Source organism: Streptomyces sp. NBC_00038, from assembly GCF_026343635.1.
Lineage (GTDB): Bacteria > Actinomycetota > Actinomycetes > Streptomycetales > Streptomycetaceae > Streptomyces.
In genome coordinates this window covers 7,490,675-7,547,860 of the sequence record NZ_JAPELQ010000001.1, presented here as the reverse complement: position 1 = coordinate 7,547,860, position 57,186 = coordinate 7,490,675, and the positions used below count along the sequence as shown (strand labels likewise).

General features: G+C 69.8%; 48 protein-coding genes, 5 tRNA genes and 1 pseudogene (2 of these 54 only partly in view). 23 read left to right on the top strand and 31 right to left on the bottom strand.

Translation table 11 applies throughout. The features are described 5' to 3' along the window. Together OG219_RS34225 and OG219_RS34220 are read left to right on the top strand one after the other, a co-directional pair. Positions 1–501, top strand: the final stretch of a protein-coding gene (locus OG219_RS34225; RefSeq protein WP_266833098.1) for an HSP90 family protein. 1,338 nt of this gene lie to the left of the window's left edge; the window shows 501 of its 1,839 coding nt (coding positions 1,339–1,839); its start codon lies off the left edge, out of view; its stop codon occupies positions 499–501. Beyond that, positions 498–3,824 (top strand): tetratricopeptide repeat protein, encoded by a 3,327-nt coding sequence (locus tag OG219_RS34220; RefSeq protein ID WP_266833096.1) that lies wholly within the window; start codon positions 498–500, stop codon positions 3,822–3,824. The genes OG219_RS34225 and OG219_RS34220 overlap by 4 nt, the downstream gene beginning before the upstream one ends. 227 nt (positions 3,825–4,051) lie before the next feature. Here the strand turns inward: OG219_RS34220 and OG219_RS34215 are convergent, their stop codons facing one another. After that, on the bottom strand, positions 4,052–5,812 hold the full coding sequence (locus OG219_RS34215; RefSeq protein ID WP_266833094.1) for a DAK2 domain-containing protein: 1,761 nt from the start codon (positions 5,810–5,812) through the stop codon (positions 4,052–4,054). A 257-nt stretch (positions 5,813–6,069) separates the two neighbouring features. Between OG219_RS34215 and rpmB the strand changes: the two genes are divergently transcribed. Beyond that, the gene (rpmB, locus tag OG219_RS34210) at positions 6,070–6,255 is read left to right on the top strand and encodes a 50S ribosomal protein L28 (protein WP_037625034.1); all 186 of its coding nucleotides are present in this window, start codon (positions 6,070–6,072) and stop codon (positions 6,253–6,255) included. Between the two features lie 89 nt (positions 6,256–6,344). On the opposite strand, the gene thiD is transcribed toward rpmB, so the two are convergent. Both thiD and OG219_RS34200 read right to left on the bottom strand, forming a co-directional pair. Further along, positions 6,345–7,142: a bifunctional hydroxymethylpyrimidine kinase/phosphomethylpyrimidine kinase gene (gene thiD / locus OG219_RS34205; RefSeq protein ID WP_266833092.1), complete on the bottom strand. Its 798-nt coding sequence runs from the start codon at positions 7,140–7,142 to the stop codon at positions 6,345–6,347. Further along, positions 7,139–8,104, bottom strand: coding sequence for a thiamine-phosphate kinase (locus OG219_RS34200; RefSeq protein ID WP_266474654.1), 966 nt, complete (start codon positions 8,102–8,104; stop codon positions 7,139–7,141). The genes thiD and OG219_RS34200 overlap by 4 nt, the downstream gene beginning before the upstream one ends. Before the next feature lie 272 nt (positions 8,105–8,376). Between OG219_RS34200 and OG219_RS34195 the strand changes: the two genes are divergently transcribed. Both OG219_RS34195 and OG219_RS34190 read left to right on the top strand, forming a co-directional pair. Then, on the top strand, positions 8,377–8,610 hold the full coding sequence (locus OG219_RS34195; protein WP_016432437.1) for an Lrp/AsnC family transcriptional regulator: 234 nt from the start codon (positions 8,377–8,379) through the stop codon (positions 8,608–8,610). Positions 8,611–8,630: 20 nt separating this feature from the next. Beyond that, positions 8,631–9,122, top strand: a complete 492-nt coding sequence (locus tag OG219_RS34190) for a DUF3515 domain-containing protein (RefSeq protein WP_266833088.1) — start codon at positions 8,631–8,633, stop codon at positions 9,120–9,122. Positions 9,123–9,170: 48 nt separating this feature from the next. Here OG219_RS34190 and OG219_RS34185 read toward each other — a convergent pair whose 3' ends face one another. Genes OG219_RS34185 through OG219_RS34175 form a run of 3 tightly spaced genes read right to left on the bottom strand, consistent with a single transcriptional unit; the run spans position 9,171 to position 12,246 of the window. After that, positions 9,171–10,328, bottom strand: a complete 1,158-nt coding sequence (locus OG219_RS34185) for a D-alanine--D-alanine ligase family protein (RefSeq protein WP_266833086.1) — start codon at positions 10,326–10,328, stop codon at positions 9,171–9,173. Between the two features lie 59 nt (positions 10,329–10,387). Next, positions 10,388–11,398, bottom strand: a complete 1,011-nt coding sequence (locus OG219_RS34180) for an NAD(P)H-dependent glycerol-3-phosphate dehydrogenase (protein ID WP_266833084.1) — start codon at positions 11,396–11,398, stop codon at positions 10,388–10,390. Continuing rightward, positions 11,395–12,246 (bottom strand): 1-acyl-sn-glycerol-3-phosphate acyltransferase, encoded by an 852-nt coding sequence (locus OG219_RS34175; RefSeq protein WP_266833082.1) that lies wholly within the window; start codon positions 12,244–12,246, stop codon positions 11,395–11,397. Before OG219_RS34175 ends, OG219_RS34180 begins: the two co-directional genes overlap by 4 nt. Positions 12,247–12,390: 144 nt before the next feature. Here OG219_RS34175 and cofC point away from each other — a divergent pair, with 144 nt between their 5' ends. Further along, positions 12,391–13,038, top strand: a complete 648-nt coding sequence (gene cofC, locus OG219_RS34170; RefSeq protein ID WP_266833080.1) for a 2-phospho-L-lactate guanylyltransferase — start codon at positions 12,391–12,393, stop codon at positions 13,036–13,038. Between the two features lie 265 nt (positions 13,039–13,303). Further along, positions 13,304–13,507 carry a hypothetical protein gene (locus tag OG219_RS34165; protein ID WP_266474661.1) on the top strand — a complete coding sequence of 68 codons (204 nt, stop codon included), beginning with the start codon at positions 13,304–13,306 and terminating at the stop codon, positions 13,505–13,507. A gap of 97 nt (positions 13,508–13,604) precedes the next feature. Here OG219_RS34165 and OG219_RS34160 read toward each other — a convergent pair whose 3' ends face one another. The 4 genes from OG219_RS34160 to leuC form a co-directional block, all read right to left on the bottom strand. Further along, on the bottom strand, positions 13,605–14,252 hold the full coding sequence (locus OG219_RS34160; protein ID WP_266474662.1) for an HU family DNA-binding protein: 648 nt from the start codon (positions 14,250–14,252) through the stop codon (positions 13,605–13,607). 138 nt (positions 14,253–14,390) lie between these two features. Further along, positions 14,391–14,621, bottom strand: coding sequence for a hypothetical protein (locus OG219_RS34155; protein ID WP_266474663.1), 231 nt, complete (start codon positions 14,619–14,621; stop codon positions 14,391–14,393). A 243-nt stretch (positions 14,622–14,864) separates the two neighbouring features. Then, entirely contained in the window at positions 14,865–15,458 is a 594-nt protein-coding gene (gene leuD, locus OG219_RS34150; protein ID WP_266833077.1) for a 3-isopropylmalate dehydratase small subunit, read from the bottom strand. Between the two features lie 6 nt (positions 15,459–15,464). Next, on the bottom strand, positions 15,465–16,889 hold the full coding sequence (gene leuC / locus OG219_RS34145) for a 3-isopropylmalate dehydratase large subunit (RefSeq protein ID WP_266833075.1): 1,425 nt from the start codon (positions 16,887–16,889) through the stop codon (positions 15,465–15,467). A gap of 190 nt (positions 16,890–17,079) precedes the next feature. Here leuC and ndgR point away from each other — a divergent pair, with 190 nt between their 5' ends. Beyond that, positions 17,080–17,796, top strand: a complete 717-nt coding sequence (gene ndgR, locus OG219_RS34140) for an IclR family transcriptional regulator NdgR (RefSeq protein ID WP_123997509.1) — start codon at positions 17,080–17,082, stop codon at positions 17,794–17,796. Positions 17,797–17,945: 149 nt separating this feature from the next. Here the strand turns inward: ndgR and OG219_RS34135 are convergent. From OG219_RS34135 to OG219_RS34095, 9 genes and pseudogenes are all read right to left on the bottom strand, one after another. Then, positions 17,946–18,018: transfer RNA gene (locus tag OG219_RS34135), tRNA-Glu, on the bottom strand. Between the two features lie 20 nt (positions 18,019–18,038). Next, positions 18,039–18,110: transfer RNA gene (locus OG219_RS34130), tRNA-Gln, on the bottom strand. A gap of 27 nt (positions 18,111–18,137) precedes the next feature. Continuing rightward, positions 18,138–18,210, bottom strand: a tRNA-Glu gene (locus OG219_RS34125). Positions 18,211–18,272: 62 nt separating this feature from the next. Continuing rightward, positions 18,273–18,345, bottom strand: a tRNA-Glu gene (locus tag OG219_RS34120). 42 nt (positions 18,346–18,387) lie between these two features. Further along, a tRNA-Gln gene (locus tag OG219_RS34115) sits at positions 18,388–18,459 on the bottom strand. A gap of 92 nt (positions 18,460–18,551) precedes the next feature. Beyond that, positions 18,552–18,632, bottom strand: a pseudogene (locus OG219_RS34110) (HAD family hydrolase); the annotation flags it as partial. A 123-nt stretch (positions 18,633–18,755) separates the two neighbouring features. Next, positions 18,756–20,225 carry a glutamate--tRNA ligase gene (gltX, locus tag OG219_RS34105; protein WP_266833072.1) on the bottom strand — a complete coding sequence of 490 codons (1,470 nt, stop codon included), beginning with the start codon at positions 20,223–20,225 and terminating at the stop codon, positions 18,756–18,758. Then, positions 20,218–20,994, bottom strand: coding sequence for a fumarylacetoacetate hydrolase family protein (locus tag OG219_RS34100; protein WP_266833070.1), 777 nt, complete (start codon positions 20,992–20,994; stop codon positions 20,218–20,220). Before OG219_RS34100 ends, gltX begins: the two co-directional genes overlap by 8 nt. Positions 20,995–21,136: 142 nt before the next feature. Beyond that, on the bottom strand, positions 21,137–21,325 hold the full coding sequence (locus tag OG219_RS34095; protein ID WP_266833068.1) for a hypothetical protein: 189 nt from the start codon (positions 21,323–21,325) through the stop codon (positions 21,137–21,139). Positions 21,326–21,922: 597 nt separating this feature from the next. Here OG219_RS34095 and OG219_RS34090 point away from each other — a divergent pair. From OG219_RS34090 to OG219_RS34055, 8 genes are all read left to right on the top strand, one after another. Beyond that, the gene (locus tag OG219_RS34090) at positions 21,923–25,684 is read left to right on the top strand and encodes a nitrate- and nitrite sensing domain-containing protein (protein ID WP_266833066.1); all 3,762 of its coding nucleotides are present in this window, start codon (positions 21,923–21,925) and stop codon (positions 25,682–25,684) included. Between the two features lie 9 nt (positions 25,685–25,693). Then, the gene (locus tag OG219_RS34085; RefSeq protein ID WP_266836331.1) at positions 25,694–26,107 is read left to right on the top strand and encodes a roadblock/LC7 domain-containing protein; all 414 of its coding nucleotides are present in this window, start codon (positions 25,694–25,696) and stop codon (positions 26,105–26,107) included. Positions 26,108–26,220: 113 nt separating this feature from the next. Then, the gene (locus OG219_RS34080) at positions 26,221–26,619 is read left to right on the top strand and encodes a DUF742 domain-containing protein (RefSeq protein WP_266833064.1); all 399 of its coding nucleotides are present in this window, start codon (positions 26,221–26,223) and stop codon (positions 26,617–26,619) included. Further along, a complete protein-coding gene (locus OG219_RS34075; RefSeq protein WP_028802395.1) occupies positions 26,600–27,175 on the top strand; it encodes an ATP/GTP-binding protein in 576 nt (191 codons plus the stop codon). The genes OG219_RS34080 and OG219_RS34075 overlap by 20 nt, the downstream gene beginning before the upstream one ends. 394 nt (positions 27,176–27,569) lie before the next feature. After that, the gene (locus OG219_RS34070) at positions 27,570–30,824 is read left to right on the top strand and encodes a nitrate- and nitrite sensing domain-containing protein (RefSeq protein ID WP_266833062.1); all 3,255 of its coding nucleotides are present in this window, start codon (positions 27,570–27,572) and stop codon (positions 30,822–30,824) included. Positions 30,825–30,834: 10 nt separating this feature from the next. After that, complete coding sequence (locus tag OG219_RS34065) at positions 30,835–31,248, top strand: roadblock/LC7 domain-containing protein (protein WP_266836330.1); 414 nt, start codon at positions 30,835–30,837, stop codon at positions 31,246–31,248. A gap of 94 nt (positions 31,249–31,342) precedes the next feature. Next, positions 31,343–31,933, top strand: coding sequence for a DUF742 domain-containing protein (locus OG219_RS34060; RefSeq protein WP_266833060.1), 591 nt, complete (start codon positions 31,343–31,345; stop codon positions 31,931–31,933). Then, on the top strand, positions 31,914–32,495 hold the full coding sequence (locus OG219_RS34055; RefSeq protein ID WP_266833058.1) for an ATP/GTP-binding protein: 582 nt from the start codon (positions 31,914–31,916) through the stop codon (positions 32,493–32,495). Before OG219_RS34060 ends, OG219_RS34055 begins: the two co-directional genes overlap by 20 nt. A 149-nt stretch (positions 32,496–32,644) precedes the next feature. On the opposite strand, the gene OG219_RS34050 is transcribed toward OG219_RS34055, so the two are convergent. Beyond that, entirely contained in the window at positions 32,645–32,842 is a 198-nt protein-coding gene (locus OG219_RS34050) for an acyl-CoA carboxylase subunit epsilon (protein ID WP_266474679.1), read from the bottom strand. Between the two features lie 57 nt (positions 32,843–32,899). Continuing rightward, complete coding sequence (locus OG219_RS34045; RefSeq protein WP_266833055.1) at positions 32,900–34,489, bottom strand: acyl-CoA carboxylase subunit beta; 1,590 nt, start codon at positions 34,487–34,489, stop codon at positions 32,900–32,902. Positions 34,490–34,901: 412 nt separating this feature from the next. Between OG219_RS34045 and OG219_RS34040 the strand changes: the two genes are divergently transcribed. The 3 genes from OG219_RS34040 (at position 34,902) to OG219_RS34030 (ending at position 38,139) form a co-directional block, all read left to right on the top strand. Then, positions 34,902–35,519, top strand: a complete 618-nt coding sequence (locus OG219_RS34040) for a YceI family protein (RefSeq protein WP_266833053.1) — start codon at positions 34,902–34,904, stop codon at positions 35,517–35,519. A gap of 387 nt (positions 35,520–35,906) precedes the next feature. Continuing rightward, complete coding sequence (locus OG219_RS34035) at positions 35,907–37,505, top strand: subtype B tannase (RefSeq protein ID WP_266836329.1); 1,599 nt, start codon at positions 35,907–35,909, stop codon at positions 37,503–37,505. Positions 37,506–37,644: 139 nt separating this feature from the next. After that, positions 37,645–38,139, top strand: a complete 495-nt coding sequence (locus OG219_RS34030; protein WP_266833051.1) for an N-acetyltransferase — start codon at positions 37,645–37,647, stop codon at positions 38,137–38,139. Positions 38,140–38,203: 64 nt separating this feature from the next. On the opposite strand, the gene OG219_RS34025 is transcribed toward OG219_RS34030, so the two are convergent. The 3 genes from OG219_RS34025 to OG219_RS34015 are packed head-to-tail and all read right to left on the bottom strand — an operon-like array spanning position 38,204 to position 41,477. Continuing rightward, entirely contained in the window at positions 38,204–38,992 is a 789-nt protein-coding gene (locus OG219_RS34025) for an ABC transporter permease (RefSeq protein WP_266833049.1), read from the bottom strand. Then, complete coding sequence (locus OG219_RS34020; protein WP_266833047.1) at positions 38,989–40,545, bottom strand: ABC transporter permease subunit; 1,557 nt, start codon at positions 40,543–40,545, stop codon at positions 38,989–38,991. Before OG219_RS34020 ends, OG219_RS34025 begins: the two co-directional genes overlap by 4 nt. Then, positions 40,542–41,477 carry an ABC transporter ATP-binding protein gene (locus OG219_RS34015; RefSeq protein ID WP_266833045.1) on the bottom strand — a complete coding sequence of 312 codons (936 nt, stop codon included), beginning with the start codon at positions 41,475–41,477 and terminating at the stop codon, positions 40,542–40,544. The genes OG219_RS34020 and OG219_RS34015 overlap by 4 nt, the downstream gene beginning before the upstream one ends. 159 nt (positions 41,478–41,636) lie before the next feature. Here OG219_RS34015 and OG219_RS34010 point away from each other — a divergent pair, with 159 nt between their 5' ends. Beyond that, complete coding sequence (locus tag OG219_RS34010; RefSeq protein ID WP_266833043.1) at positions 41,637–42,938, top strand: sensor histidine kinase; 1,302 nt, start codon at positions 41,637–41,639, stop codon at positions 42,936–42,938. Continuing rightward, a complete protein-coding gene (locus OG219_RS34005) occupies positions 42,935–43,702 on the top strand; it encodes a response regulator transcription factor (RefSeq protein ID WP_266833041.1) in 768 nt (255 codons plus the stop codon). Before OG219_RS34010 ends, OG219_RS34005 begins: the two co-directional genes overlap by 4 nt. A gap of 73 nt (positions 43,703–43,775) precedes the next feature. On the opposite strand, the gene OG219_RS34000 is transcribed toward OG219_RS34005, so the two are convergent. Further along, positions 43,776–44,129 carry a helix-turn-helix domain-containing protein gene (locus tag OG219_RS34000; protein WP_266836328.1) on the bottom strand — a complete coding sequence of 118 codons (354 nt, stop codon included), beginning with the start codon at positions 44,127–44,129 and terminating at the stop codon, positions 43,776–43,778. Between the two features lie 138 nt (positions 44,130–44,267). Here OG219_RS34000 and OG219_RS33995 point away from each other — a divergent pair, with 138 nt between their 5' ends. Further along, positions 44,268–45,098: an NAD(P)H-binding protein gene (locus OG219_RS33995; protein ID WP_266833039.1), complete on the top strand. Its 831-nt coding sequence runs from the start codon at positions 44,268–44,270 to the stop codon at positions 45,096–45,098. A gap of 149 nt (positions 45,099–45,247) precedes the next feature. Here the strand turns inward: OG219_RS33995 and OG219_RS33990 are convergent, their stop codons facing one another. Continuing rightward, positions 45,248–46,606: a hypothetical protein gene (locus OG219_RS33990; RefSeq protein WP_266833037.1), complete on the bottom strand. Its 1,359-nt coding sequence runs from the start codon at positions 46,604–46,606 to the stop codon at positions 45,248–45,250. A 306-nt stretch (positions 46,607–46,912) separates the two neighbouring features. Beyond that, positions 46,913–49,939 (bottom strand): glycoside hydrolase family 3 N-terminal domain-containing protein, encoded by a 3,027-nt coding sequence (locus OG219_RS33985; protein ID WP_266833035.1) that lies wholly within the window; start codon positions 49,937–49,939, stop codon positions 46,913–46,915. A gap of 348 nt (positions 49,940–50,287) precedes the next feature. Here OG219_RS33985 and OG219_RS33980 point away from each other — a divergent pair, with 348 nt between their 5' ends. Next, positions 50,288–52,156 carry a ricin-type beta-trefoil lectin domain protein gene (locus tag OG219_RS33980; RefSeq protein WP_266833033.1) on the top strand — a complete coding sequence of 623 codons (1,869 nt, stop codon included), beginning with the start codon at positions 50,288–50,290 and terminating at the stop codon, positions 52,154–52,156. Between the two features lie 145 nt (positions 52,157–52,301). Here OG219_RS33980 and cimA read toward each other — a convergent pair whose 3' ends face one another. From cimA to OG219_RS33960, 4 genes are all read right to left on the bottom strand, one after another. Then, positions 52,302–53,906: a citramalate synthase gene (gene cimA / locus OG219_RS33975; protein ID WP_266833031.1), complete on the bottom strand. Its 1,605-nt coding sequence runs from the start codon at positions 53,904–53,906 to the stop codon at positions 52,302–52,304. Positions 53,907–54,214: 308 nt separating this feature from the next. Beyond that, positions 54,215–55,438 (bottom strand): hypothetical protein, encoded by a 1,224-nt coding sequence (locus tag OG219_RS33970; RefSeq protein ID WP_266833029.1) that lies wholly within the window; start codon positions 55,436–55,438, stop codon positions 54,215–54,217. Between the two features lie 130 nt (positions 55,439–55,568). Next, positions 55,569–56,168, bottom strand: a complete 600-nt coding sequence (locus OG219_RS33965) for a TetR/AcrR family transcriptional regulator (RefSeq protein ID WP_266833027.1) — start codon at positions 56,166–56,168, stop codon at positions 55,569–55,571. Between the two features lie 10 nt (positions 56,169–56,178). Continuing rightward, positions 56,179–57,186, bottom strand: partial view of an agmatine/peptidylarginine deiminase gene (locus OG219_RS33960; protein ID WP_266836327.1) — the 3' portion only. Its footprint extends 33 nt past the window's final position; the window shows 1,008 of its 1,041 coding nt (coding positions 34–1,041); the start codon falls outside the window, past its right edge — the gene reads right to left on this strand; the stop codon is at positions 56,179–56,181.

Below are 57,186 nucleotides of genomic sequence, written 5' to 3'. Positions count from 1 at the left end.
GTCGTCTCGGAGCTGGACGCCGACACCGTGACTGCGCACCTTGACGCGGTCGACCCGGCCGAGGAGCTGGCGCTGTCGGCCTTCCTGGGGGCCGCCCGGGCGAAACTCGACCCCCTGGGCTGCGATGTGGTCCTGCGGGCCTTCCACCCGCTCTCGGTCCCGGCCCTGCATCTGGACGACCGGGCGGGCCGCCACGAGCAGGCCCGTGCGGAGGCCGAGGACCAGGCCGACGACCTGTGGGCCGGCATCCTCGGCTCGCTGCGCGGCAGCGCTCCACGCGCGCGTCTGGTGCTCAACCACCTCAACCCGCTGATCCGGAGGATCAGTTCACTGGACGACCCGGAGCTGATCGGCACCGCCACGGAGTCCCTCTACGGACAGGCCCTGCTGATGGCCCAGCGCCCGCTGCGGCCCGCGGACTCCGCGCTCCTCAACCGCGCGTTCATCGGCCTCCTCGAATGGGCCACGCACACCAACTCCGGGGAGGACGGCCAGCGATGAGCGGGATCGACGGAATCACGGACTTCGAGGCCCTCCGCGAGGCGATGGCGGACAACTACGAACAGCCGGAGGGACCGGCCCGCAACGCGCGCGCGGAGCAACTGCTCACCGCGGCCGAGAAACTCGGCATCCCCCTCGCGGTGATCGAGGCGCTCGGGCATCAGCTGAAGGTCTACAACTACAGCTCCGAGAAGGACAAGATGTTCGTCCCCTTCGCGCGCCTGCTGCGCATGTGGGACGAACGCCCCGAGGACTTCGACGAGTACGAGATCCACTCCCTGCACTGGGTCTTCAAGTGGATGTCGGCCGGAATGCTGGACCAGCCGCACATTCCGCTCGCCTCCATCCAGAAGTGGCTCGGCGAGATGGAGCACCGCTACCGGCTCGCCGGACACTCCGAACGGGCCGTACGCAGCGCCGAGTTCAGCGTGGCCGCCCACCTCGGGGACCTGGACCGCGCCGAGCGGGCGTACGCCGCCTGGCTGGCCGCCGACCGGGACACCATGGCCGACTGCCACGCGTGCGAGCTGCACGGGCAGGGGTGGTGGCGGGCGCAGCGCGGCTCCGACGCGGAGGCGCTGGAGCTGTGGGGCCCTGTCCTGGAGGGCGAGTACTCCTGCGCCCATGAGCCGCACACCGTCCTCGCGTCCTCCCTGGTGCCCCTGTTGCGCCTGGGGCGTGTGGACGAGGCGCGCGCCCACCATCTGCGGGGCTTCCGGCTCGTCCGCGCCATGGAGAGCATGCGCGGCGCGTACGCGGACCACGTGGAGTTCTGCGCGCTCTCCGGCAACGAGGCGCGCGCGCTGGAACTGCTCGCCGAGCGCCCCGCATACTTCACGGACTCCGGGGACCCGCGCAGCAAGCTGGACTTCATGGCCGTGGTGGCCCTCCTGATGGACCGCTTGACCTCCCTCGGGCTCGGCGACCAGGCGGTCCCCGGTCCGGCCGGCCGCGCCTGGACCGCGCACGACCTCGCCGCCCACGCGCGCGGGGAGGCGCTTTCGCTGGCGGCGCGCTTCGACGCGCGCAACGGCACGTCGTACGTCAGCGAGCGCGCCCGCTCGCGGATGAACCAGCCGACGCTCGTGGACCGCCTGCCGCTGGGCGTGCGCTCACCGCGCCCCGCGCCCACGGCGCACGCGCCCCGGCCGCCCGCCGTCACGGAACCCGCCGCCGAGCCCGACCTGCCCGCGCTGCTCACCGAGGCCCGCCGCCTCTCGGACTCCCGGAGCCCGGACGCCGTCGAGGCCTGGGCGGCGGTCTCGCGTGCCGCCGACGGCCACGAACTGGAAGCCCGCGACCGCGCGGAGATCGCCGACCACGCGGCGATGGGGCTCGGCCCGGACGGCATCGACCTCTTCCATCACGCGGCCGAGCTGTACGCCGAGGCGGACGACCCCGGCGAGGCCCTCGCAGCCCACGCCCGCGCCGCATACGTACTCGCGCTGACGGGCGAGTCCGAGGAGGCCCTGACGGCCGTCTCGGAGCTGTACGAGCGGGCGCTCACGCTCTTCGCGGAGGGCAGGACCGGGGTGTCTCAGACGGCGTCCGTGCTGGTGGGGCGAGCGCGGGTTCTGATGCATCGGGTGGATGAGTTGGGGGGTGGAACGGAGGCTGAGCCCGAGGGTGAGGCCGGGGTCCTGGATCGTACCGAGACCGAGACCGGAGTCTCGGCGGAGGCCGGGACCAAGGGCGCGGACGACGGTACGGGGCCGGGGGCAGCCGGGGGCGCTGGGGCGGCCGACGGTGCGGGTGGGGCCCAGGGCGCGGGGCACGACAGCACTGCCACGCCCGAAGATACGGACGAAGCCCGAAGCGCAGCCGCACGCGAAGGTGCAGGCTCAGTCCAGGGCACTGGCACGCCAACCAGTGCGAGTTCAGGCGCAGCCCAGGACGCGGCCAACCACGACAGCACAGCCACCCCCCAAAGTGCGGGCGCAGCAACCACCGAAGATGCAGGTGCAGCCGGCAGCACAAGTGCACCGCGAGGAGGCGTCGTCGGTGCTGCCGAAGCCGCGGCGCGGGAGTTGTTGGCTCTTGCCGAGCCGCATGTCGGGGACGTGCGGCTGGCCTCGCGGGCCGCGGAGGCGCAGGCGATGCTCGGGGAGCTCGCGGCGCGTTCCGGGGACGTCGAGCAGGCCGCGGAGCTGCTTTGGCGGGCTGTCGAGACCTACGTGTCGGCCGGGCTGCCATGGTTCGCCGTGGAGCATGAGGCGCGGCTCGCCGGCATCTCCCTGCACCTGGGCGACGCCGAGGCGGCGGAGCGGGCGGCGCGCGCGGCGCTGGAGCACGGCGCGCTGCACATGGAGGCGCCGGGTCATGCGCAGCTGCACCTCCAGCTCGCTGAAATCCTCGGCGGCACCGGGCAGTTCGGGCCCGCCGCCCAACACGCCCTGGAGGCCGCGCACTGGGCCGACGAAGCGGGCCAGAGTGCCACGCTCGGCGCCTGGGCCCGGCACCAGCTCGGCGGTTTCCTGGTCCGTCTGGGGCGGTGGGCCGAGGCCGCCGAGATACTGGAGTCCGCGCTGCCCGATCTGACCACCGACATGCACGGCGACGGTGCGATCGTGCAGACCCAGTGGTGGCTCGGCGACTGTCTCACCGAACTCGGCGATCACCGCGAGGCCGCCGAACGCTGGCTGCAGGCCGCCGACATCGCCCGCCACTGGCCCGAACAGCGCGACCACGCGATGCTCGCCCATCTCGCGGCCGAGGCCCTCGGCCACGCCGGGCTGCCCGCCCAGGCGGACCAGGCGTACGCCCGGGCCGGCGACCTCTGGCGCGAGCTCGGCAACGTCCACGGGCTGGTGCGCTCGCTGCGGGCCCGTGCCTGGGCAGCCGCCCGTACGGAGGCGGGACTCGACGGGGCACGGGAGTTGATGACAGCAGCGGTGCGGGAGTGCGAGGTCGCGATCCAGGACGTGCCTGTCTCCTCCGACTCCCCCGAGGACGAGGGCGTGCAACTTCGCCTCGTCGCCGAACTCGGGCACACCTACCGTCAGTTCGGCGACCTGGTGGCTCGTTCCGTGCCGGACGACGCGGAGGAGGCTTCGACCTCGGCCGCTTTCGAGGAGGCCCTGGCTCACGTCACGCAAGCCATCTCCGTGTTCGCTTCCCTCGGGGACGAGGTCCTCGAAGTCCGTACCGGTGCCGAACTCGCCGCCGGCTGGCTGGAGGCGGACCTTCGCCGGCCCGCCGCGGCTTCGGCACGCGCGCGTGCGGTGCTTTCCGCGTACGCGGGGGTGGAGGGGGAGACCGCCGAGGCGCGGCGCGCGGAGGCGGAGAACATGCTGAAGCTGACGGGGGCGCAGGCGGAGCGGTGACTGGTGGGGGTGGGTGGGTTTTTTCGCCCCCTCCGCCCCTACCCATTCCCGTCACTTGGGGGCTCCGCCCCCAAACCCCCGCTCCTCAAACGCCGGAGGGGCTATCTCCAGCCCGTCCGGCGATTGAGGACGAGGCCGTCCAGGCCGATACGGGGGTCTGGGGGCGGAGCCCCCAGGAACGGGACGGGTAGGGGCGGAGGGGGCGAAAAAACCACCCACCCCACCAACTACTCCACCCCGATCAACAACAACGCCCCCTGCCGCCCACCCCGGTACACCACCGTGTCCACCGCCAAATACCCTTCCCGTACCCGGGATTCAAGACGCTCCGCGATGGCGTCGGGTGCCTCGTCGCCCAGTACGAGGGTGACCATCTCGCCGCCCGCGGAGAGCATCCGGTCCAGGACGGATTCGGCGGTGGTGGTGATGTCGGAGCCGATGACGGCGACGTCGCCGTCGATGAGGCCGAGGACGTCGCCGGCCTGGCAGATGCCGGCCATGGTCCAGGACTGGCGCTCGGCGACGGCGACCTCGGCGTAGCGGGTGGCGCCCGCCGCGGAGGTCATGGCAACGACGTCCTCGTCGAAGCGGCGTTCCGGCTCGTGCACGGCGAGCGCGGCGATGCCCTGGACCGCGGAGCGGGTCGGGATCAGCGCGACCCGGACACCGTCCGCGCGGGCCTGCTCGGCGGCGGCGGCCGCGGTGTGACGCAGTTCGGCGTCATTGGGCAGGAGCACCACCTCGCGCGCGTGGGCACGCCGTACGGCCTCGACGAGCTCGCCGCTCGCGGGCGGCTCCCCGGGCCGTGCGAGCACGGTGGTCGCCCCGGCCTCCGCGTACAGCCCGGCCAGCCCTTCTCCGGGCACGACCGCCACGACGGCCCGCTGTGCCCGCTCCCGGGGCGGCCGCCCCGGGCCCCCGGTGTGGACGTCCCCCAGCCCGAAGTGCGTGATCCTGATCCGGTACGGCCGCCCGGCCTCGACGCCCGCCTCCACGGCGGCACCCGCGTCGTCCACGTGCACATGGACGTTCCACAGCCCGTCCCCGCCGACGACGACGAGCGAGTCGCCCAGACCGTCCAGCCGGCCCCGCAACCGGTCCACGGCCGTGTCCTCCGCCTCCAGGAGATAGATCACCTCGAAAGCGGGCCCGCCTTCCTCCGGCGCTCCGTCCCCGCACACGTCGGGGTGCACTCCGCCGATACCGGCACCGACGATGTCGACATCGGTCACGGCCGCCGCCACGCGCGCGTGGACCTCGGCCCGCCCCACGAGCACCCTCGGCGCCTCCCCCGTGAACGTCTCCACCAGCGCCCCCAGCACCGCGACCAGCCCCCGTCCGCCCGCGTCGACCACACCGGCGCGCTCCAGGACGGCCAGTTGCCGTGGCGTCGCGGCGAGAGCCGCCCGCGCCCCCTCGTACGCCGCGCGTGCGACCGAGCCGCAGTCCCCCTCGGCGCCGGTGGCCGCGTCGGCGGCGGCCGAGGCGACCGTGAGGACCGTGCCCTCGACGGGGTGGGCGACGGCCTGGCGGGCGGAATCGGCGGCCTGCCGCAGGGCGAGCCGCAGGCCCGGTCCGTCGGTGTGAGCGGTCTCACTGTCGGCGGCGAGCACCTGCGCCATGCCGCGCAGCAGCTGCGCGAGGATCGTGCCGGAGTTGCCCCGGGCCCCTATCAGCGCCCCGTGCGCCATCGCCCGTACGGCGTCGGCGAGCGTCGGCCTGCCCCCACCGGTCTCGCGGCCCCCACCGGCCTCGTCACCACTGGCGGCCTCGCGCCCCGCACCGACCTCGTGCCCCGCGAAGACCGCCTCGACCGCCGCGGTCGCCGACTCCAGCGTCAGATACAGGTTGGTGCCGGTGTCCCCGTCGGCCACCGGGTAGACGTTGATCGCGTCGATCTCCTCGCGCGCCCGTCCCAGCGCCTCCAGCGCGAGACCGCACCAGGTGCGCACCGCGAGAGCATCGAACGTCTGCGGCACCTGCGGCACCTGCGCCTCCTTGAGCAGCTGGACGTGGACGCAGCGTAGACCCAGAAGGGGTTACTGTCGGTAGGGGGCCTGCGGAGGGCCGGGGCGTGGCCCTGAGCAGCCATGGTAGTTTCGTTCTCTGGACGCAGTCGTTGTATGCTGCTCCGGTTGCCCGATCTCATCGGGCCTTCCTCCTGGCACCGCCACTCAGATCCTAGATCTGGATCCCGGCATGCCGGGATCCACCGTAAGAGCATCTGAAGTCTTTGGAGTGACCCGTGGCTGCCAACTGCGACGTCTGCGGCAAGGGGCCGGGCTTCGGCAACAACATCTCGCACTCGCACCGCCGTACGCCCCGTCGCTGGAACCCCAACATCCAGCGCGTTCGTACCGTGGTGGGCGGGACGCCGAAGCGCGTGAACGCTTGCACCTCGTGCATCAAGGCCGGCAAGGTCACGCGCTGACAACCGCTAGCGCGCGGCCACTGCTGGTTCGCTTGCACTGAACCGGTCCACCTCACGGTGGGCCGGTTTTTTGCTTTGCAGCCCAGGCTTTACGCGCCCGCCCTGAACCGCCACCCATGATCCACCGGCCCGATCCCGCCCCCCAGCGCGAACCCGGCCGCGATCGCCCCGGTGACGTACTCCTTGGCCACCGCGACGGCCTCCGGCACCGACTGCCCCTTCGCCAACCCGCACGCGATGGCCGAGGCCAGCGTGCAGCCCGTGCCGTGCGTGTGCCGGTTGTCGTGGCGGGGCGCGCGCAGCCAGTGCTCCTCGGACCCGTCCGTAAGCAGATCGACGGCGTCCCCGGACAGATGACCGCCCTTGATCAGCACCCACTTCGGGCCGTACGCCAGCACAGCCGCCGCGGCCCCGCGCAGTTGCTCCTCCGACTCGACCCGTACGCCCGTGAGCTGAGCCACCTCGTCGAGGTTCGGCGTCGCCACGGTCGCGACCGGCAGCAGCTTCGTACGTACGGAATCCAGCGCGGAAGCGGCCAGCAGCGAGTCGCCGTGCTTGGAGATGCCGACCGGGTCGACGACGGCCGGCGCGGCGGTGTCACCGATCAACTCGGCCACCGCTTCGACGAGTTCGGCGGAGGCGAGCATGCCGGTCTTGACCGCCTGGACACCGATGTCGTCGACGACGCTGCGGTACTGGGCCCGCACGGCCTCCACCGGCAGCTCCCAAGCGCCTTGCACGCCGAGGGAGTTCTGCGCGGTGACGGCCGTGATCACGCTCATGCCGTGCACGCCGAGCGCCAGCATCGTCTTCAGGTCGGCCTGGATCCCGGCCCCGCCACCGGAGTCCGAGCCCGCGACCGTCAGAACCCTCGGCGGCGCACTCACGACTCGATGTCCCCGAAGTGGTCCCAGCCGCCCTTGCTCGTCCACGGCGCCCCGTCCACCGTCACCTGAGGCAGCGCCGACGGGTTGAGCACCTCGCCGATGATCTTCCAGCGGGCGGGCAGTTTCACGTCCGGCGGGAAGGTGGCGACGATCGCGTGGTCCTCGCCGCCGGTGAGCACCCACTGGATGGGGTCGACGCCGACGGCCTGCCCGATGTCGTTCATCTGGGTCGGGATGTCGATGTCGCCGGAACGCACGTCGATGCGCACCTTGCTCGCCTCGGCGATGTGCCCGAGGTCGGCGATCAGCCCGTCGCTGACGTCCGTCATCGAGGTCGCGCCGAGCCCGGCCGCCGCGGGGCCCGCGTGGTACGGCGGCTCCGGGCGCCGGTGCGCCTCCACGAAGGCGCGCGGCGAACGGAAGCCCCGGGAGAGCACCGCGAAGCCGGCCGCCGACCAGCCCAGCCAGCCCGTCACGGCGACCACGTCACCGGGCTGGGCACCGCCCCTGGTCACCGGCTCGTGGTTGCGCAGATCGCCGAGCGCGGTGATCGACACCATGATGGTGTCGCCGCGTACGACATCGCCGCCGACCACGGAGGCGCCCGCGACCTGGCACTCGTCGCGCAGCCCGTCCATCATCTCGGACGGCCAGGTCGCCGGGAGTTCGGCCGGAACGACCAGGCCGAGCAGCAGTGCGGTCGGTACGGCGCCCATCGCGGCGATGTCCGCGAGGTTCTGCGCGGCCGCCTTGCGCCCGACGTCGTACGCGGTGGACCAGTCGCGGCGGAAGTGCCGCCCCTCCAGGAGGATGTCGGTGCTCGCCACGACCCTGCGGTCGGGTGCGGCCACCACCGCGGCGTCGTCGCCGGGGCCGACCCGGACCGCCGGGGTGGTGGTGAGACGCGAGGTGAGCTCCTTGATGAGCCCGAACTCCCCCAACTCGCCCACGGTGCCCTTCATAGTCGTACTGCCCCTTCTCTTCCTGTCTGCGCCACGGTACGTCGCGTCCGAACCGCGTGGCGTACCGCATGTGCCGCGCTACGCGAACCGTCCTCGGTGCGGTCGCGTGCCGTCTCCGTACTCGGTACGGTCGAGTTGACCGTCAACTTGTGCAGTCTGTGCACCCCGGCGCGCAAGCCCCAGTCACCGGGGGTCTCCCCGCGGCGAGCGGCGACGCGATACCGTGGCGTTCCTTTTCCCCACATGATCCTCGTGGCCGCCCTGGAGGTTCCGTGGTACAGGCGTACATCCTGATCCAGACGGAGGTCGGCAAAGCGTCGACCGTCGCCGAGACGATCAGCAAGATCCCGGGGGTGATCCAGGCCGAGGACGTGACAGGACCGTACGACGTGATCGTGCGTGCCCAGGCCGACACGGTCGACGACCTCGGCCGCATGGTGGTCGCCAGAGTCCAGCAAGTGGACGGCATCACCCGCACCCTGACCTGCCCGGTCGTGCACCTGTAGCCCCCGTCTACCCTTGGCCGGTGAACTTCTTCCGTCACCGGCACACCGCTGCCTTCGGGCTGCCCGTTCTCGCTCTGCTGATCGCCGCCACAGGCTGCTCCTCGGCAGACGACGAACCCTCGGCCGCGGTTCCCGGTCCGGACGCGAAGGTCGCGAAGCTGTGCCAGAACCTGGACAAGGTGCTGCCGGAGAAAGTGGACGACCTCGACCGGAACGATCCCGAGCCCCGGTCCGCGCTGACCGCGGGCTGGGGAAGCCCGGCGATCATACTGCGCTGCGGTGTCGAGAGGCCCGCCGAGATGAGCGACCCGAACGCCTATGGGGCCGACGTGGACGGGGTCGGCTGGCTGGTCGAGGAGCAGGACGACGGCTCGTACGTCTTCACCACGAGCCTGCGCAAGGCATACGTCGAGGTGAGGCTGCCGAAGGAGCGGGCCGACCAGGGCGCGGGGCCGCTCACGGACTTCGCCGGGCCCGTCAAGAAGGCGATCCCCGAAGGAATCGCCGACTGACGTACAGGGGTGCCATCAGGGGCCTCGTGCGGCCCGGTGGCGAACGGCTCAGCGCAGCCCGGTGGAACGGTTCAGCGCCGCCTGCACCAGGCGGTCCACCAGCTCCGGGTAGCTCACACCGCTCGCCTCCCACATCTTCGGGTACATCGAGATGGGCGTGAAGCCCGGCATGGTGTTGATCTCGTTGATCACGAACTCCCCGTCCTCGGTGAGGAAGAAGTCCGCGCGCACCAGGCCCTCGCAGGAGGCGGCCTCGAACGCCTCGACCGCGAGCCGCTGGACGTCCGCGGTCTGCTCGGGCGTCAGCGGGGCCGGTACGAGGCCGGGCGTCGAGTCGATGTACTTCGCCTCGAAGTCGTAGTAGGCGTGCGACTGCACGGGCGGAATCTCGGCCGGCAAGCTGGCGCGCGGTCCGTCCTCGAACTCCAGGACCCCGCACTCGATCTCGCGGCCGCGCAGCAGCGCCTCCACGATGATCTTCGGGTCGTGGCGCTGCGCCTCCGCGATCGCCTCGTCGAGGCCCTCGAAGGAGTCGACCTTGGTGATGCCGATCGAGGACCCCGCGCGCGCGGGCTTGATGAACAGCGGCCAGCCGTGCTCACCGGCGAAGCCGGCGATCCGCTTGCGGGCCCCCTGCTCGTCGCCGGTCCACTCGCGCGGGCGGATCACCAGATACGGGCCGACGGGCAGCCCGAAGGAGGTGAACACCCGCTTCATGTACTCCTTGTCCTGGCCGACGGCCGAGGCGAGCACGCCCGCACCGACGTACGGGACTCCGGAGAGTTCGAGGAGTCCCTGCAGGGTGCCGTCCTCGCCGTACGGACCGTGCAGCACGGGGAAGACGACGTCGACCTCTCCGAGCGCCTTGGGGACCGATCCGGGTTCGCTGTAGACGACTTCGCGGTTGGCCGGGTCGACGGAGAGGATCACGCCGCCCTCGGTCGAGTCGGCGAGGAGGTCGACACTCGGCTGCCGCCGGTCGACGATGGCCATGCGCTCCGGCTCGTCGGCGGTGAGCGCCCAACGGCCGTCCTGGGTGATACCGATCGGCAGGACGTCGTACTTCGTCCGGTCGATGGCACGCAGGACCGCGCCGGCCGTGACCACGGAGATCCCGTGTTCGGAGCTGCGGCCGCCGAAGACGACGGCCACGCGCGGCTTACGAGGCGCCTGCTCAGGGCTCTGGGGGAGGTTCTCGGTGCTCATATCGCGTTGAGCGTACCCGCTGGTACCCGCCTCAGTCAGCGCCCGTTGGGCCCTGTCGCTCAGCGTCGCTCGGGCTTGGCGCTGCGCGACATCATCTCCTTGAGGGCGACGACGGGCGGCTTGCCTTCGTGGACGATGCCGACGACCGTTTCCGTGATCGGCATGTCGACACCGTGCCTACGGGCCAGATCCAGCACGGATTCACAGGACTTGACGCCCTCGGCGGTCTGCTTGGTGACCGCGATGGTCTCCTGGAGCGTCATGCCCTTGCCCAGGTTGATGCCGAAGGTGTGGTTGCGCGACAGCGGCGAGGAGCAGGTGGCCACCAGGTCGCCCAGGCCCGCGAGTCCGGCGAACGTCATCGGGTCGGCGCCCATCGCGAGGCCGAGGCGCGAGGTCTCCGCGAGCCCACGCGTGATGAGCGAGCCCTTCGCGTTGTCGCCGAGCCCCATGCCGTCCGCGATGCCGACGGCGAGACCGATCACGTTCTTGACGGCGCCGCCGAGTTCGCAGCCCACCACGTCGGTTTCGGTGTACGGGCGGAAGTACGGCGTGTGGCAGGCAGACTGGAGTCGCCGGGCGACGGCCTCGGACCGGCAGGCGACCACGGCGGCGGCCGGCATGCGCGCGGCGATCTCCCGTGCGAGGTTGGGTCCGGTGACCACGGCGATGCGGTCCGCGCCGACCTTGGCGATGTCCTCGATCACCTCGCTCATCCGCATGGTGGAGCCGAGTTCGACGCCCTTCATGAGGGAGACGAGGACGGTGTCGGGCGCGAGCACCGGCACCCACTTCGCGAGGTTCCCGCGCAGCGTCTGCGAGGGAATGGCGAGGACCGTGAAGTCGGCCTCGTGCGCGGCTTCGGCGGCGTCCGCGGTGGCCCGCAGGTTCGCGGGGAGTTCGACGCCCGGCAGGTAGTCCGGGTTCGTACGCGTGGAGTTGACCGCTTCGGCGAGTTCCGCGCGGCGCGACCACAGGGTGACGTCGCAGCCCGCGTCGGCGAGCACCATGCCGAAGGCCGTACCCCACGATCCGGTCCCGAAGACAGCCGCCTTGACCGGCTTGCTCACGTGCCCTGCCCCTCTTCCTGCTGTGCTTTTTGCAGCGCTTGCGCCGTGATCTGCGCCTGCGCGTTCTCCTGGGCGTCCATTTCCTGAGCGGCGATCTGCCGGGCCGCCTTCTCCTGGGACGCGGTCCGCCTGCGCTGCTCGATCCGCTCCTGGCGCGGGTCGTAGGGCGTCGCAGGGGCCTTCTCGCCGCGGATCTGCTCCAGCTGCGCGGTGATGGCCGCCATGATGACCTCGGTCGCCTCCTTGAGGACGTCCGGGGACATCTCCTTGTCGTAGAAGCGCGAGAGGTCCACCGGGGGGCCCGCGAGGACGTGGTGGGTCTTGCGCGGAAGGACGTTGAGCTTCTTGGCGTACGGCGGCAGGAGTTCGTTGGCGCCCCACTGGGCGACCGGAATCACCGGGCACTTGGTCTGCAGCGCGACACGGGCGGCACCCGTCTTGCCCGTCATCGGCCACTGGCCGGGATCACGGGTGATGGTGCCCTCGGGATAGAACGCGACGCACTCGCCGCGCTCGACCGCGTCGATGGCGGCCCGGAAAGCACTCAGCGCGTCCGTGGTCTCGCGGTACACCGGGATCTGTCCGGTACCGCGCATCGCGGCACCCACGAACCCCTTCCTGAAAAGGCTGCTCTTCGCCAGGAATCGCGGAACACGCCCGGTGTTGTACTGATAGTGGCCGTACATGAACGGATCCACATGGGAATTGTGGTTCACCGCGGTGATAAATCCGCCCTGGGCCGGAATGTTCTCGATCCCGCGCCAGTCCCGCTTGATCAGAACCACCAGCGGCGGTTTGCAGAGGACCGCTGCGAAGCGGTACCAGAAGCCGATTCTGCGGCGGGGCACGCGAACACCTTCCTCCAGGGCCTGGGGGGCCGCACAAGTGTCGCCCCAGGCCGTCTGTCTGTCGAGAACACCGTACGCCCCGGTGTACGGACCGCCGGGGCGGCCGGGTCACAATGGGCGCGACAAGGGAGAGACGGGGCGCTCGTGCGATGGACCTTGGTGATACCGCTCAAACCTCTGGCGCGTGCCAAGAGCAGGCTGGCGGACACGGCCGACGACGGGCTGCGCCCCGGGCTCGCCCTCGCCTTCGCGCAGGACACCGTGGCGGCCGCGCTGGCCTGCACCGCGGTCCGTGATGTGGCGGTAGTCACGGACGACGCCCTGGCCGGACGGGAGCTGGCCGCGCTGGGCGCCCGCATCGTCACGGACGAGCCGCCGGGCGGCCTGAACGCCGCCCTGGCGCACGGCAGCTCCGCCGTACGCGCCCGAACTCCCGAAAGCGCAGTGGCGGCCCTGAACGCCGATCTGCCCGCGCTGCGCCCGCCGGAATTGGCCCGGGTACTCGAAGCGGCCGCCGAATTTCCCCGCGCATTTCTCCCCGACGCCGCCGCAATCGGCACCACTCTGCTGGCCGCGACCCCGGGCCGGGAATTGCTCCCCGCTTTCGGGACCGATTCCCGCGCCCGTCACAGCTCCTCGGGCGCCATGGAACTCCGCCTCGCCGGGGTGGATTCCGTACGTCAGGATGTGGACACGGGCGATGACCTGAGAGCGGCACTGGCACTCGGCGTGGGCCCCCGCACGGCAGCACTGGCCGCACATCTGCTGATCCCGGGGCAGCCGGGCGGCTGACGGCGGGGCCGGGCCTTTCCGACCTCGCTCTGTTCGCGCCGCCGCGCGTGTCCGTCCCGCCCTGCCGTCGACTCTGCGCTTGGCCATCCCGCCCTGCCGTCGGCTCCGCGCCGCTCCGCACTCGACGCGCCCCGACACGACCGCCGTTCCGCCCCGGATCGACCCGGCTCGCCCGCGAGGCACGCCCTCCCTGCCGATCAGCGACCCCGGCGGGACAACCGACCCTTACCGGGGAGCGGCGGCCGGGAATCGATAGGCTTCCGCCATGCAGGCGACCGCGTACACGTACGACCCCGAAACCCGTAGCGGCCAGGTGCTGCTGGACGACGGCACCCCTGTGCCCTTCGACGGCCCGGCGTTCGACGCCGGCGGGCTGCGACTGCTGCGCCCCGGACAGCGTGTGCGCATCGAGACCGAGGGCGACGGCGAGGCGCGCCGCATCACGCTGATCACCCTGCAGACGTTCTAGGCGCCCCGGACAGGCCCGAGCGGGCCCCGGAAACGCCGCGGGCCGGGCTCCCGGAGGGAGCCCGGCCCGGCGCGTGAGTTGTGCCTCTGCGCCCTCGCTACGAGCGGGCGGTGGCCTTCTTGGCGGTGGTCTTGCGCGCCGTCGACTTCTTGGCGGGGGCCTTCTTGGCCGTCGCCTTCTTCGCCGGGGCCTTCTTGGCCGTCGCCTTCTTGGCGGTGGTCTTCTTGGCCGCGACCTTCTTGGCGGTCGCCGTGGTCTTCTTGGCGGTGGCCTTCTTGGCGACCGTCTTCTTCGCGGTGGCCGTGGTCTTCTTGGCGACCGTCTTCTTCGCGGTGGCGGTGGTCTTCTTGGCCGTCGCCCTCTTGGCGGTGGCCTTCTTGGCCGCGGCCTTCTTCACCGTGGCCGAAGCGCCGCCGGAGAGGCTGCCCTTCGGGGCCTTCTTGACCGCGACGTCGTTCTTCGGGAGCTTCTTCGAGCCGCTCACCAGGTCCTTGAAGCCCTGGCCCGCGCGGAAGCGCGGCACGGAGGTCTTCTTGACCCGGACGCGCTCCCCGGTCTGCGGGTTGCGGGCGTAACGGGCCGGACGGTCAACCTTCTCGAAGGAACCGAAGCCGGTGACCGAGACCCGGTCCCCGCCGACAACCGCGCGGACGATGGCGTCCAGTACGGCGTCGACCGCGTCGGCGGCCTGCTGACGCCCGCCGACCTTGTCGGCAATCGCTTCTACGAGCTGCGCCTTGTTCACGTCTTCCCCTTCGGAGACATTGCCAGAACGAATGCGTTCAAGCTTTTTCGCACGTTAGGCAGATATATACCGCAAATCAAACACGAAACGGGCTAATCACCCTTGTGCCGCAACGAACTCGGGCTGTCGCGAAGTTCCTCAGCGTTCCTCTTCGAGGAATCGACCCTCGTCGAGGTCAGTGGTGAACCGCTCCAGACGCCTTGTCGCATCGGCGAGATCGTGCTTGGCCACGGCCGTAATGACCAGCAGCTTCCGGGTCAGCGCCATCCGTACGCCCTCCGGGACTTGCAGTGCACGCACTCTTGTGTGCGCTTCCTTGAGTTGGGCCGCGACTGCCATGTAGAGCTCGAGTTGGCCGTCGTGTTCCATGCACAGATTGTGCCATCTGGGGCGAGTTGTCGCCTGCGCAGGGTGTAACTGCCGTCCCCAGAGGGGTTCCTGAGCGCCTCGGCGACACCCGGCACCATAGGTCGGCTACCCCGGCAACCGCCTTTGTAACTAGGGGAGTTGGGGCCATTCGCCAACGCTTCCGAAGGCCCTGTGGAGGCAGACACAGCTGTACCCCCAACCGTCCACGATTGGGGGTACAGAGGGGTGTTGCGGTGGCTGAAATCAGACCTGGAGCGTCTTCGGCTTGTGCGAGGGCCGCTTGGCCTCGTACGCGGAGATGTCGCCCTCGTTCTGGAGGGTGATGGAGATGTCGTCCAGGCCGTTCAGCAGCCGCCAGCGGGCGTTCTCGTCGAGCTCGAAGGAGGCGGTGATGCCCTCGGCGCGCACCTCGCGGGCCTCCAGGTCGACCGTGACCTCGGCCTCGGGGTCGTTCTCCGTGAGCTCCTGCAGCGCGTTCACGATCTTCTGCTCCAGAACCACTGTGAGCAGGCCGTTCTTGAGCGAGTTGCCGCGGAAGATGTCGGCGAAACGGGAGGAGATGACGGCCTTGAAGCCGTAGTTCTGCAGCGCCCAGACGGCGTGCTCGCGCGAGGATCCCGTACCGAAGTCGGGACCGGCGATCAGAACCGTGGCGCCCGACCGCTCGGGCTGGTTGAGGATGAAGGACGAGTCCTTGCGCCAGGCCTCGAAGAGCCCGTCCTCAAAACCGTCCCTGGTCACCTTCTTGAGCCAGTGAGCAGGGATGATCTGGTCCGTGTCGACGTTGCTGCGGCGCAGCGGGACGGCCCGGCCGGTGTGCGTGGTGAATGCTTCCATGGCTTCTCAGACTCCAGCGGGCGTACGGGCGTCGGACAGGTCGGCCGGGGAGGCCAGGTGGCCCAGCACGGCGGTGGCGGCGGCGACCTGCGGCGAGACCAGGTGCGTACGGCCGCCCTTGCCCTGCCTGCCCTCGAAGTTGCGGTTGGAGGTGGACGCGGAGCGCTCACCGGGGGCCAGCTGGTCGGGGTTCATGCCCAGACACATCGAGCAGCCCGCGTGCCGCCATTCGGCGCCGGCCTCCTTGAAGACCACGTCCAGGCCCTCGGAAACGGCCTGCAGACCGACCCGCGCGGAGCCGGGGACCACCAGCATCCGTACGCCGTCGGCGACTTTGCGGCCCTCGACGATCGAGGCGGCCGCACGCAGGTCCTCGATACGGCCGTTGGTGCACGAACCTACGAAGACGGTGTCGACCTTGATTTCGCGCAGCGGCTCGCCGGCGGTCAACCCCATGTATTCCAGGGCCTTTTCGGCGGCCAGGCGCTCCGAAGCGTCTTCGTACGAAGCCGGATCGGGGACGGACGCCGAAAGCGGCGCGCCCTGGCCGGGGTTGGTGCCCCAGGTGACGAACGGCGCGAGGGAGGCGGCGTCGATGACGACCTCCTCGTCGAATTCCGCGTCCTCGTCGGTCTTCAGCGTCTGCCAGTACGCGACGGCGGCGTCCCACTCCTCGCCCTCGGGCGCGTGGGCGCGGCCCTTGAGGTAGGCGAAGGTGGTCTCGTCGGGGGCGATCATGCCCGCGCGGGCGCCGGCCTCGATCGACATGTTGCAGATGGTCATGCGGGCTTCCATCGAGAGCTTCTCGATGGCGGAGCCGCGGTATTCCAGGATGTAGCCCTGGCCGCCACCCGTACCGATCTTGGTGATGATCGCCAGGATCAGGTCCTTGGCCGTGACGTCCTCGGGCAGTTCACCGTCGACCGTGATGGCCATGGTCTTCGGGCGGGCCAGCGGCAGGGTCTGGGTGGCCAGCACATGCTCGACCTGCGAGGTGCCGATGCCGAAGGCCAGCGCGCCGAAGGCGCCGTGCGTGGAGGTGTGCGAGTCGCCGCAGACCACCGTGGTGCCCGGCTGGGTCAGGCCCAGCTGCGGTCCCACGACGTGGACGACGCCCTGCTCGACGTCACCGAGGGAGTGCAGCCGCACCCCGAACTCGGCGGCGTTCTTGCGCAGCGTCTCCAGCTGGACCCGGGAGACCGGGTCCGCGATGGGCTTGTCGATGTCGAGGGTCGGGGTGTTGTGATCCTCGGTGGCGATGGTGAGGTCGAGGCGGCGCACGGGTCGCCCGGCCTGGCGGAGGCCGTCGAAGGCCTGCGGGCTGGTCACCTCGTGCAGCAGGTGCAGATCGATGAAGAGGAGGTCGGGCTCGCCCTCGACGCGCCGGACGACATGGTCGTCCCAGACCTTCTCCGCGAGTGTCCTACCCATCGCTTTCCCTCCGGCCGGCTCGTGTGGCGCCGGCCCAACTAGAGATTTCCGGGGCGGCGACGCTCGTACCCCTTGTATCGGGCGTCTGCCGCCGGGCCCGTTGGTCCGCGGGCCACTGTGTCTACAAGGGTGGCGCGTTCCACGAGAAAATGAACTTGCGTTTCACAGAGTGAGACGCGAGTATCGTTTCATGGACAACAGTAGCGGCGTCGGCGTTCTGGACAAGGCAGCCCTTGTCCTGAGCGCTCTGGAGTCCGGTCCGGCCACCCTTGCGGGACTGGTCGCGGCGACCGGACTGGCACGACCCACGGCACATCGCCTCGCCGTGGCACTTGAACACCACCGCATGGTGGCGCGCGACATGCAGGGCCGTTTCATTCTGGGCCCCCGCCTCGCCGAGCTGGCCGCGGCCGCCGGCGAGGACCGCCTCCTCGCGACGGCGGGCCCGGTGCTCACGCACCTGCGGGACATCACGGGCGAGAGCGCGCAGCTCTACCGCCGCCAGGGCGACATGCGCATCTGCGTCGCCGCGGCCGAGCGCCTCTCGGGCCTCAGGGACACCGTCCCGGTCGGCTCCACCCTCACCATGAAGGCGGGCTCCTCGGCCCAGATCCTGATGGCCTGGGAGGAGCCGGAGCGCCTGCACCGGGGCCTGCAGGGCGCCCGCTTCACCGCGACGGCTCTTTCCGGCGTACGGCGCCGGGGCTGGGCCCAGTCGATCGGCGAGCGCGAGCCGGGCGTCGCGTCCGTCTCCGCGCCGGTACGCGGCCCCTCGAACCGCGTGGTCGCCGCCGTCTCGGTCTCCGGGCCGATCGAGCGCCTGACCCGCCACCCGGGCCGTATGCACGCCCAGGCCGTCATCGACGCCGCCGGCCGTCTCTCCGAAGCCCTGCGCCGCACCAGCTGACCCTCACCGGGGTGGGGCCGGCCTCAACGCCGCGGCAGGCCCCTCCCCCGGGCGACAGACGACGGATGCCGAACTCACGGCGCCGTACGCGGAGTTGGCACAGAAAACGCCGACGGCCCCCCACCGAAGTGGAGGGCCGTCGATTCGTGTACCCCCGACCGGATTCGAACCGGCGCTACTGCCGTGAGAGGGCAGCGTGCTAGGCCGCTACACAACGGGGGCAAGGATCACAAGTGATCCAGCTGGGCTACCAGGACTCGAACCTAGAACAACGGAACCAGAAACCGTCGTGTTGCCAATTACACCATAGCCCAATGGTGGTCTAGACCAGACCATCCAAGTACCCCCGACCGGATTCGAACCGGCGCTACTGCCGTGAGAGGGCAGCGTGCTAGGCCGCTACACAACGGGGGCCCTAGCGATCCTGCATGAGAGCCAGCGGGTGCGACCCGGACTGTCCCCCTGAGAAGGATCTGTACCCCCGACCGGATTCGAACCGGCGCTACCGCCTTGAGAGGGCGGCGTGCTAGGCCGCTACACAACGGGGGCCTTGCAGAGTTGGTCTCTGCGGTTGCAGATGAGCTCTGCGAGCTGGCCTACCAGGACTCGAACCTAGACTAACGGAACCAGAAACCGTCGTGCTGCCAATTACACCATAGGCCACTGAAACGCAATCCCCTACGGGGATCTTGTTTTAGCTAGCGCCTCCGGTTTTCGGACCTTTCGGTTCGCTCTCCGGCGGCGCAGGAAGAACATTACCCGAAGGTGGACGGCGCTCCAAAACGGGTATCCGCGCCGAGGATCACGGGGAGTTCGGCCAACGAGGCAGGTCGTCGGAACCACGGCTCCGCCCATGCCCGATGACGCACGTGTCACGTACGACGGCGTCTGATCTGCGGGCAGGCAAACGCGAGGGGCGGCGCCCGGACCGGACGCCGCCCCCGTTCACGTGACCGCGGCTACAGCTTCGCCAGCGCCGCGTCGATGCGGGCCAGCGTCGTCTCCTTGCCCAGGATTTCCAGGGACTCGAAGAGCGGCAGGCCGATGGTGCGGCCGGTGACGGCGACGCGGACCGGGGCCTGCGCCTTGCCGAGCTTGAGGCCGTGCTCCTCGCCGGCGGCCAGGACGGCGTTCTTCAGCGCCTCCGCGTCCGTCCAGTCGGCGTCGGAGAGCTTCTCCCGCGCCGTACGCAGCAGGGCGTCGCTGCCCTCCTTCATGGCCTTCGTCCAGGACGCCTCGTCGAAGGCCGGCTCCGGGAGGAACAGGAAGTCGACGTTGTCGGTGATCTCGGAGAGAACCTTGAGGCGGGTCTGCGCGTGCGGGGCGATCGCCTGCCACTTCGCCTCGTCGAAGTCCTCCGGCGCCCACGGGGCGAAGGGGGCCTTCAGCCAGGGGGCGCAGCGCTCCGTGAAGTCCTTCACGTCGAGCAGGCGGATGTGGTCGCCGTTGATGGCTTCGCACTTCTTGAGGTCGAAGCGGGCCGGGTTGGGGTTCACGTCCGCGATGTCGAAGGCGGCGACCATCTCCTCGATGGAGAAGATGTCGCGGTCCGCCGACAGCGACCAGCCGAGCAGGGACAGGTAGTTGAGCAGACCCTCGGGGAGGAAACCGCGCTCCCTGTAGAGGTTCAGCGACGACTCCGGGTCGCGCTTGGAGAGCTTCTTGTTGCCCTCGCCCATGACGTACGGGAGGTGGCCGAAGGCCGGGGTCTCCTTGGCGATGCCCAGCTCGGTCAGCGCCTTGTAGAGGGCGATCTGGCGCGGGGTGGAGGAGAGCAGGTCCTCGCCGCGCAGGACGTGGGTGATCTCCATGAGGGCGTCGTCGACCGGGTTGACGAGCGTGTACAGGGGCGCGCCGTTGGCTCGTACGATCCCGAAGTCCGGGACGTTCTCCGGGAGATACGTGATCTCGCCGCGGACCAGGTCCGTGAAGGTGATCGTCTCGTCGGGCATACGGAAGCGGACGATGGGCGTGCGGCCCTCCGCCTTGTAGGCCTCGGTCTGCTCGGCGGTCAGCGCGCGGCAGTGGCCGTCGTAGCCGGAGGGCTTGCCGGCGGCGCGGGCGGCGTCGCGGCGGGCGTCCAGCTCCTCGGTCGAGCAGTAGCAGTAGTACGCGTGGCCCGCGTCCAGGAGCTTCTGGGCGACGTCCTTGTAGAGGTCCATCCGCTGCGACTGGCGGTACGGCGCGTGCGGGCCGCCGATCTCGGGGCCCTCGTCCCAGTCGAAGCCCAGCCAGCGCATCGAGTCGAGCAGCTGGTCGTAGGACTCCTCGGAGTCGCGGGCCGCGTCGGTGTCCTCGATGCGGAAGACCAGGGTGCCTTCGTTGTGCCGGGCGAACGCCCAGTTGAACAGGGCGGTGCGGACCAGGCCCACGTGGGGGTTGCCGGTCGGGGAGGGACAGAAACGTACGCGGACGTTCGCGTTAGCCACGCTTGATCACCTTGTTGGTGAGAGTGCCGATGCCTTCGATGGTGACGGCGACCTCGTCGCCGACGTTCAGGGGGCCGACCCCAGTCGGGGTGCCGGTGAGGATCACGTCGCCGGGGAGCAGCGTCATGGCCTCGGTGATGTTCACGATCAGATCCTCGATGGAGTGGATCATCTCGCTGGTGCGGCCGAGCTGGCGCTGCTGGCCGTTGACCGTGCACTGGATGGTGAGGTCGGAGGGGTCCACGTCCGTCTCCACCCAGGGGCCGAGCGGGCAGGCGCCGTCGAAGCCCTTCGCGCGGGCCCACTGCTTCTCGCGCTTCTGGACGTCGCGCGCGGTGATGTCGTTGGCGCAGGTGTAGCCGAGGATGACGTCCTTGACGCGCTCGCGCGGGACCTCGCGGCACATGCGACCGATGACCACGGCCAGCTCCGCCTCGTGGTGCAGCTCGTTCGAGAAGGACGGGTACTGGATCTCGTCCCCGGGGCCGATCACGGAGGTCGAGGGCTTGAAGAAGGCGAACGGGGCGTCGGGCACCTCGTTGCCGAGTTCCCGCGCGTGCTCGGCGTAGTTGCGGCCGAAGGCCACGACCTTGTTGGGGAGCACGGGGGGCAACAGCCGCACCTTGTTCAGGGGAACCTTCGTGCCGGAGAGCTCGAAGTCCGCGAACGGGATGCCCTTGATGATGTCGAGGACGAGTTCGTCCGGCTTGTCGCCCTCGACCGCGCCGAAAGCGACGTTGCCGTCGATGGAGAACCTGGCGATGCGCACGGGATCGTTGCGCCCCTCACTGAGCTGGCTGGAGTCTGACGCTCCAGGCTAGCGCGGGAAGGGCTGGGCGCCTCGCGCATATCGGCGGGCGCCCCGGCATCCGTACGCCGGCGGCTCGGGGAACCGGCCGGCGGCGGGCGTCCTAGGCCGCGGCGGGGGTGGCCTCCGGGGCTTCCATGAGGATGGTGCGGCGGGGGTTGGCGGTCTGGGCGGGGAGTTCGAGCGCGTGCTCCGGCTGCTCCGGCGTCTGCAGCTCGTCGGCGTCCTCGAGGTGGGCCAGCGTGGTGCGTCGCGGGTTGGCTATGTTGCGGAACATCATCGTCGTCTTCACCGTTGTACTCGACCTTGTCGTCGTGGGCGCCGGGCGGCCTCAAAGGCCCCCGAGTCGGCGCGGGTTGTCGGATTTGCCATCCCTGTAAAGCGTCAGGCTAAACATGCAATTCCCGGGCGAAGCCGTGAAGACGCCATGATCGTGGTGTGAGTTTCCTCACTTACTAGCAGGCAAACCGGTCAATTCAGGCCGACGGTCCGATGCGACAAAGGCGACATTGCTCCATGGACGCCGACATTCCGCTCCTGATCATGGCGACTGGGACACCCCCCACACCCCAACACCTCGTAGGCATACGCCCGTTATGTACGAGATCACTTTCTACGTCTCGTAACGCAGCACTCACAAGCTGTCACGGAGGTCACAGCCTGGCACTCGGGCCTTGTTGGAGATCCGGCACTGTGCTGGAATTCCACGGACCGCCGCGGGTTCCAACCGGCGCGCAGGGGGCGCAACGCAGCGCCGAGTGGCGGCGGGAAAGGGGATCCAGCGCCGGTCACTCATGACCACCAGGGGGCGCATCTGCGCCCCTGAACGACGCCGACACCGCCTCGCCGTTTTTGCGGAGGGGCGCCTGGTCCAGAGGTTGCGACGCTAGTGCAGGGACGATTCAAGAGGGATGGCAGCGCTTCGGCGGAGCCGGAGCCGCACGGCGGGACTGGCCCCACCAAAGGCAGCTCCTCGCCCCAGCACGCCCAGAACCCGGGACCGGCAGAGGTCGGCGGCAGCGGTGAGCGTTCCGCACGCCCCGGCGCGACCGCTCCCCCCAAGCCGGCTGCGAAGCCGAAGGGCCCCAGCGGCCCCGGCTCGCGAATAGCCCTGCGCAACTGGCGCATCTCCACGCGTCTGGTCTCGCTGCTCGCGCTCCCCGTGGTCGCCGCGACCTCGCTCGGTGCGCTGCGCATCAACCAGTCGATGGACGACATCCAGCAGCTCGACAACATGAAGCTGCTGACCGACATCACCAAGCAGGCGACCGAGCTCGCCGCCGCGCTCCAGAAGGAGCGCGACACGACGGCCGGTCCTCTGGTGCACGGCGCCACGGCCACGACCACCGCGGTGAAGACGGTCCGCGACGCGACGGACGTCTCGAAGAAGAACTTCCTCCAGGGCGTCCAGGAGATCGACGACTCCAGCACGGACGGGCAGCTCACCGGCGTACGGGACAGCCTCGTCGGCCTCACGCGCGAGCTGCAGAAGCTCAACAGCATCCGCAGCGACGCCTACGACGAGCCCGAGAACGCCACCCAGACCGTCGAGTCGTACCACCGGGTCATCACCCAGCTCCTCGAGCTCTCTCAGGACATGGCCGAGGCCACCAGCAACCCGGAGATGATCCAGCGCACGCGTGCGCTGTCGGCCTTCTCCTCCGCCAAGGAGTACGCCTCCGTCCAGCGCGCGATCATCGCCGCAGCGCTGCCCGAGAGCAACACGACCTTCGGCAATCTGTCCGAGAACGACCGGCAGTACGCGCTCTCGGCGCAGCAGAGCCAGGAGTCCGACCTCAGCAGCTTCGAGAGCATCTACGGGGAGGGCTCCGCGGAGCTCCTCAAGCCCATCGAGAGCGGCAACCCGACCATCGAGGCGGCCGACGACTACGCCAAGCGCGTGCTGGCCAGCAAGGACGGCCTGGGCACCCGCGACAAGCGCTCGTATCTGGACTGGGTCGACGACGACTCGACCAAGATCGGCCAGATGGCGAACATCGAGACCACGCTGCTCGGCGAGATGGAGCAGAAGGCCCGTGAGCTGCGCAACGAGGCCGAGAGCGAAGCGATCATCTCGGGTGCGCTGATCCTTCTCGTCCTCGGCGTCTCGCTCGTCGGCGCCTTCGTCGTGGCCCGGTCGATGATCCGCTCGCTGCGCCGGCTCCAGGACACCGCGACCAAGGTCGCCCAGGAACGGCTGCCCGAGCTGGTCAAGCAGCTCTCCGAGTCCGACCCGCAGGACGTCGACACCTCCGTCGAGTCGGTCGGTGTGCACTCCCGGGACGAGATCGGCTCGGTGGCCGCGGCCTTCGACGACGTGCACCGCGAGGCCGTACGACTGGCCGCCGAACAGGCCCTCCTGCGAGGCAACGTCAACGCGATGTTCACCAACCTCTCGCGCCGCTCCCAGGGCCTCATCCAGCGTCAGCTCTCGCTCATCTCCGAACTGGAGTCCCGCGAGGCCGACCCGGACCAGCTGTCCTCCCTCTTCAAGCTCGACCACCTCGCGACCCGCATGCGCCGTAACGGTGAGAACCTCCTCGTTCTCGCCGGTGAAGAGCCCGGCCGCCGCTGGACCCGCCCGGTCCCGCTGGTCGACGTGCTCCGCGCCGCCGCCTCCGAGGTGGAGCAGTACGAGCGCATCGAGCTCTCCTCGGTCCCGACCACCGAGGTCGCCGGCCGGGTCGTCAACGACCTCGTGCACCTGCTCGCCGAGCTGCTCGAGAACGCCACGTCGTTCTCCTCCCCGCAGACCAAGGTCAAGGTCACCGGTCACGCGCTGCCCGACGGCCGCGTGCTGATCGAGATCCACGACACCGGTATCGGCCTCTCCCCCGAGGACCTCGCGGCGATCAACGAGCGGCTCGCCTCGCCGCCCACCGTGGACGTCTCGGTGTCGCGCCGCATGGGTCTGTTCGTGGTCGGTCGTCTGTCGCAGCGCCACGGCATCCGCATCCAGCTGCGCCCGTCCGACTCCGGTGGTACGACCGCGCTGGTCATGCTCCCCGTCGATGTCGCCCAGGGCGGCAAGAAGGCTCCGAACAAGCCGGGTCAGGGCGCCGGTGGTCCGGCCGCCTCGCAGGCCTCCGCCGGTGTCGCCGCGGCCCGCCGCGGCAACGGCCAGGGTGGTCCGGCCCTCGGTGGCGGTGGCAACCCCGGACGTGTCGGTGCCCCGCCGCAGCGTGGCCAGGTCGGCGCGGGCCAGGGTCCGCGCGCCGCACTGCCCGGCAGCCAGGGCGGTCCCGCGCTGCCCGGAGGCAACCAGGGCGGTCGCCCGGGTGCGCCGGGCGGATCGCGCCCGCAGGGTCCGGGCAATCCCCCGCAGGGCAGGCCGGCTCCGGCCGGTGCCGGTGCCGGTGTCAATGCCTTCGGGCAGAGCGCGCCGGGCGCCCCGCAGGGCCTCCAGGCCGCCGGGACCGGTGCGCAGGGCTTCGGTGACGGACCCGGTGCCCGTCAGGGCGGACCGGGTGCGCGGCAGAGCGGCCCCGCGGCCGCACCTCCGCAGCAGCCGCCGGCCGGCAAGGGCAGCCGTCGCAGGCCGCAGCTTCCGGGCCGCGGTGGCGCACGTGCCGAACTCCCCGGTGGCAACGGTCAGTCGCGGCCGAGCTGGAGCGACGACAACGCGCAGCCGCCCGTGCCGCGCGCGTCCCTCGACACCCCGCGTGGCCACGAGGAGCCCGACGCCACCTCGCGCATGCCGCGCGTCGACGACCGTCAAGGTCCCGCCGCCACCTCCGAGTTCGCCCGCCCCGACTTCGACGCTCCGCGCCCCGGTGCGGTCCCGTCGCAGAACTCCGGTCAGAACAACGGGCAGTACCCCGGCCAGAACCCGGGGCAGTACTCGGGTCAGAACCCCGGCCAGAACACCGGTCAGTTCGTCCGCCCTGATGTCTTCGGTACTTCGGGCACTGCTCCCGCGGGCCAGAACTCGTCCACCACGGGCCAGTTCGCCGCCCCGGGCTACGGCGCCTCCCAGGACCCGTCGTCCACCGGCCAGTTCCCGATGCCCGGGTACGGCAACGGCCAGGGTCCGTCGTCCACCGGTCAGTTCGAGCGGCCGCAGGCACCTCCGCAGCGGCCCGCCACTCCCCCGCAGGCACCGCCGCAGCGGCCCGTACGTCCGCCGGAGCCCGAGGCTCTGCCGCCGGCCGGTCCCGGCGACGGACGTACGCCGCTGTACGACACGCTGGAGACCAACTGGTTCCACGGTCAGCAGGCGGCCGCGGCCGCCGCGGCGGCGCAGAACAACAACGGCTCGCAGGCTTCCCCCCAAGCCCCGCAGGCCTCACAGACCCCCCAGCAGCAGACGCCCGCGGTTCCCCCGCGGCCCGCCGCCGCACCCGCGCCCGCCGCTCAGGCGTCCTGGCGCAGCTCGCCGAACGACGACCTCGTCCGGCAGGCAGAACGCGTCCGTCAGCCGTCGGCGGGCGGGGTCACCACCTCAGGCCTGCCGCGCCGAGTCCCGCGAGCCAACCTCGTCGCGGGCACGGCACAGCAGCAAACGCACCAAACCGGTCCGCAGGTCTCGCGTGCGCCCGATGACGTACGCGGCCGGCTGACCAATCTTCGTAGGGGCATTCAGCAGGGTCGCCAGGCCGGTACCGGCCAGACCGGCAGCTTCCCCAGCCCCACTCACCAGCAGGAGCACTAGTTGAGTCAGATGAGCCAGGCCGCACAGAACCTGAACTGGTTGATCACCAACTTCGTGGACAACACCCCTGGGGTGTCCCACACCGTCGTCGTGTCCTCCGACGGTCTCCTTCTGGCAATGTCCGAAGGCTTCCCGCGCGACCGCGCCGACCAGCTCGCGGCCGTCGCGTCCGGGCTCACCTCGCTGACGGCCGGGGCATCCCGGATCTTCGAGGGCGGCACGGTGGCCCAGACAGTCGTGGAGATGGAGCGCGGCTTTCTTTTCCTGATGTCCGTCTCCGACGGATCGTCTTTGGCGGTCCTCTCCCACCCCGAGTGCGACATCGGCCTTGTCGGCTACGAGATGGCGCTGCTCGTCGACCGCGCGGGCGCAGTGCTCACGCCGGACCTGCGCGCCGAACTACAGGGAAGTCTGCTCCACTAACGGCCCTGGGATCTACCCACAGCACAAAATCACCGTCCGGCCGACACAATCTCCCCCCACCGGCCCCAACAGACGGCACGACTGACCCACTTGCTGTCCCGCCCGGAGGATTCATGACCCCGCCCAACGCCTCTCATGATCCGTACGCGCATACGTACGAGGAAGAGGGCGACCAGCCGCTGGTACGTCCGTACGCGATGACCGGCGGCCGGACGCGGCCGCGCTACCAGCTCGCCATCGAGGCACTGATCAGCACCACGGCCGACCCGGCGCAGCTGATGGGGCTCCTTCCCGAGCACCAGCGGATATGCCACCTGTGCCGCGAGGTGAAGTCCGTCGCCGAGGTGTCGGCGCTCCTGTCCATGCCGCTGGGTGTGGCACGGATCCTTGTCGCGGACCTCGCCGAGGCCGGACTCGTCGCCATCCATCAGCCGGGCGGCGACGAGAACAACGGCGGCGCGCCGGACGTGACTTTGCTCGAAAGGGTGCTCAGTGGACTTCGCAAGCTCTGACGGAGGCCGGGCGACCACCTCCGCGAAGATCGTGGTGGCGGGTGGCTTCGGTGTCGGCAAGACCACGTTCGTGGGCGCCGTCTCGGAGATCAACCCGCTGCGCACGGAGGCCGTCATGACGTCCGCGTCCGCGGGCATCGACGACCTCACCCACACCGGGGACAAGACCACCACCACGGTGGCCATGGACTTCGGCCGCATCACCCTGGACCAGGACCTGATCCTGTACCTCTTCGGTACGCCGGGTCAGGACCGTTTCTGGTTCATGTGGGACGACCTGGTCCGCGGCGCCATCGGCGCGGTGGTCCTGGTGGACACCCGTCGTCTCGCCGACTGCTTCCCGGCGGTCGACTACTTCGAGAACTCGGGTCTCCCGTTCGTCATCGCCCTCAACGGCTTCGACGGACACCAGCCGTACAACCCCGAAGAGGTCCGCGAGGCCCTCCAGATCGGTCCGGACGCCCCGATCATCACGACGGACGCCCGGCACCGCGCGGACGCGAAGAGCGCGCTGATCACGCTCGTCGAACATGCGCTCATGGCCCGTCTGCGGTAGCGGACGGCAGGCCTGGGGCAAGCGGATGGCGCGCCTGCCCCGGTCCACAAGTCGACAGTTCCATAAGGCAGTTGTCGTAGACGTACTGGAGCCGGCTGTGTCGTTTGACACGGTCGGCCACAGTGTTCATAACGTTTCGACAGAGAATTTCACGGGCACCGACACGCATCGCGTTCACCCGGTACCGCTGTGCTCACAAAAGCCCCGTCTTTTGGCGGGGCTCGTTCTTTATGACCGTTTTATCTGGGGCTTACCTGACTCGGAATCATCGGTTCCGAGTGTTTGGAAGGGCGCCACCCGACGTGCTGGAATGCGCTGACCTGCCCAGTAGTCAAAGGGGCGCCGGAGACACCGCGGCACAACGTAGGTGCCGACGCCGAGAGGTTTTGGTCGAGTGAGGCGAAGCAAGAACGGTCCCGAGCCGTCGGCACGGGGCAACTTCACCCCGCCGCCGCGTGTCGCGGCGCCCGCACAGATGCCCGGCTCCTCGGAGCCCATGCCGGCGCCCGCGCCGAGTGGCAGTCGTTTCTCCCCGCGCAACTGGCGCGTGCCGACCAGGCTGAACGCGATCCTGCTCATCCCGGTGGTGGTCGGCCTTGTCATGGGCGGCTTCCAGGTGAAGAGCTCGATCGACACCTGGCAAGAGGCTGAGAACGCCGAGAAGACGGCACGTCTGGTGCAGGCCGCGCTGACCTACGGCGACAGGCTGTACGTCGAGCGCGATGTCTCCGCCGTGCCGCTGCTGAGCGGTGAGGGTGAGAAGGACCCGACCGTGGTCAAGGCCCGTGCGGCCACGGACGCGGCCGCCGACGCCTTCGACGAGGCCGCCCAGAACATGCCGCAGACGGCCGGCCTGCAGCGCCGCCTGGAGGTCTTCCGCAAGGTCGAGCCCGGCCTCGCCGCCCTGCGCAAGGCCGCGTACACCTCCGCCCTCACCGGCGTGCAGACCGAAGAGGGCTACACCCAGATCCAGCACCCGCTGATGGAGTTCTCCAACGAACTCGGCCTGGGCACCGGAAACATCACCAGCTACGGCCGTACCGTCTACGCGGTCTCGCTCGCCAAGGCCTCGGCCTCGCTGCAGCGGTCCATCGGCATGCACCTGCTGCTCAAGCCCGGCCCCACCGCCGCGGACCTCGGCAAGCAGCGCGTCGCCCTCTCCTCGTACGCCTACCTCGAGGGCATCGCCGTCGAGGAGTACATCGGTGGTGGCACCGAGGCCGACGCGGCCAGGCTCGATGCCGCGAAGGCCAAGCTCAAGACCGACGGCGCGGCCCAGGCCAAGGCCGCCGCGGAGGCCGCCGCCGCCGCGGGCCAGACCTATGTGCCCCCGCCGTCCGGGGACACCGCGATGGTCTCGGCCCTCGCGACGCTCTCGTCCACGGACCAGAGCGCCCGCGACGCCCTCGCCGCGAAGGGCACCACCCCGGACAACTTCTGGGCGGTCAACACCGGCAAGTACACCGCCTACCGCACGCTCGAGTCGGATCTGACCGACAAGGCCGTGGCCGAGGCCTCCGACATCTCCGACAGCGCCAAGCGCGACGCCATCATCACCGGTGCCGCCGTCGTGATCGCGCTGCTCGCCGCGTTCATCCTGGCCGGCATGGTCGCCCGCCAGATGAGCCGGGCGATGCGCCAGCTGCGCAACGCGGCCTTCAACGTCGCCGAGCAGCGCCTGCCGATGCTGGTCGACCAGCTCTCCCGCACGGACCCGGGCCGCGTCGACACCCGCGTACAGGCCATCCCGATCACCACGACGGACGAGATCGGCGAAGTCGCCCGCGCCTTCGACCAGGTCCACCGCGAGGCCGTACGACTGGCCGCCGAGCAGGCCCTCCTGCGAGGCAACATCAACGCGATCTTCACCAACCTGTCGCGCCGCAACCAGTCCCTGATCGAGGGCCAGCTGACCCTGATCACCGACCTGGAGAACAACGAGGCCGACCCGGACCAGCTGGAGAACCTCTTCCGCCTGGACCACCTCGCGACCCGTATGCGCCGCAACGGCGAGAACCTCCTGGTCCTCGCCGGCGAGGAGCCCGGCCGCCGCTGGGACCAGCCGGTCCCGCTGGTCGACGTGCTGCGCGCCGCCTCCTCCGAGGTGGAGCAGTACGAGCGCATCGAGCTCTCGGGCGTCCCGGAGGCCGAGATCCACGGCCGCGCCGTGACCGACCTCGTGCACCTGCTCGCCGAGCTCCTGGAGAACGCCACCACGTTCTCCTCCCCGCAGACCAAGGTCCGCGTCACCGCGACCCGTCTCCCGGACGGCCGCATCATGGTCGAGATCCACGACAAGGGCATCGGCCTCACCGCCGAGGACTTCGCGGACATCAACCACAAGCTGGCCAACCCGCCGACCGTGGACGCCGCGATCTCGCAGCGCATGGGCCTGTTCGTGGTCGGCCGCCTGTCCGACCGGCACGGCATCCGCGTCCAGCTCCGCCCCTCGGGCGAGCAGGCCGGTACGACCTCCCTGGTCATGCTCCCCGACGCGATCACCCACGGTGGTGGCGGCGGCGAGACGCTCCAGCGCGACGAGTTCACCGTCTCGCAGATCATGCCGGAGCAGCCGTCCTTCCAGGGCGAGCCTTTCCAGGGCCAGCAGCCGCTGCGTACGGCCGCGGAGCTCGGCTTCGACGACAGCCGCTACGAAGTCCCGGACGACATACGCGAGTTGGACCCCGTGGGCCGCTCGCTGATGCGCGAGGAGCGCCGTGCGGCCCTGGAGGCCCAGACAGGGGGCCAGCCGGAGGCTCTGGAGGCTCAGAGCTACCAGGAGGGCTTCGAGGCCCCGCAGCCCGCGTACGACAACGGACAGCCGTCCTACGACAACGTTCCCGCGTACGACAACGGGCAGGCTGCTTACGACAACGGTCAGGCCCCGTACGAGGAGCAGCAGGCGACGTACGACCAGCAGACGGCGTACGAGGAGCCGCAGCAGGGTTCGTACGACGAGACGTACTTCCCGTCGAACGGTGGCTACCCGGAGCCCGCGTACGCGGAGCCGGTCCAGGAAGAGCACTCGGGGAACCGCAACGCCGCCTCGGGGACGTTCTCGGCCTTCGCGGAGCCGTCCTATCAGCAGGACGACTGGCCGCAGCAGGAGGCGCAGCAGAGCGCGTACCGGTCCGAGTACGCTCCGGAAGCGGAATCCGCGAAGATCGCTGACGCGGGTGAGCAGGACCGCGTAGGCTTCAGCCGTCCGGGACCGGCACCTTCCGCCCCCCACACACTGACCAACGCCGGTCTGCCCCGCCGCGGTGCCACCGCGAACGGCAGCGGTAACGGCCAGCGGCCCGTGGAGCAGAGGGACCAGACGCCGTCGGCGGCGCCGGCGACCACGCAGGGCCCCGACGACTGGCGGTCGTCCAACGACGACCGTTGGCAGCGCGCCGAGCAGCTCAAGAAGCCCAAGGCGGGCGGGGTCACCTCGTCCGGTCTGCCGCGGCGGGTGCCCAAGGCCAACCTGGTCGAGGGAACCGCGGAATCGACCCCGCAGGGCGGCCCCCAGGTCTCCCGCGCCCCTGAGGACATCCGTGGCAGGTTGAGCAACCTGCGCCGCGGTGTACAGCAGGGTCGCAATGCAGGTAGTGACACGAACGGCCAGGGCCTCGGTCCTGACAGCACCTACAACCAGGAGCGTTAGTGTGAGCCCGATGAGCCAGGCGGCGCAGAACCTGAACTGGTTGATCACCAACTTCGTGGACAACACCCCTGGGGTGTCCCACACGGTGGTGGTCTCCGCCGACGGACTCCTTCTGGCGATGTCCGAAGGCTTTCCCCGTGACCGCGCCGACCAGTTGGCAGCCGTCGCATCCGGTCTGACCTCGTTGACCGCGGGAGCCTCCCGCATCTTCGAGGGCGGCCACGTGAACCAGACGGTTGTGGAGATGGAGCGGGGATTCCTCTTCATCATGTCCGTTTCCGATGGTTCGTCTCTCGCCGTACTCGCACACCCGGAGGCGGACATTGGCCTCGTTGGGTACGAGATGGCACTTCTGGTGGACCGTGCAGGTACGGTCCTGACCCCGGACCTTCGAGCAGAGCTCCAGGGGAGCCTTCTCAACTAACAGACAGACGGTGCGTCTTGGTGTCCCGAGGCCATAAGGTTTCGGGACGCGGTCCCACACTGATGGGTGCCCGGCACAGTCGGAGGAGGAGAAAGTGGCAACACCCCCAGGCGGTTCGTCTTCGGGCAACTGGTCGTACGGCCCCGGCCAGGGGCAGGGCGGCCAGGGTGACGGTTCACAGAACCCGAACCGGTACAACTTCCCCTCCGCGCCGACCCCGCGGCGTCAGCCGTACGCGCCCCAGGGTCCCGGTCCGTCGCCGTACGACCAGCCGGCGGCACCGCGCATCCAGCCCGTACAGCCGCAGCGACGCAACCCTGAGCCGTCGCCCGGTGGGACGTCGCACAACCCTCTGGTACGTCCGTACGCCATGACGGGCGGCCGTACCAGGCCCCGCTACCAGCTCGCCATCGAGGCGCTGGTACACACGACCGCACAGCCGCACCAGATGCAGGGGCAGTTGCCCGAGCATCAGCGGATCTGCAACCTCTGCCGGGAGATCAAGTCGGTGGCCGAAATCTCGGCCCTCCTGACGATCCCTCTCGGTGTGGCCAGGATTCTCGTCGCCGACTTGGCGGAGGCGGGCCTGGTCGCCATCCATCAGCCCGGCGGTGACGAGAACGCCGGCGGCCAGCCAGACGTGACTTTGCTCGAAAGGGTGCTCAGTGGACTTCGCAAGCTCTAGCGGAGGGCCTTCCCGCTCCACCACGTCCGCGAAGATCGTGGTGGCGGGCGGCTTCGGCGTGGGCAAGACCACGTTCGTCGGGGCCGTCTCGGAGATCAACCCGCTGCGCACAGAGGCCGTCATGACGTCCGCGTCCGCGGGCATCGACGACCTCACGCACACCGGAGACAAGACGACGACCACCGTCGCCATGGACTTCGGCCGCATCACCCTGGACCAGGACCTGATCCTGTACCTGTTCGGCACCCCCGGCCAGGACCGCTTCTGGTTCATGTGGGACGACCTGGTCCGCGGCGCCATCGGCGCCATCGTCCTGGTGGACACCCGCCGTCTCGCCGACTGCTTCCCGGCGGTCGACTACTTCGAGAACTCGGGTCTCCCGTTCGTCATCGCCCTCAACGGCTTCGACGGCAACCAGCCCTACAACCCGGACGAGGTCCGCGAGGCCCTGCAGATCGGCCCGGACACCCCGATCATCACGACGGACGCCCGCCACCGCGCGGACGCCAAGTCGGGGCTGATCACGCTCGTGGAGCACGCCTTGATGGCACGCCTGCGGTAACGCGCCGTCGGACTGCGGGCCAGTCGCCGACCGCGCTTTCGCGGTGGCTGGTCACGCAGTTCCCCGCGCCCCTCACGGGGCGCACCCGCCGTACGTGAAAGGGCCCCCTCAACGGAGGGGGCCCTTTCACGTACGCCGAACGCCGGAGGTCAGCCGTGCCAGCTGTGCGGTGCGCGGAAGCCTGGCTCGCGCTCCAGACGGCGCCAGCCGGCCTTGGGGCGGGCGGAGTTGTGGGACGTGGCGGAAGCGGGCGCAGCCGCCGCGCGAGCCAGCAGGATGGCCGTGATGGCGGCGACTTCCTCGGGCTCGGCGTGGCCCTTCTCGACGCGGATGTCAGGGGTGTCCATAGATGTCAGTCTCCGTGAGAGAGGTTTCCGCGGCGCTGCCGCGGAGGAACCGCAGGGTTACTGCGGGGGGTTGCCGTGCTTGCGGGAGGGCAGGTCCGCGTGCTTGGAGTGCAGCATCGCGAGGGACTTGACGAGCACCTCGCGGGTCTCGGCGGGGTCGATGACGTCGTCGACAAGGCCCCGCTCGGCCGCGTAGTAGGGGTGCATCAGCTCGGCCTTGTACTCCTTGACCATGCGTACGCGCATCGCCTCGGGGTCTTCCGCCTCCGCGATCTGGCGGCGGAAGATGACGTTGGCCGCGCCTTCCGCTCCCATCACGGCGATCTCGTTCGTCGGCCAGGCGAACGTGAGGTCCGCGCCGATGGACTGGCTGTCCATGACGATGTACGCACCTCCGTACGCCTTGCGCAGGATCAGCGAGATCCTCGGCACCGTCGCGTTGCAGTACGCGTACAGCAGCTTCGCGCCGTGCCGAATGATTCCGCCGTGCTCCTGGTCGACACCGGGAAGGAACCCGGGGACATCCAGAAGAGTGACGATCGGGATGTTAAAAGCGTCACACATCTGGACAAAGCGCGCAGCTTTTTCGGAGGCCTCGATGTCCAGCACACCCGCGAGCGACTGCGGTTGGTTGGCGACGATGCCGACCACCTGGCCGTCGAGACGGGCCAGCGCGCAGATGATGTTGCGGGCCCAACGCTCGTGCACCTCAAGGTAGTCGCCGTCGTCGACGAGCTCCTCGATCACCTTCGTCATGTCGTACGGACGGTTGCCGTCGGCCGGAACCAGGTCCAGCAGGACGTCGGAGCGGCGGTCGGCGGGGTCCTCGGAAGCGACGCGCGGCGGGTTCTCGCGGTTGTTCTGCGGGAGCATCGACAGGAGGTAGCGCACCTCGGCGATGCACGTCTCCTCGTCGTCGTACGCGAAGTGCGCGACGCCGGAGGTCTCCGCGTGCACATCGGCACCGCCCAGGCCGTTCTGGGTGATCTCCTCGCCGGTGACGGCCTTGACGACGTCCGGGCCCGTGATGAACATCTGCGAGGTCTCGCGGACCATGAACACGAAGTCGGTGAGAGCGGGGCTGTAGGCCGCGCCGCCCGCGCAGGGGCCGAGCATCACGCTGATCTGCGGGATGACGCCGGAGGCGCGCGTGTTGCGCTGGAAGATGCCGCCGTAGCCGGCAAGCGCGGAAACGCCCTCCTGGATACGGGCTCCCGCGCCGTCGTTGAGGGAGACCAGCGGCGCTCCGGCCGCGATGGCCATGTCCATGATCTTGTGGATCTTCGTGGCGTGCGCCTCACCCAGCGCGCCGCCGAAGATACGGAAGTCGTGGGCGTACACGAAGACCGTGCGGCCCTCGACCGTGCCCCAGCCGGTGATGACACCGTCGGTGTACGGCTTCTTCGCCTCCAGGCCGAACCCGGTCGCCCGGTGCCGGCGCAGCTGCTCGACCTCCTGGAACGAGCCCGCGTCCAGCAGGAGCTCGATACGCTCGCGCGCGGTCAGCTTGCCCTTGGCGTGCTGCGCGGCGGTCGCCTTCTCGCTGGGGCCCCGCAGCGCCTCCGCACGGATCGCGTGCAGCTCGGCCACGCGCCCGCGTGCGTCCGTGGGTTCGCCTGAGGATTCGGCCTCATCCAAAACGGTCATGTAGCGACCATACGAAGTCCACCAAGGAAAGCGGGCCGTCGACTCCGTACAGTCTCCGGGCCGTTTTCCTGGTACCCCTCAACAGAACCTTGACCACAGGCAGGCGATCTGACTGCTCAGGGGGTCCCCCGCTTGTAGGGGTCGAACAAACCCGACACCTGAGAGCCACCTCACATTCATGAGTGGCACATGCCATCCCTGGGGTGAACCGGCTCTCGAGGAGGCATCTCGCCGGAACGCAACGTAACGTCATGAACACGTAGCGGATGATGTTGAAACTTGAATGGAATAGGTCTACATTCCCTCTTGTTGGCATCGTTGAATCTTAAACAGACTCGATCACATCCGATTCGACAACCTCGCGTCGCGGCTTCCGGACGAATCCGCGAACCGTCCCCCCAAGGAGAACGTCATGGGCATCTTCGGCCGCAAGACCGACACCACCGAGACCGGCGCCGCCACGACCCCCGGCGAGGTGAGCCCCGAACTGGCGGCCCTCACCGGCGATTACACGCTCGACCCGTCGCACTCGACCATCGGCTTCGTCGCCCGCCACGCGATGGTGACGAACGTCAAGGGCGGCTTCAAGGACTTCGAGGGCACCCTGCACCTGGACGGCACCGACCCGTCCAAATCCACCGCCTCTCTCGACGTCAAGATGGAGAGCGTCGAGACCGGCTCCGCCGACCGCGACGGTCACCTGAAGAGCGCCGACTTCTTCAAGACGGACGAGTTCCCGACGATGACCTTCCGCTCGACGGAGGCCGTGGCCCTGGGCGGCGACGACTACCGGATCACCGGCGAGCTGTCGATCCTCGGCATCACCAAGCCGCTCAGCATCGACCTGGAGTTCAACGGTGCCGCCACGGACCCGTTCGGCAACCAGCGCGTCGGCTTCGAGGGCAAGTCGGAGATCATTCGCTCGGAGTGGGGCCTCACCTGGAACGCGGCCCTGGAGACCGGTGGCGTCCTCGTCTCCGACAAGATCAAGCTGGTCTTCGACATCTCGGCGATCAAGAACGCCGCCTGAGTCGGCGACAACCCCTGGCACCCCGAAGGCGTCCGGCCTCTGATTCCCCGTTTCAGAGGACGGGCGCTTTGCCATGTGCGGATGCATTTTGCTTGTCGCAAGGCCGCCGCCTGCCCAAATGCGGACGCCTACCTGTGATCCGGCCATGAGAACTTGGGCGTCAACGATGAATGAAACAGAATTGTTGACAATCGTTCGGGCCGCGATTTACGTTCGCAAGCACAAGATCGGGTGGGCGATACGGGTGGGCAATGCCGCCCGCACCGGCCTACAGGGCCACCGCGTGTGCGCCCGTCGCGATGGAGTCGACTCGACGGCAGCACTCGTCTGCCGTGAATGGGAGAGACCTCAGTGAAGCACAGGGCAGTGAAGCGCAGGACCGTCGTCATGGGCATAGGCGCGACCGCGGGAGTCGCCGCGGCCGGCGGCTTCGCATTGAGCGCGAACGCGTCGGGTACGTCGACGTCCTCGGCTTCTTCGGACGCCCTGGTCTTCGACCCGGACGCCTACACGAAGCTGACGAAGACCGTCACGGACACCGAGGGCAACGACCACTCGGTGGTGTACCACTTCTGGAAGGCGATCACGTACGTCGCCAGCCCGGTGGACGCCACCTACCAGTCGCTCATCGTCAGCTCCCCCGTCGAGATCGACGGCACGGCGGTCGACGCGAGCAACGCACCGATCCTGCTCGCCAACTCTGTCGGCGGTTACATGCCCGCCTCCGTGGCGGACGCCACCGAGGTCGGCGGCGGCGGTTCGGCCATGGGCGGCGCCGCGCCCAGCGGCGCACCCACCGGCTCGGCCGCGCCCAGCGCCTCGGCCTCCACCTCCAACGCGAACGGCAACACCAACGCCACCGGTGGCGCCACGTCCAGCAACCAGCTGCTGGCCCTGGCCGCCGGGTACGTCGTCATCGAGCCCGGCGCCCGCGGCCGTACCCTCAAGAACTCCGACGGCGAGTACTACGGCACCGCCCCGGCCGCGATCGTCGACCTCAAGGCGGCGGTCCGGTACATCAGGTCCAACAAGGGCCGCATCCCCGGCAACGTCGAGCGGATCGTCTCCGCGGGCACCAGCGCCGGCGGTGCCCTGTCCTCCCTGCTCGGCGCGTCCGGCGACAGCAAGATCTACGACAAGTACCTCAAGGAGCTCGGCGCGGCCGACGCCTCCGACGCGATCTTCGCGACCGGCGCCTGGTGCCCGATCACCGACCTGGAGCACGCCGACGGCTCCTACGAGTGGAACTGGGGCACCAACGACCTGAGCACCGGCAAGCAGGTCGACCAGACCGTCTCCAAGGAGCTGCAGTCGCAGTTCGCCGAGTACCAGGCCTCCTTGAAGCTGCGCGGACTGAACGGCTTCGGGACGCTGACCGCCCGCAACTACGACGAGTACCTGGTCGAGCAGTACCTGGAGCCGTCGGCGACCACGTATCTGGCCGCGCTGTCGGACTCCGACCGTGAGACCTACCTCGCCGCCAACACCTTCATCACCTGGTCCGGCGGCAAGGCCTCCTTCACCTGGGCCGACTTCCTCACCCACGTAGGAGCGAGGAAGAAGGACGCGCCCTCCTTCGACGCCTTCGACCTGTCCGCCGGCGAGAACAACGAGTTCGGTGCGGACACGACCCTGGCCCGCCACTTCACGGCGTACGGCGCAAAGAACGACACCACCGGTCTGACCACCAAGCGGGTCGCGAGCGACATCCCCGAGAAGCTCGACCTGATGAACCCGATGTACTTCATCAAGCAGCAGAACCCCGGCCGCTCGAAGCACTGGTGGATCCGCCTCGGCACCAAGGACTCCGACACCTCGCTGACCGTCTCCGCCAACCTCGCCGCGAGCCTCGACAACCTGGGCGACGACGTCAACCACCTCTACTACTGGGACGAAGGCCACGGCTCGAACATCGACCCTGCCGACTTCATCACCTGGATCGCCAAGGTGACGGGCCACAAGAAGCGCGCCGCTTCCTCGAAGTAGCGCCCCCTGAGCGGCGTCCGCACCGGATGCCGGCCCTCGCGACGCCGAGCCCGCGCACCCGGGCCCGGCGTCGCTGCGCTCCCCCGGCGGCAGGGGATAACCCGGTGCGGAGCACACACCCGGCGGATAGCCTCCGCCCATGACCTGGTTGCCCGCTGGCTTCGTACATCCCGTTCGCGTCGAGTTGCCGGGCGGGTATCACCTGCGTCCGATCACCGGGGCGGACGCGGACATCGACTACCCGACCGTGATGGGCTCGCGCGAGCGGCTGTGGTCCATCTTCGGTGAGGCGTGGGGGTGGCCCGCCGAGACGATCTCGTACGAGGCGAACAAGAAGGACCTGGAGCGGCACGAGGCCGAGATCGCCGCCCATGAGTCCTTCAACTACGTGTTGTTCAATGACGCGGGCACCGAGGAGTTCGGGTGCGTCTACATCGATCCTCCGGAGAAGTCCGGTGCCGACGCCGAGGTCTCGTGGTGGGTCGTGGACTCCAAGGTCGGGAGTGATCTGGAGCGGGACCTGGACGCGCTCGTGCCCCGGTGGATCGGGGAGGACTGGCCCTTTGAGCGGCCGCGGTTCATCGGCCGGGATCTGTCGTGGCAGGAGTGGCTGGCTCTGCCGGACGCCGGTTGATCGCAAGGGCGTTGCCCAGGGCGTCTCCGGCGTGATCCGCCGGACTGGCCCTACCGGACAGGCCCTAAGCGTCGCGTCGTCTGAACATCGCGCCGCCGATCAGCAGCAGCCCGAGCGCGTACGCCGCCAGTACGCCCAGCCCGGGCCACGGGCCTATCGGGAGTCGGGCGAGGTCTCGGGTTGCCTGGATGGCCATGCCGGCCGGCATGGGGGCCCAGCTTTCGATGCGGTCCTTCCAGGTTGCCGAGCCGAGCAGGTCGGCCATGAGTGGGACGACGTAGAGGAGGCCGAGGCCCAGCGTGATGGCGCCCGCGGTGTCCCGTAGGAGGACTGCCAGGCTCAGGCCCAGGAAGGCTATGAGGATCAGGCAGAGGACCGAGCCGAGGGCCGCGCGGAGGGTCGTGGGGTCGGTGAGGGTGAGGAGCGGGTAGCCCTCGGCGGGGGTGAAGCCGTTGTCCGGGAGGATCAGGCGGGCCGCGTAGAGGGAAGCGGTGATCGCCAGAGCGCCGGCTGCCGCCGTGGCAGTGGCCAGTACGGCCGCCTTCGACGCGAGGACTCTCGAACGGCCTGGGATCGCCGTCAGCGTCGTGCGGATCGTGCCCGTGCCGTACTCCGCTCCAATCGACAGGGCTCCGAGGATGAGGATCGTCGCCTGGCCGAGCCAGATTCCCGTGAGGCTCAGTTTCACCGTGTCCTCGTGGCAGGCGGCCGCCGTCAGGCAGTCCCGGGTGGTGACCGCCGACACCGAGGCCGCACCCACCGCGACCGTGAGGACCACGGTCGCGGCCAGGAGCAGCCAACTGCTCGGCAGCGTACGGAGTTTCGTCCACTCGGCGTGGAAGGACGACCTCATACGTCCCTCCTGCGCAGGCGCCAGGCGGCCAGGGCAAGGGCCACGGCCACGTACGCGCACAGGACCGCGAGGCCGTTCCAGGGTGCGAGGGGGTAACAGCCGCTCTCCGGTATGCAGTTGTGGTCCATCTGGGGGTAGTACGAAACCCCCTGCTGGATGGCGAACGCCCCCGCCGGGGTCAGCCGGAGCATCCATTGCGCGACTTGGAGCGGGAGGGCGACGGCCAGGATCTGCGGGAGTATCACCAGGACCACGACCACCGTGATCGCGCCCGCGCTGTTGCGGAGTATCGCCCCTGCCGCGAGGGCGAGAACCGCCACCAGGGACAGGAGCGCCGCGCTGCCGACGACCGCTCGCAGGACCGGGGTGTCCAGGAGGGACAGGTCCGGGTACGCGGGGGGTTTGAACCCGTTGGAGCGCATGGTGCTCTGGGCCAGGGGGAAAGTGATCGCCGTTGCCACCAGGCTGACGGCGAACGTGACGCCGCCGATCACCAGGGCCTTGGCCGCCAGGACGCGGGCGCGGCGCGGGGTCGCCGTGAACGTCGTACGGATCATGCCGCGCTTGTACTCGGTCGTGATGAAGAGGGCTCCCAGCGCCACCATGAACACCACGGCCACGAAGACGCCCTGGAAGCTCATCTGGATGATGTCGGGGCCGGTCTGGTCCGGGGCGATGTCCCCCCGGCCGGTGACGGTGTAGACGCCGGAGGCCGATACCCGGGTGGTGCCGGGTTCGAAGACCGCCGGGCCGGACTGCGGGCCGTCGGGGGCGTTCGGGTCGATGGCGCGCACGTCCGTACTGGTCCAGGTCGCTCCCTTGGTGCCGCCGCTCAGGGCGACATGGTCGAAGCTCGCCGTGAGGTTCGTGCCGACGGCCGTCTCCGAGGTGCCCCCGAACGCGCGTTGCAGGTTGTTGCCGAGAGGGGTGGCGACGAACAGACCGGCCTGGGTCGTCTTCGCCAGCTTCGGCAGCGTGACCGAACCCACCTTCGTCCAGTGGGAGCCGTCCGCCGACTCATAGCCCGTCAGCTGCGAGCCCGTCTTCGTCAGACGGAGCCAGCGCGGGTCGGCGGACGCGCCGCTGCCCGCCTTGTCCTGCGTGAAGTTCCACTGCAGACGGACGCCGTGGTCGGGGGTGACCATCAGGGCCGCGTACTGGCTGCCGACCTCCGTGCTCGCCTTGATGATGACCCCGGCCTTCGCCCAGGGTTCCGGGTCGCGACCGCCGAGCCCTGTCAGGTCGGACACCCGAACCGTGACGCTGCCGTCGCCGGCCAAGGGCTGGTGGACGAAGCGGAACGTGTCGGTGACGAGAGCACCGTCCGGGGCTACGGTGACCGGGCCCCCGCCGGAACTGGAGGAGCCGCTCGCGGCGAGCTGCGAGATCAGGACCGTGACCGCCGCCGCGACGACGAGCACCAGCACCCAGACGCGCACCGTCCAGAACTTGGACCACTCCGCGCGCAGCAGCCGTCCGAAGCCCTCGCGGGTGGGCGGGAGTTGTGAGCGGTAGGGGGTCACGGTCGAGGTCGGCGGCGCGGGAGTGGTCATCGGGTCACCTCGGTCTCCGGGGCGGAGGTGAACTCGGTCGCGTGCCGGGTGAGCTCCATGTACGCCTCTTCCAAGGTCGCCCGGTGGGCGCCCACTTCGGCGAAGGGGATCCTGGCGGCGCCGAGCAGCGCCACGATCCGCTCCGCGGGCAGGCCGGTGACCGTGAGCGTGTCGGCGCCGGTGACGGCGACCGTGCCGCCCTCGCGGGCGAGCAGTTCCATCGCCTCCGTACGCGCGGCCGTGCGCAGGGCGACACGGTCGCCGGAGGCGGCGGCGAGCAGCGTCGCGACGGCGGTGTCGGCGATGAGACGGCCGCGGCCGATGACGACCAGGTGGTCGGCCGTGTCCTCCAGCTCGCTCATGAGGTGGCTGGAGACCAGGACCGCTCGGCCCTCGCCGGCCAGGCGGCGCAGGAATCCGCGGATCCATTGGATGCCCTCGGGATCGAGGCCGTTGACCGGTTCGTCGAGGAGGAGGACCGGGGGGTCGCCGAGCAACGCGGCCGCTATGCCCAGGCGTTGGCGCATGCCGAGTGAGTAGCCCCCCGCTCGGCGTCGGGCCGCCTGGGCCATGCCGACCTGTTCGAGGACCGCGTCCACCCGGCGCAGGGACAGGCCGTGCGAGTGCGCAAGCCAGCGCAGGTGGTCGCGGCCGCGGCGGCTGGGGTGCAGCGCGGCGGCGTCGAGCAGGGCGCCCACCTCCAACAGGGGGGAGCGCAGGGAGTGGTACGGGCGGCCGCCGATGAGCGCGCGCCCCTCGTCGGGGGTGTCCAGGCCGAGCACGGCCCTCATCGTGGTGGACTTGCCCGCCCCGTTCGGGCCCACGAAACCGGTGACCTGTCCCGGCTCGACGGTGAAGGACAGTCCGTCGACCGCGACGGTCCTGCCGAACCGCTTGCGCAGGTCTTGGACTTCGATCGTTGCGTCACTCATGCTCAGCGAGATTAGGGATCGGCGGGCCTCGAGTCGTCCCGCCAGGGAGCCGTCTTCGGCACCCCTGACGCGAGGGACGGATCGCCTGCCGGGTCCCCCATGCGGGGGACAAACCCCAGGGTGACGCGCTGCGGCGCCGCCGACGGCAGAATGGCGTGCATGAGCGAGGACACTGCGCGACGCGGCGATGGGGTCGCGGGGGTGTGGGAGCGGGTACGACGCTTCCCGGCCCCCGTGACATACCCGGTTGCCCTCGCTCTCCTCGCCTGCGCCGAGGTTCTCCTGAGGGCCGGGAGCCTGCGCGAGATTCTGGCGCTCGCCCTGCTGCTCGGGGTCTGCACCACCCTTCCGCTCACCTTCGTGCTCGGGGCCGACCGTGCCGTGGCGGTGCGGGCCGGGGCCGCGGTGGCGGTGACCTCGGCGGGGGTGCTGGCGCTGACGCCGTTCCGGGCGCTCACCCTGGCGGGCGTGGTGGCTCAGCTGGCCGCCGTGTACTGGCTCGGGAGAGCCGGCGCCACCCGGCTCAGCGGCGCGCTCGTCCTGCCGTACGTCGTCCTGGCCCTCGTCAGCCAGGACGACGTCGCCACCCGGGTGATGGCGGTCCTCGTGGCCACCCTCGCCTCCGCCTCCGCCGCGACCGGCATCACGCATCACGTCCGCAGCGCGGCGCTCGTCCACAGCGCCACGGAGCGGGCCTTCGCGGACACGCTGCTCGCGCATGCCGCGCGCGGTGAACGGGCGCGGATCGCAAGGGAGTTGCACGACGTCGTCGCCCATCACATCTCGATGATCGCCGTCCAGGCCGAGACCGCCCGGCTGACCACGGCAGGGCTGCCCAGCGACGGCGCCACCCGGCTGCTCGCCATCGGGGACACCGCGCGTGCCGCGCTGACGGAGATGCGGCGGCTGTTGGGGGTGCTGAGGGAGGACGCCGACGTGGGTGTCACCCGGCGTCCGCAGCCCGGGCTGCGCCAGCTCATGGAGCTGATCGACGAGTCCCGGGACGCCTCCGGCTCCTGCACCCGGCTGATCGTCAGCGGTCCGGTCGCCACACTGGACCCGGGCATCGAAGTCACCGCGTTCCGTATCGTCCAGGAGGCCCTCACCAACGCCCGACGGCATGCGCCGGGGGCCGCCGTCGATGTCGAACTCCGCTACACGGAGGAGGATTTGGCGATCCGGGTCCGCGACAACGGGCCGGGACCTCCCGGCACTGCGCGCGGCTCGGACGTCACAGACGCCTCGCATGCCTCAGGCAACTCTCGCACCTCAGACATCTCGCAGGTCCCACACGTATCGCATATCCCGCAAATCCCGCATGCCACAGACGCCGGCCACGGTCTCCTCGGTATGCGCGAACGCGCCGCCACGGTCGGCGGCACTCTCCGCACCGGCCCGGCGCCCGGCGGCGGTTTCCTCGTCGAGGCCAGGCTTCCAGTACGGGCGGAGGCCCTCGTATGACCGAGACCGAGACCCAACCCCAGACCCAGGCCCAGCCCCACACCCACACCGAAGCCATCGCCCCGGTCCGCATCGTCGTCGCCGACGACCATGAGGTCGTGCGTGCCGGATACGCCGGGCTCCTCGCCACCCAGCCGGACTTCACGGTCGTCGGCACCGCGCGCGACGGCGCCGAGGCGGTGCGGATCTGCCGGGAGCAGCAACCCGACGTGGTTCTCATGGACGTACGGATGCCGGTGATGGACGGGATCCAGGCGACCGCCGAGCTGATGACGTCACTGGCGGGCCTGGACGGGGCCGCTGTTCAGACCGCTCCGCGCGTGCTCATCCTCACCACCTTCGACCTCGACGAGCATGTGTACGACGCGCTCGCCGCCGGGGCGAGCGGCTTCCTCCTCAAGGACGTCACCGCGGAGCGGCTCTTCGAGGCCGTACGAGTGGTCGCGGGCGGGGAGGCGTTGCTCGCGCCCGTCATCACACGCCGCCTGATCGCCGAGTTCGCGCGGCTGAAGCCCCGGGTGCCCGCGCAGAAGACGCTCGGCGCGTTGACGCCGCGTGAGACGGAAGTGCTGCGGCTGATCGCGGAGGGTCTGTCCAACCCCGAGATCGCCCTACGACTGCACGTCGGCGAGGAGACCGTGAAGACGCATGTGAGCCGCGTCCTGTCCAAGCTCGGCCTGCGTGACCGTACGCAGGCGGTCGTGACGGCGTACGAGTCGGGGCTGGTCGTGCCGCGTACGAGCGACCCATTGGGGCCGTCCTAGGCGGCGGGGGTGAGGTTCGTAGGTGCGGGTGCGGCGCGGGTTCCGTCGTGAGTTCCGGCGGTGGCCTGACGGTTCAGCGGGCGTCGTAGTCCTGGCGGGCGTCCGCGACCTTGTCCAGGTTGACGGCGGCCCAGTCGGCGAGGGTGGCGAAGAGTGGGGCCAGGCTGCGGCCCAGTTCGCTGATCTCGTACTCGACGCGGGGCGGGACCTCGGGGTGGTAGGTACGGATGACGAGGCCGTCACGTTCCAGTTGGCGCAGGCGCTGGGTCAGGACCTTGGGCGTGATCTTGGTGATGCGGCGCTCCAGCTCCACGAAGCGCTGACGCCCGTATTCGTTGAGCGACCACAGGATCGGCGTGGTCCAGCGGCTGAAGACGATGTCGACCACGGGGGCGATGGGGCAAGCCACTTCCGGGTCGATCTCCATATCGGTCGCCTGCAATGTGGCGTCGGTCACAATCGGCCCCTCTCCCCATTACTTTCCTCTAGGTACCTACTATGCCACCGCCAGTAGCTTCCTTTCAGGCCCACACGGGCCCGGCCAAGACCTGACAGGGGAGCGAACATGATCGTGGTAACGGGAGCGACGGGCAATGTAGGGCGGCCGCTGGTGCGGGCGCTGGCCGCGGCGGGCGAGAAGGTGACGGCTGTCTCGCGCGGGGCTTCGGCGCCGGACGCGCCGACAGAGGTGCGGCACGTCCGCGCCGATCTGGGTGACCCGAAAAGCCTTGAGCCCGCGCTCGAAGGGGCCGAGGCGCTGTTCCTGCTGACTTCCGGTGAGTTGCTCTCCCGCGGAATCGGCTACCTGAGCGGTGTGCTCGACGCGGCTCGGGCCGGGGGCGTACGACGTGTCGTCCTGCTGTCCTCGCAAGGGGTCGGGACGCGACGGCATCCACCCGAGCTGGAGGAGACGGTCAAGCGGTCGGGGTTGGAATGGACCGTGCTCCAGCCGGGGGGATTCGACTCCAACGCCTTCGCGTGGGCCGAGACGGTCCGCGCGCGACGGGTGGCCGCGGCGCCCTTCGGCGATGTCACGCTGCCGACCATCGACCCGGAGGACATCGCCGAGGTCGCCGCCGTGACGCTGCGGACATCCGGCCACGGTGGCGGCACATACGTACTGACCGGGCCGGCGCCCGTTTCGCCCCGGCAGCAGGTCGCGGCGATCGGGGAGGCGCTGGTCGAGCCGGTGCGGTTCGTCGAGCAGACGCGTGAGGAGGCTCGGGCTCAGATGCTGGGGTACATGCCGGAGCCGGTCGCGGACGCCACGCTGGGGGTGCTGGGCACGCCCACGGTCAAGGAGCAGCAGGTGAGTCCCGATGTGGAACGGATTCTCGGGCGTCCGGGGCGTACGTTCGCGCAGTGGGCGGAGCGCAACGTCGCTGCGTTCAAGTGACCGGAGCGGGCTGTTCGGGGGCGGGGTGACTCTGACGCCGTGGCTCGCACGGGGTGATTCGGACCGGGTGGCTCGGACGCCTGGCTCGGACCGGGTGGCTCGGACGGACAAGTTCCAAAGGTGAGGTCCCGTGCGGGGCGGCCTCGGTGTCAGAAGCCCCCTCCGAAGTCCCCTCCCCCTCCCCCGCCGCCGAAGTCGCCGCCGCCGCCGAAACCGCCGCTGAAGTCGCCGGAGTCGAAGTCGGCGCCCGAGACGTCGCCGCCGTCGTATCCGCCGGAGCCGAAGTCGCCGTATCCGGAGCCGTAGTCGGCCGCGTACGAGGGGCTGGCCATCATGCTGCCGAGCATCGTGCCGACGAGGAGGCCGGGGAGCAGGCCGCCGCCGAAGTAGCCGCCCGCCCAGGGGCCGTAGGCCGGGCCCGCGTCCCAGTAGGGGCGGCGGCCGTATTCGGTGTCCACCTCGCGGATCGCCGGGTCGGCGCCGTCGGCGAGGCGGGCCCGGTCCGCCGCGCAGACCGGGACCTCGCGGGTCGCGCCGCCGGACGGTGTCCAGGTCGCGTCGGCCACCGACGGGCCGTGCCGCGGGTCGAAGAAGCAGGGGGCGCGGCGCTCGGGTACGGGGCTGCCCTCGCGGCGGGCGGCGAGTTCGGCGAGCGAGAAGCGGCCGTCCTCCAGGGCCTGGGTGACGGCGCGTACGTCCTCGGGGTGCTGGGCGGCGGCCATGGACGACTTCGCCTGCTCGTAGGCGTCGAGCGCGCGTTCGTAGTCCGCGCGCATCGCGTCGTCCGCGCCCGCTTCCGCGGGGTGGAAGTCGAGGCGGTCCAGTTCCTCGCCGAAGGCCGTGATGTCCTCGTCCACCACCACGCGGAGCTTGTCGAGGGCTGCCCGCTGCTCCTCCGCCTTGCGGCGCTTGTTGCGTCGTACGAGGGTGTACGCGCCTGCGCCGCCGGCGACGGCCAGCGCGCCGACCGTGATCAGGGCTGTCGTGGAGACACCGCCGCCTTCGGTGCTGCCGGAGTCCCAGCTCGCGGGGGCCGCGCCGCCGATGTTGGTGAGCGCGCGGTCCGTGAAGTCGTTCAGCTGGGTGTTGGTGTCCTCGTTCTGGACGCTGGTGACGAGGTTCTTCACGGCGGTGCCGGACATCACCGCGGAGTCGGCCTTGGCATCGAACCGGTCGCCGAGTCTGATCGCGTACAGGCCGGTGATGCCGGTGGAGGTGCGCAGGTTCTGGAAGAGGTTCTCGGTGGGGAAGTCCGCGGGGAGTACGGCCAGGAAGACGGGCTTGTCCGCGTCTTTGATCTTCTTTGTGAGGGCGTCGGCTTCTGTCGTGGACAGCTGGGCGGAGGCGGCGGGGTCCACGTAGACCGGGGTCTCGCGGAGGGCTGCGGCTACCGTGCCGACGTCGGTGGCCGCGTGGGCGGTGGGGGCCTGGGCCGTGAGGAGCGCCAGGGCGGCGAGCGTCAATGCGCTCAGCAGTCCGGGGAGCGCTCGTGGGAGTGCGGCCCTCATGTCTTCGACGGTACCTGACGGTGGCTGGAAGTGGACGGGTGTGGGGGTGGAGCTTGTGGGTTTTCGCCCCCTCCGCCCCTACCCGTCCCTTGTCCCTGGGGGCTCCGCCCCCAGACCCCCGGTCGCCCGAAGGGCTCGTCCTCAAACGCCGGACGGGCTGAAAGATCTCCCCGGCCGGGGCTGAAGAGTGCAGGCCCCCACGGGTGGGTGGGGGATCGGGACGGTGCCGCCTCGTCCTCGGACGCCGGACGGGCCTGAGATGCCCGTCCGGCGTTCGAGAAGCGGAGCCCCGGAAAGCGGCAGGGTTTACGCCGCCTGGTACGCCTCCTTCAGTTTTGCCACCGCGTCCGCGTACTTGCCGGTCAGGAGCAGGTGATCGGCGTCTGCGAAGGGTTTCGCGACTGCTGCCGTGATGGTGGTGCCGATTTTCTGTTGGACCAGGAGGCGGGCCTTGGTCACGGCGGTACGGCCCGCTGTGGTGGAGCCCGTCTTTTCGGCGATCTTGGCGGCCAGGGAGAGGGCCGCCAATGTCGCGGTGCCGCCCGAGGGCGCCTTGGTGAGCGTCGTGAGGCCCCAGCCGTACGGGAACTGCGGGTCGTACGAGGTGTCGCCGACGTTGATCGGCAGCTGGGACTCGGACTTCGGCCAGGTGACAGGGAGTTGGCCGGTGAAGGGGCGCTTGCCGTAGAGGACGTCGGCGACGCCGTCGCCCTCCGTGCCGGGCAGCCAGGACGCGACGAGGGCGTCGATGTCGCCGAGCCGGTCGCCGATGAGCTGGGGGCGCCCGGAGACGGTCAGGACCACGCATTTCATGGCGCCGCAGACCTTGTCGACGGCGGCCTTGTCGGCGGCGGTCAGTTCGAGGTCGTTGCCGTTGCCGACGTCGCCGACGCCCTCGGCGTACGGGGTCTCGCCCACGACGACCACGCCGACGTCGTAGCCGGTGGTCGGAGCGGACGCGTCCTTGGAGTAGCTGATCGTCGCGCCGGGTGAGGCATTCCGCATCCCCTCCAGGATCGTCGTGCCCTCCGTGATGGCGCCGGAGGAGCCCTGCCAGGTGATGGTCCAGCCGCCGGTCTGGTTGCCGATGTCATCGGCGTTGGACCCGGCGACGTACACCTTCTGGGACTTCTTGAGGGGCAGTACGCCGCCCGCGTTCTTCAGCAGGACCTGCGACTCGGCCGCCGCCTTGCGGGCCACGGCACGGTGTTCGGGCGAGCCGATGTCGGAGGCGCCGCTCGTGTCGGCGTACGGCTGCTCGAAGAGCCCGAGCCTGAACTTCTGCGTGAGGATGCGCGATACGGCGTCGTCCACGCGCTGCTCGCTGATGCGGCCGGCGCGGACCTCGGCGATCAGTGTCGTACGGAAGTCCTTGTACGCGTACGGGACCATGATCATGTCGAGGCCCGCGTTGATGGACGTACGGACGTCGGAGGCGTAGTCGCCGGGGATCTGGTCGATGCCCGCCCAGTCGCTGATGACGAAGCCGTCGAAGTCCATCCGGTCCTTCAACACCCCGTTGATCAGGGCCGCGTTGGCGTGCATCTTCACGGGGCCAGCGTCGTCGCCGAGGATGTCGAGCGACGAGTAGGACGGCATGACCGAGCCGACGCCGCGGTCCACGGCGTCCTGGTAGGGCGCGAGGTGCACCGCCTCCAGCTCCTGCCGGGTGACCTTGGTGATGCCCTGGTCGATGGTGTACGAGCCCGAGGTGGACGAGCCGTACTCGGTGCCGCCGTCGCCGACGAAGTGCTTGGCGGTGGCGAGGACCTTGTCGTTGTCGCTCAAGTCCTTGCCGTCGGCGCGGCCTTGGAGGCCCTGGATGATCGTCTCCATGGACTCGACGAGCGCCGGGTCCTCGCCGAAGGACTCGTAACTGCGGCCCCAGCGTTCGTCGCGGGTGACGCACAGGCAGGGAGCGAAGTCCCACGGGATGCCGGTGGCGCGGACCTCGGCGGCGGTCACCGCGCCGGTCTGCTGGGCGATTTGGGGGTCACGGCTGGCGCCGATGCCGATGTTGTGCGGCATGACCGTCGCGCCGACGAGGTTGTTGTGGCCGTGTACCGCGTCCACGCCGTAGATCAGCGGGATCTGGAACCGCGTTGCCTGCGCGCGGAGTTGGAAGGAGTCGATCATCTTCGCCCACGCCTCGGGGGTGTTGGGCGTCGGAGTCGAGCCACCGCCGGAGAGCAGTGAGCCGAGGTCGTAGGTCGCGATGTCGCCCTGCGCGGTGAGCGCGCCCCGCTCGGCCTGCGTCATCTGACCGGCCTTCTCCTCGAGGGACAGCCGGGAGACGAGGTCGGCGACGCGCTTCTTCACGGACAACTTCGGGTCCAGGTACGGGAGTCCGTGGGCGTCGATGACGACCTGCGGAGTCTCGGCGGGGGCCTTGGCGCCGGTGACGGTGAGCTTGAGGGGGATCGTCTCGGCGGATTCGCCGGACTTGTCCTTGAGGGTGGCGACCGAGATGGTGCGCGAGGTGCCGGACGCGGTGCCCGCCGGGAAGGTGATCGAGCCCTGGACCTGTACGAAGTCCTTGCCGGGCTGGGCGGTGCCGCCGTCGCTCTGGTACACGATGGTCACCGGTTCGTCGATCGGGACGGCGCCGGTCGTGGTGACGGAGACCTTGACGGCGGCCTTGCGGCCCTCGGCGACCGGATAGACGGCGGAGTCGGTGATGACCCTCGCACGCAGTGACTGGTCGGCGGTGCCGTACAACTCGACGTCGTCGATGGCGAACTGACCCTTGATGCCGACCGGGAGCTGGATCGCGTAGCCCCACATCTCGGTGAGGCCGAGGATCTGGTCGATGCCGCCGACGGGCTGGTAGTCCGTGCGATAGGTGAAGTCGGTGAAGGGGATCTCGATCTGTTTCCAGCCGGTGAAGTCGTCCGTGAAGGATGTCCTCCACAGCTCGGAGGCCTCGCCGTTGGCGCCGCCGTCCTTGAGCTCGAAGGGGATCGTCTTGCCGTTGTTCTGGCCGTCCCACCAGAAGCGGATGCCCTTGTGCGCGGACCAGTCGTGGGCCGGCTGGGCGAAGGCGAAGTCGTGGGTGAAGCCGCCGTAGCCGCTGATGTCGTAGGTGCCGGTGAGGACCTTGGCGCCCTCGGGGGCGTCGGCCCGGGCGGTCAGGGCCAGTTGAGGCAGATCGTCGGCGTCGCCGCCCCACGCGAAGAGGCCTTCGGCGGGCGGATTCGCGAACGGAACCTCGCCCTCGAAGGCGTCGACGGGTACGGGAGGCAGGTCGTCGGCTCCGGCGGCGGCCGAAGCGGAGGCCAGGGGCAGCAGCCCGGTGAGCAAGGCGGCGGAAACGAGCAGGGCGGTTCTTCGCATGGACCTTCCCTCGACTCTCGTTGATCCTCTTGGTTCTTTTTGATTCCTCTTGGTTCCTCTTGGCGCATCCTCTTCGGTGTCCTGAAGAACCCCTCAACGCTCTTCAGTACTCTTACGACTTAGATCACGCCGTGAGTTAACTGGCGTCCCGGCAAGCAGTCAAGACTTCACGTCAGAACCGGTACACGGGCAATTGGCGGCCGGATCAGGCTTGTTGTTCCTTCAGACTCTGAACGCGCAACCCCTTGACGCGCGCCCGCAGCCGTCATTTACTCACGCCTCGCACGCCCCCATCCCCCACCACCAGAAGGGCTGCGCACCATGAGCACCACGAGCACAGCCAGATCCATGAAGAGAACGGGCCGGGCCGCCCGGCTGCTCGTCGCCGGGCTGCTGACGACGGCCGGGCTCGGCGTCGTCGGTACCGCTCCCGCCCACGCGGCGGGTGAACAGGTCACCGCCTACCTGACGACGACCGACGACACCGGTGGCCGCCACGTCGTACGTGGATTGCAGCCGCAAACACCTTTCGCCTTCCAGGCCGGCAGTGGCGGCACCGGCGACAACATCACCGTGGACGAGAACACCCGGTACCAGACGTTCACCGGTGGCGGCGCCTCCTTCACCGACACCGCCGCCTGGCTGATGAACAGCAGCGGGGCGCTGACGCAGGCCCAGCGCGACGCCGCGATGACGAAGCTGTTCTCGCCGACGGACGGGATCGGGCTGTCGTTCGTACGCAATCCGATGGGTGCGTCGGACCTGGCTCGGTACGGGTACTCCTACGACGACGTGCCCGCGGGGCAGACGGACCCGACTCTCGCCCAGTTCTCCATCGCACACGACCTGGCGGACGTCGTGCCGCTGACCAAGCAGGCGCGCCAGCTCAATCCGGCGCTGACCGTGATGGCCTCGCCGTGGACGGCGCCGGCCTGGATGAAGGACAGCGGGTCGCTCAACGGCGGCTGGCTGAAGTCGGAGAGCTACGGGGCCTACGCCTCGTACTTCGTGAAGTACCTGCAGGCGTACCAGGCTCAGGGAGTGCCGGTCCAGTACGTCACCGTGCAGAACGAGCCGACGTGTTGTTCCGGGTACCCGTCGATGAGCTGGAACGCTTCCGGGCTCGCGTACTTCACCAAGAGCGAGCTGCTGCCGAAGCTCCAGGCGGCGGGGCTGTCGACCAAGGTCCTCGCCCATGACTGGAACTGGGACGTGTACGACTCGTACGCCGCCTCGACGGTCGACGACGCGGCGGTCCGCACGCACCCGAACTTCGGCGGGGTCGCGTGGCACGGCTACGGCGGCGACGTCACCAAGCAGACCACCGTCCACAACCAGTACCCGACGCTGGACGCCTTCGGAACCGAGCACTCCGGTGGCACCTGGATCGCCAACCAGCAGCGCGAGGACATGCTCAACATCGTCGACTACACCCGGAACTGGGCGAAGTCGGTGACGAAGTGGTCGCTGGCCGTGGACCAGAACATGGGGCCGCACAACGGCGGTTGCGGCACATGCACCGGGCTCGTCACCGTGCACAACGGTGACGCGCAGAGCGGGCAGGTCGACTACACCGTCGAGTACTACACGATGGGGCACCTCACGAAGTTCGTGAAGCCGGGGGCGCAGCGGATCGCGTCCACGGCGAGCACGTCCGTGCCGAACGTCGCGTGGCGCAACCCTGACGGGTCGAAGGCGCTGATCGCGTACAACGACGCGTCCACCGCGAAGACGGTGACGATCAACTGGGGGTCGCAGCACGCGACTTACTCGCTGCCGGGTAAGACCTCCGCGACCTTCACCTGGTCGGGGACGCAGGCCGGGGGCGGGGACCAGACCGGGGCGTTCGTGGGGCTTGCGGGCAAGTGCCTCGATGTGGCCGGTGGTTCGTCGGCCAACGGGACCGCTGTGCAGCTCTACGACTGCAACGGGTCGACTGCGCAGAGCTGGACGGTCAAGGCCGACGGGTCGGTTCAGTCGCTGGGGAAGTGCCTGGACGTCACCTCGGCGTCCACTGCCGATGGGGCACAGCTTCAGCTCTACGACTGCAACGGTACGGGGGCTCAGCGGTGGTCGTACAACTCCACCACCGGGGATGTCGTCAATACCGCGGCCAACAAGTGCCTTGATGTGACCGGGAATTCGTCGGCCAACGGGGCTCGGGCGCAGATCTGGACCTGTACGGGGGCTGCCAACCAGAAGTGGCATCTGCAGTAGGGGGGTGCGGGGCGGGTGGGGGCGGGGGGTGGATTTTTTCGCCCCCCTCCGCCCCTACCCGTCCCGCTTCTGGGGGCTCCGCCCCCAGACCCCCGTATCGGCCTGGACGGCCTCGTCCTCAAACGCCGGACGGGCTGAAAGACTTCTACTCCGCCGGCTCCACCCCAGCCCTGAGCAAGCCGTACGTGTACGCGTCCTCCAGGGCCTGCCAGGACGCGGCGATCACGTTCTCGGCGACGCCTACCGTCGACCACTCGCCCGCGCCGTCCGACGTGGAGATGAGTACCCGGGTCGTGGACTGGGTGCCGTGCTTGCCCTCCAGGATGCGGACCTTGTAGTCGACGAGTTCCAGCTTGGCGAGCTGGGGGTAGAGCTTTTCGAGGGCCACTCGGAGGGCTCGGTCGAGGGCGTTGACCGGGCCGTTGCCCTCGGCGGTGGCGACGATGCGCTCGCCCTTGGCGAAGAGCTTGACCGTGGCTTCGTTGGCGTGGCTGCCGTCGGGGCGGTCCTCGACGATGGCGCGCCAGGACTCGACCCGGAAGTACTTGCGGGCGCGGCCCTCCGCCTCCTCGCGGAGCAGCAGCTCGAACGACGCGTCGGCCGCCTCGTACGTGTAGCCCTGGAGCTCGCGCTCCTTGACGCGGGCGACGACCCTGCCGACCAGCTCGCGGTCGTCGCTGATGTCGACGCCGAGCTCCTTGCCCTTGAGCTCGATGGAGGCGCGGCCGGCCATGTCGGAGACCAGCATCCGCATGGTGTTGCCGACCATCTCGGGGTCGATGTGCTGGTACAGATCGGGGTCGACCTTGATCGCGGAGGCGTGCAGGCCCGCCTTGTGGGCGAAAGCGGAGACACCGACGTACGGCTGGTGTGTGGAGGGGGTCAGGTTCACCACCTCGGCGATGGCGTGGGAGATGCGCGTCATCTCGCGCAGGGCGCCTTCGGGGAGCACCTTCTTGCCGTACTTCAGCTCCAGGGCGGCCACGACCGGGAAGAGGTTGGAGTTGCCGACCCGCTCGCCGTAGCCGTTCGCCGTGCACTGGACGTGCGTGGCGCCCGCGTCGACGGCGGCCAGCGTGTTGGCGACCGCGCAGCCCGTGTCGTCCTGGGCGTGCATGCCGAGCCGGGCGCCGGTGTCGGCGAGGACCGTGGCGACGACCGCCTGGACCTGGGCCGGGAGCATGCCGCCGTTGGTGTCGCAGAGGATGACCACGTCGGCGCCCGCCTCATGGGCGGCGCGGACGACGGCCTTCGCGTACTCCGGGTTGGCGCGGTAGCCGTCGAAGAAGTGCTCGCAGTCGACGAAGACCCGGCGGCCCTGCGCGCACAGGTACGAGACCGTGTCGCGGACCATCGCCAGGTTCTCGTCGAGGGTCGTGCGGAGCGCGAGTTCGACATGGCGGTCGTGGGACTTCGCGACCAGGGTGATCACCTGGGCGCCTGAGTCGAGGAGCGCCTTGACCTGCGGGTCTTCAGAGGCTTTGGCGCCCGCGCGCCTCGTCGCGCCGAAGGCCACCAGCTGGGCGTGCTTGAACTCGATCTCCTGCTGGGCGCGGGCGAAGAACTCGGTGTCGCGCGGGTTGGCGCCGGGCCAGCCGCCCTCGATGAAGCCCACCCCGAAGTCGTCCAGGTGCCGTGTGATGGCCAGCTTGTCCGCCACGGTGAGGTTGATGCCCTCGCGCTGCGCGCCGTCGCGCAGCGTCGTGTCGAAGACGTGGAACGAATCGTCGAGTTCGCTGGTGTCCGTCATGGTGTCTGGCTCCTGAGGTTTGGATCTCGGTCTGTACCGGAATGACCGGCTCCACCGTCCTCCAATGATCCCTCGCGCTCCCTTCCCGGCTTGAGGTGGGCCAGGAAAACGAAAAACCCCTCGCGGGTGCGAGAGGTCTGCGCGCGGGTCGAAGACGACGGTGCCCGCCCGTACGTGGTGGTACGTGGCGGTCACTGCGGACCGGCGCGCCTGCTGCCAATAATCGTGGCGAACGAGAGCACGGGGGCAGTCTGGCACAAATCCGCCCCCGCGCTCAGGCCCGTCTCAGGATGCGAGCACGCCGCTGGTCACCGCTGGTGCCGTACGAAAGCGTCGGTGCCCTCGTTGGTGTCGCCGGCCGGGATCAGCGTCGGGTCGGACGACAGGAAGAGGATGCTGCGGGCGCCGTCGGCGATCCGGCCCGGCAGGACGTCGGCCGTGGCGGTGCCGCCGGTGGTGTCGGGCGTGACCAGGCTGGTGGTGCCCTTCTTCAGGTCCCGCAGGTAGACGGGGTACTCCTTGCCCCACTGGCTGCCGGCTTCGGTCACCTCCGACATGAAGGTGAGGTACCGGCCGTCGGCGCTGATCGCGGCATCGCGGGTGTAGGCCTCGCCGGGGCCGCCCTGGGTGCCGTGGATGCGCTGGTTGGTGCCGGTGGCGATGTCGTGCACGAACACGTTCCAGCTGACGTCGTTGTCATCGGGGACGAGGTGGGTGTCCCGGGACTCGAAGACGACGGTGCGGCCGTTGCCGCTGATGGACGGGTTCAGGGACTCCTTCTCGGTCCCCGAGCCGTCGTAGGAGCGGTCGATCTGGGTGTGCTCGCCCGTGGTGCGGTCGTACATCCACACGTCGCCCCAGTCGTCGCCGCGCGGTCCGTTCGCGTAGTTGTACTGGTAGACCACGCGGCGCCCGTCGTCGCTGACCGTCGGCTGGAAGGCGTTGCGCGGCTCCCAGGTCGGCTTGGGGTGGCTGATCCGCTCGGTGGTGCCGGCGACGCGGTCGCGCAGGAAGACCACGCTCGCGCCCCCGTCGGCCTCCTGGAGCGTGTAGACGGCGTACCGGCCGTTGGGGCTCACGGAGACCCCGGCGGGCTGCCCGGTGAAACCCTCGGGGATCTCGATGCCGAAGCCCACCCGCTTCCCCGTGCCGATCTCGTGGATCCACACGTCCGTGTCCTCGGCGGCCGGGGCGTACTGGACGTAGACATAGCGGCCGTCGTTGAGGACCGCCAGCAGGCCGCCGAAGCCCGCGAAACGGAGCTTCCCCGTCTGCGGGTCGCGTACGTACATGCCGCTGTGCGGCACGTTGGGGTCCAGGTCCTCGGCGTTCGAACTGAGCGCGATGTGGCGGCCGTTGCGGCTGATGACGGCGATGGGCGTGGTGCCGCTGCCCGCCTTGCCCTCCGGGGTGACGCTGATCGGTTCGGTGTGCGAGGCCCTGGGTGCGGCGCCCGCCTGCGTTCCCGTCAGCGCCACCGTGACGGCGACGGCGACGGCCGTGAGTGCGGCAAGCCGCTTGTTCCTGTGCATGGTCGTTCCCCCGTGGTTGGTCCTGGTCATTGGTTGCTCATGACCATTGATCGGTCGTGGTCTCTTCGAGGCAAACGCACCACGCGCCACAGGGTCAATCCGCCGGATTGCGTACAACCCGGACCGATGATCAGGCGTCCGGGAGAAGCCCGTCGTCCAGGAACTCCCGTACGTGGCTGAGAATCTGCCCCCGGTCCGTGCCGCGAAGACCGATCGCCACATGGATGGAGAAGCCGTCGAGGAGGGCCCGCAGCCGGGCGGCGAAGCGGTCCGGGTCGACGGAGCGGAACTCGGCGTGCGAGATGCCCTCGGCGAGCAGGGCCACCAGGTCCCGGTGCCAGGCGCCCTCGATGGCGACCTGCCGCTCGCGGGCGTCGTCGTCGGCGTTCTGCGAGCGGTTCCAGACCTCCAGCCAGAGGGTCCAGTGCGGGTCGCGGTGGCCGTCGGGGACGTACAGGTCGACGTACGCGTCGAGGCGCTCGCGGGCGGAAGCGGAACGGGTGAGCAGCCGCCCCCGCTCGACACCCAGCCTGCCCTCGCTCCACTCCAGGGTCCGCAGCAGCAGCTCGTCCTTGGAGTGGAAGTAGTACAGCAGATGGCCGCTGCTCATCCCGACCTCGCGGCCGAGCGCGGCCATGGTGAGCTTCTCCAGACCGCGTTCGGCGATCATGTCCATGGCGGCGGCGAGCACGTCCTCGCGCGGGGGCGCGTTCCTGCGCGCACCGGCCATCCCGTACTCCTCAGACCTTCGGCTGTTGCTGGGTGATGCAGTGGATGCCTCCGCCACCGGCAAAGATCGTACGTGCGTCCACCAGTGTGACGGTCCGCTCGGGGAAGAGACGGCGGAAGATGCCGGCCGCGGTCTCGTCGCGCGGGTCGTCGAATCCGCAGAGGACCACGCCGCCGTTGCAGAGGTAGTGGTTGATGTAGGAGTAGTCGGCCCAGTGTCCGTCGGCCTCCAGGACGGTCGGAGCGGGGACCTCGACGACCTCGAGACCCCGGCCCCGCGCGTCGGTCTGCGCCTTGAGAAGGCCGATAATCTCCTTGCTGACCTCGTGATCGGGGTGCGCCGGGTCCTGCTGGGAGTGCGCGACGACGACACCCGGGCGCGCGAACGCGGCGACGATGTCGACATGGCCGAGCGTGCCGAAACCGTGCGGCGGATAGTCGCCGGTCAGCCCGCGCGGCAGCCAGATCGCCTTGCGGGTGCCGAGGTGGGCGTGGATCTCCGCCTCGACCTGCTCGCGCGTCCGGTCCGGGTTGCGCTCGGGGCCGAGCTGCACGGTCTCGGTGAGCAGGACGGTCCCCTCGCCGTCGACGTGGATCGCGCCGCCCTCGTTGACGAGCTTCGAGGCGTACGTCCGTGCCCCCGCGAGGTCCGAGACGTGACCGCCGATCTTCGCGTCGTGCTCCCAGCGGGCCCAGTGCTGGGCGCCCCAGCCGTTGAACGTCCAGTCCACGGCGCCCAGTTGACCCTTCCCGTCGGTGAGGAACGTGGGGCCGATGTCGCGCATCCAGGCGTCGTCGAGCTCGCGTTCCACGGTGTCGACCTCCGGGCCGAGGAGCTCCCGGGCCGCCGACGACTGCCCCGGACCGCACACCACGGTCACCGGCTCGAAGCGGCGGACCGCACGGGCCACCGCCGCCCAGGCCGCGCGCGACTCGGCGAGGTCGTCCGGGTTGTCGAAGGTGTGGTTGGGTCCCGGCCACGCCATCCAGGTGCGCTCGTGCGGGGTCCACTCGGCGGG

What these genes read in the sequence shown, in the direction of transcription:
- OG219_RS34010 (WP_266833043.1), top strand. Translation starts at nt 41,637, where the DNA reads ATGAGCGAGGACACTGCGCGACGCGGCGATGGGGTCGCGGGGGTGTGG.
- OG219_RS33965 (WP_266833027.1), bottom strand. Translation starts at nt 56,168, where the DNA reads ATGGCCGGTGCGCGCAGGAACGCGCCCCCGCGCGAGGACGTGCTCGCC.
- ndgR (WP_123997509.1), top strand. Translation starts at nt 17,080, where the DNA reads ATGGACAACAGTAGCGGCGTCGGCGTTCTGGACAAGGCAGCCCTTGTC.
- leuC (WP_266833075.1), bottom strand. Translation starts at nt 16,889, where the DNA reads ATGGGTAGGACACTCGCGGAGAAGGTCTGGGACGACCATGTCGTCCGG.
- OG219_RS33995 (WP_266833039.1), top strand. Translation starts at nt 44,268, where the DNA reads ATGATCGTGGTAACGGGAGCGACGGGCAATGTAGGGCGGCCGCTGGTG.
- OG219_RS34000 (WP_266836328.1), bottom strand. Translation starts at nt 44,129, where the DNA reads ATGGAGATCGACCCGGAAGTGGCTTGCCCCATCGCCCCCGTGGTCGAC.
- OG219_RS33990 (WP_266833037.1), bottom strand. Translation starts at nt 46,606, where the DNA reads ATGAGGGCCGCACTCCCACGAGCGCTCCCCGGACTGCTGAGCGCATTG.
- OG219_RS34040 (WP_266833053.1), top strand. Translation starts at nt 34,902, where the DNA reads ATGGGCATCTTCGGCCGCAAGACCGACACCACCGAGACCGGCGCCGCC.
- OG219_RS34050 (WP_266474679.1), bottom strand. Translation starts at nt 32,842, where the DNA reads ATGGACACCCCTGACATCCGCGTCGAGAAGGGCCACGCCGAGCCCGAG.
- OG219_RS33985 (WP_266833035.1), bottom strand. Translation starts at nt 49,939, where the DNA reads ATGCGAAGAACCGCCCTGCTCGTTTCCGCCGCCTTGCTCACCGGGCTG.
- OG219_RS34045 (WP_266833055.1), bottom strand. Translation starts at nt 34,489, where the DNA reads ATGACCGTTTTGGATGAGGCCGAATCCTCAGGCGAACCCACGGACGCA.
- cimA (WP_266833031.1), bottom strand. Translation starts at nt 53,906, where the DNA reads ATGACGGACACCAGCGAACTCGACGATTCGTTCCACGTCTTCGACACG.
- OG219_RS34220 (WP_266833096.1), top strand. Translation starts at nt 498, where the DNA reads ATGAGCGGGATCGACGGAATCACGGACTTCGAGGCCCTCCGCGAGGCG.
- OG219_RS34065 (WP_266836330.1), top strand. Translation starts at nt 30,835, where the DNA reads ATGAGCCAGGCGGCGCAGAACCTGAACTGGTTGATCACCAACTTCGTG.
- OG219_RS33980 (WP_266833033.1), top strand. Translation starts at nt 50,288, where the DNA reads ATGAAGAGAACGGGCCGGGCCGCCCGGCTGCTCGTCGCCGGGCTGCTG.
- OG219_RS34020 (WP_266833047.1), bottom strand. Translation starts at nt 40,545, where the DNA reads ATGACCACTCCCGCGCCGCCGACCTCGACCGTGACCCCCTACCGCTCA.
- OG219_RS34005 (WP_266833041.1), top strand. Translation starts at nt 42,935, where the DNA reads ATGACCGAGACCGAGACCCAACCCCAGACCCAGGCCCAGCCCCACACC.
- OG219_RS34080 (WP_266833064.1), top strand. Translation starts at nt 26,221, where the DNA reads ATGACCCCGCCCAACGCCTCTCATGATCCGTACGCGCATACGTACGAG.
- leuD (WP_266833077.1), bottom strand. Translation starts at nt 15,458, where the DNA reads ATGGAAGCATTCACCACGCACACCGGCCGGGCCGTCCCGCTGCGCCGC.
- OG219_RS34035 (WP_266836329.1), top strand. Translation starts at nt 35,907, where the DNA reads ATGGGCATAGGCGCGACCGCGGGAGTCGCCGCGGCCGGCGGCTTCGCA.
- OG219_RS34085 (WP_266836331.1), top strand. Translation starts at nt 25,694, where the DNA reads ATGAGCCAGGCCGCACAGAACCTGAACTGGTTGATCACCAACTTCGTG.
- OG219_RS33970 (WP_266833029.1), bottom strand. Translation starts at nt 55,438, where the DNA reads ATGCACAGGAACAAGCGGCTTGCCGCACTCACGGCCGTCGCCGTCGCC.
- OG219_RS34165 (WP_266474661.1), top strand. Translation starts at nt 13,304, where the DNA reads ATGCAGGCGACCGCGTACACGTACGACCCCGAAACCCGTAGCGGCCAG.
- OG219_RS34030 (WP_266833051.1), top strand. Translation starts at nt 37,645, where the DNA reads ATGACCTGGTTGCCCGCTGGCTTCGTACATCCCGTTCGCGTCGAGTTG.
- OG219_RS34025 (WP_266833049.1), bottom strand. Translation starts at nt 38,992, where the DNA reads ATGAGGTCGTCCTTCCACGCCGAGTGGACGAAACTCCGTACGCTGCCG.
- OG219_RS34200 (WP_266474654.1), bottom strand. Translation starts at nt 8,104, where the DNA reads ATGAAGGGCACCGTGGGCGAGTTGGGGGAGTTCGGGCTCATCAAGGAG.
- OG219_RS34155 (WP_266474663.1), bottom strand. Translation starts at nt 14,621, where the DNA reads ATGGAACACGACGGCCAACTCGAGCTCTACATGGCAGTCGCGGCCCAA.
- OG219_RS34185 (WP_266833086.1), bottom strand. Translation starts at nt 10,328, where the DNA reads ATGAGCACCGAGAACCTCCCCCAGAGCCCTGAGCAGGCGCCTCGTAAG.
- OG219_RS34015 (WP_266833045.1), bottom strand. Translation starts at nt 41,477, where the DNA reads ATGAGTGACGCAACGATCGAAGTCCAAGACCTGCGCAAGCGGTTCGGC.